Annotated in this window: 35 protein-coding genes (1 of these 35 running past the window's edge); 25 read left to right on the top strand and 10 right to left on the bottom strand. The window is 69.5% G+C overall.

What is annotated here, in order from left to right; translation table 11 throughout:
* Positions 1–38: 38 nt before the first annotated feature.
* From ACLJRM_RS43305 to ACLJRM_RS43315, 3 genes are all read left to right on the top strand, one after another.
* On the top strand, positions 39–1,025 hold the full coding sequence (locus ACLJRM_RS43305; RefSeq protein WP_410666367.1) for a hypothetical protein: 987 nt from the start codon (positions 39–41) through the stop codon (positions 1,023–1,025).
* A gap of 10 nt (positions 1,026–1,035) precedes the next feature.
* Complete coding sequence (locus ACLJRM_RS43310; protein WP_101606112.1) at positions 1,036–1,590, top strand: hypothetical protein; 555 nt, start codon at positions 1,036–1,038, stop codon at positions 1,588–1,590.
* A 238-nt stretch (positions 1,591–1,828) separates the two neighbouring features.
* On the top strand, positions 1,829–4,939 hold the full coding sequence (locus ACLJRM_RS43315) for a P-loop NTPase fold protein (RefSeq protein ID WP_101606113.1): 3,111 nt from the start codon (positions 1,829–1,831) through the stop codon (positions 4,937–4,939).
* Positions 4,940–5,133: 194 nt separating this feature from the next.
* On the opposite strand, the gene ACLJRM_RS43320 is transcribed toward ACLJRM_RS43315, so the two are convergent.
* Entirely contained in the window at positions 5,134–6,135 is a 1,002-nt protein-coding gene (locus ACLJRM_RS43320; protein WP_410604271.1) for a GlxA family transcriptional regulator, read from the bottom strand.
* A gap of 83 nt (positions 6,136–6,218) precedes the next feature.
* Between ACLJRM_RS43320 and ACLJRM_RS43325 the strand changes: the two genes are divergently transcribed.
* The 3 genes from ACLJRM_RS43325 (at position 6,219) to ACLJRM_RS43335 (ending at position 8,136) form a co-directional block, all read left to right on the top strand.
* The gene (locus ACLJRM_RS43325; RefSeq protein WP_410666348.1) at positions 6,219–7,094 is read left to right on the top strand and encodes an NAD(P)-dependent oxidoreductase; all 876 of its coding nucleotides are present in this window, start codon (positions 6,219–6,221) and stop codon (positions 7,092–7,094) included.
* Positions 7,091–7,567, top strand: coding sequence for a pyridoxamine 5'-phosphate oxidase family protein (locus ACLJRM_RS43330; RefSeq protein ID WP_410666349.1), 477 nt, complete (start codon positions 7,091–7,093; stop codon positions 7,565–7,567). The genes ACLJRM_RS43325 and ACLJRM_RS43330 overlap by 4 nt, the downstream gene beginning before the upstream one ends.
* Positions 7,568–7,716: 149 nt before the next feature.
* The gene (locus ACLJRM_RS43335; protein ID WP_101606117.1) at positions 7,717–8,136 is read left to right on the top strand and encodes a histone-like nucleoid-structuring protein Lsr2; all 420 of its coding nucleotides are present in this window, start codon (positions 7,717–7,719) and stop codon (positions 8,134–8,136) included.
* Between the two features lie 506 nt (positions 8,137–8,642).
* On the opposite strand, the gene ACLJRM_RS43340 is transcribed toward ACLJRM_RS43335, so the two are convergent.
* Positions 8,643–9,626 (bottom strand): helix-turn-helix transcriptional regulator, encoded by a 984-nt coding sequence (locus ACLJRM_RS43340; RefSeq protein WP_410666350.1) that lies wholly within the window; start codon positions 9,624–9,626, stop codon positions 8,643–8,645.
* Positions 9,627–9,702: 76 nt separating this feature from the next.
* Here ACLJRM_RS43340 and ACLJRM_RS43345 point away from each other — a divergent pair, with 76 nt between their 5' ends.
* A complete protein-coding gene (locus tag ACLJRM_RS43345; protein WP_101606119.1) occupies positions 9,703–10,041 on the top strand; it encodes a YybH family protein in 339 nt (112 codons plus the stop codon).
* A gap of 25 nt (positions 10,042–10,066) precedes the next feature.
* Entirely contained in the window at positions 10,067–10,552 is a 486-nt protein-coding gene (locus ACLJRM_RS43350; RefSeq protein ID WP_101606120.1) for a DUF488 domain-containing protein, read from the top strand.
* A 32-nt stretch (positions 10,553–10,584) separates the two neighbouring features.
* On the opposite strand, the gene ACLJRM_RS43355 is transcribed toward ACLJRM_RS43350, so the two are convergent.
* Together ACLJRM_RS43355 and ACLJRM_RS43360 are read right to left on the bottom strand one after the other, a co-directional pair.
* Positions 10,585–11,502, bottom strand: a complete 918-nt coding sequence (locus ACLJRM_RS43355) for a hypothetical protein (RefSeq protein ID WP_233224132.1) — start codon at positions 11,500–11,502, stop codon at positions 10,585–10,587.
* A 160-nt stretch (positions 11,503–11,662) separates the two neighbouring features.
* Positions 11,663–13,060: an amino acid permease gene (locus ACLJRM_RS43360; RefSeq protein ID WP_410666351.1), complete on the bottom strand. Its 1,398-nt coding sequence runs from the start codon at positions 13,058–13,060 to the stop codon at positions 11,663–11,665.
* A 375-nt stretch (positions 13,061–13,435) separates the two neighbouring features.
* On the opposite strand from ACLJRM_RS43360, the gene ACLJRM_RS43365 reads away from it, so the two are divergent.
* Entirely contained in the window at positions 13,436–14,011 is a 576-nt protein-coding gene (locus tag ACLJRM_RS43365) for a sigma-70 family RNA polymerase sigma factor (RefSeq protein WP_233224133.1), read from the top strand.
* Position 14,012: 1 nt separating this feature from the next.
* Here the strand turns inward: ACLJRM_RS43365 and ACLJRM_RS43370 are convergent, their stop codons facing one another.
* Positions 14,013–16,415: an ATP-binding protein gene (locus ACLJRM_RS43370; RefSeq protein WP_410666352.1), complete on the bottom strand. Its 2,403-nt coding sequence runs from the start codon at positions 16,413–16,415 to the stop codon at positions 14,013–14,015.
* A gap of 74 nt (positions 16,416–16,489) precedes the next feature.
* Positions 16,490–19,786, bottom strand: a complete 3,297-nt coding sequence (locus ACLJRM_RS43375; protein WP_410666353.1) for a right-handed parallel beta-helix repeat-containing protein — start codon at positions 19,784–19,786, stop codon at positions 16,490–16,492.
* Positions 19,787–19,917: 131 nt separating this feature from the next.
* Between ACLJRM_RS43375 and ACLJRM_RS43380 the strand changes: the two genes are divergently transcribed.
* Positions 19,918–21,024: a S8 family serine peptidase gene (locus tag ACLJRM_RS43380; protein ID WP_410666354.1), complete on the top strand. Its 1,107-nt coding sequence runs from the start codon at positions 19,918–19,920 to the stop codon at positions 21,022–21,024.
* A 553-nt stretch (positions 21,025–21,577) separates the two neighbouring features.
* Here ACLJRM_RS43380 and eccCa read toward each other — a convergent pair.
* Positions 21,578–25,549 (bottom strand): type VII secretion protein EccCa, encoded by a 3,972-nt coding sequence (gene eccCa, locus ACLJRM_RS43385; RefSeq protein WP_410666355.1) that lies wholly within the window; start codon positions 25,547–25,549, stop codon positions 21,578–21,580.
* 122 nt (positions 25,550–25,671) lie between these two features.
* Here eccCa and eccD point away from each other — a divergent pair, with 122 nt between their 5' ends.
* From eccD to ACLJRM_RS43450, 13 genes are all read left to right on the top strand, one after another.
* The gene (eccD, locus tag ACLJRM_RS43390; RefSeq protein ID WP_410666356.1) at positions 25,672–27,045 is read left to right on the top strand and encodes a type VII secretion integral membrane protein EccD; all 1,374 of its coding nucleotides are present in this window, start codon (positions 25,672–25,674) and stop codon (positions 27,043–27,045) included.
* 2 nt (positions 27,046–27,047) lie between these two features.
* Positions 27,048–28,442 (top strand): type VII secretion protein EccB, encoded by a 1,395-nt coding sequence (eccB, locus tag ACLJRM_RS43395; protein ID WP_101606128.1) that lies wholly within the window; start codon positions 27,048–27,050, stop codon positions 28,440–28,442.
* A 112-nt stretch (positions 28,443–28,554) separates the two neighbouring features.
* Positions 28,555–28,893, top strand: a complete 339-nt coding sequence (locus tag ACLJRM_RS43400) for a WXG100 family type VII secretion target (RefSeq protein WP_101606129.1) — start codon at positions 28,555–28,557, stop codon at positions 28,891–28,893.
* 34 nt (positions 28,894–28,927) lie between these two features.
* Positions 28,928–29,230: a WXG100 family type VII secretion target gene (locus tag ACLJRM_RS43405; RefSeq protein WP_101606130.1), complete on the top strand. Its 303-nt coding sequence runs from the start codon at positions 28,928–28,930 to the stop codon at positions 29,228–29,230.
* Between the two features lie 32 nt (positions 29,231–29,262).
* The gene (locus tag ACLJRM_RS43410; RefSeq protein WP_101606131.1) at positions 29,263–29,688 is read left to right on the top strand and encodes a hypothetical protein; all 426 of its coding nucleotides are present in this window, start codon (positions 29,263–29,265) and stop codon (positions 29,686–29,688) included.
* Positions 29,689–29,694: 6 nt separating this feature from the next.
* Positions 29,695–31,803 (top strand): hypothetical protein, encoded by a 2,109-nt coding sequence (locus ACLJRM_RS43415; protein WP_410666357.1) that lies wholly within the window; start codon positions 29,695–29,697, stop codon positions 31,801–31,803.
* Complete coding sequence (locus tag ACLJRM_RS43420; RefSeq protein ID WP_410666358.1) at positions 31,778–32,152, top strand: YbaB/EbfC family nucleoid-associated protein; 375 nt, start codon at positions 31,778–31,780, stop codon at positions 32,150–32,152. Before ACLJRM_RS43415 ends, ACLJRM_RS43420 begins: the two co-directional genes overlap by 26 nt.
* A gap of 4 nt (positions 32,153–32,156) precedes the next feature.
* Positions 32,157–34,103 carry a hypothetical protein gene (locus tag ACLJRM_RS43425; RefSeq protein ID WP_410666359.1) on the top strand — a complete coding sequence of 649 codons (1,947 nt, stop codon included), beginning with the start codon at positions 32,157–32,159 and terminating at the stop codon, positions 34,101–34,103.
* A gap of 12 nt (positions 34,104–34,115) precedes the next feature.
* Positions 34,116–34,433 (top strand): hypothetical protein, encoded by a 318-nt coding sequence (locus ACLJRM_RS43430; RefSeq protein ID WP_101606133.1) that lies wholly within the window; start codon positions 34,116–34,118, stop codon positions 34,431–34,433.
* A gap of 26 nt (positions 34,434–34,459) precedes the next feature.
* Positions 34,460–35,560: a hypothetical protein gene (locus tag ACLJRM_RS43435; protein WP_410666360.1), complete on the top strand. Its 1,101-nt coding sequence runs from the start codon at positions 34,460–34,462 to the stop codon at positions 35,558–35,560.
* A gap of 386 nt (positions 35,561–35,946) precedes the next feature.
* Positions 35,947–50,505, top strand: a complete 14,559-nt coding sequence (locus tag ACLJRM_RS43440; RefSeq protein WP_410666361.1) for a hypothetical protein — start codon at positions 35,947–35,949, stop codon at positions 50,503–50,505.
* A 110-nt stretch (positions 50,506–50,615) separates the two neighbouring features.
* Positions 50,616–51,041 carry a hypothetical protein gene (locus ACLJRM_RS43445; RefSeq protein ID WP_101606136.1) on the top strand — a complete coding sequence of 142 codons (426 nt, stop codon included), beginning with the start codon at positions 50,616–50,618 and terminating at the stop codon, positions 51,039–51,041.
* 66 nt (positions 51,042–51,107) lie between these two features.
* Positions 51,108–51,356: a hypothetical protein gene (locus tag ACLJRM_RS43450; RefSeq protein WP_233224136.1), complete on the top strand. Its 249-nt coding sequence runs from the start codon at positions 51,108–51,110 to the stop codon at positions 51,354–51,356.
* 10 nt (positions 51,357–51,366) lie between these two features.
* On the opposite strand, the gene ACLJRM_RS43455 is transcribed toward ACLJRM_RS43450, so the two are convergent.
* Both ACLJRM_RS43455 and ACLJRM_RS43460 read right to left on the bottom strand, forming a co-directional pair.
* A complete protein-coding gene (locus ACLJRM_RS43455) occupies positions 51,367–53,808 on the bottom strand; it encodes an ATP-binding protein (protein ID WP_410666362.1) in 2,442 nt (813 codons plus the stop codon).
* Between the two features lie 140 nt (positions 53,809–53,948).
* Entirely contained in the window at positions 53,949–55,067 is a 1,119-nt protein-coding gene (locus tag ACLJRM_RS43460) for a BTAD domain-containing putative transcriptional regulator (protein ID WP_410666363.1), read from the bottom strand.
* Between the two features lie 70 nt (positions 55,068–55,137).
* On the opposite strand from ACLJRM_RS43460, the gene ACLJRM_RS43465 reads away from it, so the two are divergent.
* Entirely contained in the window at positions 55,138–56,163 is a 1,026-nt protein-coding gene (locus ACLJRM_RS43465) for a hypothetical protein (RefSeq protein ID WP_410666364.1), read from the top strand.
* Positions 56,163–57,389 carry a hypothetical protein gene (locus ACLJRM_RS43470; protein ID WP_410666365.1) on the top strand — a complete coding sequence of 409 codons (1,227 nt, stop codon included), beginning with the start codon at positions 56,163–56,165 and terminating at the stop codon, positions 57,387–57,389. Before ACLJRM_RS43465 ends, ACLJRM_RS43470 begins: the two co-directional genes overlap by 1 nt.
* 1 nt (position 57,390) lies before the next feature.
* Here ACLJRM_RS43470 and ACLJRM_RS43475 read toward each other — a convergent pair whose 3' ends face one another.
* On the bottom strand, positions 57,391–57,671 hold the 3' end of the coding sequence (locus tag ACLJRM_RS43475) for a serine/threonine-protein kinase (protein ID WP_410666366.1). It continues 1,105 nt past the right edge of the window; the window shows 281 of its 1,386 coding nt (coding positions 1,106–1,386); its start codon lies beyond the right edge, outside the window; it ends in the stop codon at positions 57,391–57,393.

Consider the following 57,671-nt stretch of genomic DNA (forward strand, 5'->3'; position numbering starts at 1 on the left):
GGGAGAGCCTGGGTGGTTTGCTGACGAGTGGGCCGGCGGTGGCGGCGTGGTCGGCGGGTCGGTTGGATGTTTTCGTCCGTGGTACGGATAACGCGTTGTGGCATAAGTGGTATCAAAATGGCTGGTCCGGTTGGGAGAGCCTCGGCGGAGTCCTCACCAGTGACCCAGCAGCGGTGTCATGGTCGTCCGGGCGGCTCGATGTATTCGCGCGTGGTACGGATAACGCGTTGTGGCACAAGTGGTATCAGAACGGCTGGTCGGGCTGGGAGAGCCTCGGCGGCGTGCTCACCAGCTCTCCCGACGTCTCGTCCTGGGCATCGGGGCGGCTGGATGTCTTCGTCCGCGGCAACGACAACGCGATGTGGCACAAGTGGTACCAGAACGGCTGGTCCGGTTGGGAGAGTCTCGGCGGGGTCCTCACCAGTGGGCCCGCCGCGACGTCTTGGGGGCCGGACCGCATCGACACGTTCGTCTGCGGCACGGACAACGCTCTCTGGCACAAGTGGTGGGCGCGGGTACCGACGGTCCGGGTGCACACCAAGGTCCTCACCACTCCGAACGTCGCGGTGGGCACGGTGCTGCAGCGGATGCGCGAGGTGTACGGCACGGTCGGCGTCCACGTGCAGCACGCGTCCACCGAGAACCTGAACCTGCCCGCTCTCAACGACCTCGATGTCGGCGAGTGCGTACGCGGGCGAACCACGGCCGAACAGAACCAGCTCTATGCCAACCGGAACAACGCGGGCCCGAACGACGTCGTGGTCTACTTCGTCCGGACGACGGACCCGCCGTTCAACGGGTGCGCCGCTCATCCGGACGGGCGGCCGGGCGCAGTGGTCGCGCAGGGTGCGACGCAATGGACCTTCGGCCACGAGGTCGGCCACGTCCTCGGTCTCAACCACGTCAACGACAACAACCGGCTCATGACCGGCAACGGCACCGCGAACATCACCAACCCGCCGCCGGACCTGATCGCGGCCGAACGCGACACAATGGTGGCCAGTCCGTTCACTCAGGATCTGTGAGGAGTGCCTGATGGCAATCACTTTCGAGCAGGTGCGGTCAGCGTTGACCCCGGACGAGCCGGACTACCCGTCGGCCAAGGCACTGGGCGTGGAAGCCTTGCCGCACTTGAAGAGCATGGTCGAAGGCGGCGAGCCGATGCTCGCGGCCAAGGCCGTTTATCTGGCCAGCCTCATCGACGACGACGGAGTCGTGGACATCCTCATGGCCGCGGCGGCGAACTCGGAACCGTCCGTACGAGTGGCTGCGGCGGCGGGTTCCCGCAACCTCGCGCCGAGCCGGGCCGAGGTCGTCCAGGCCGCGCTGACCGATGACGACGACCCTGGCGTGCGGGCCAAGAACGCCAAGGCGGCCGGGCTCGACGACAACGAGATCTGGGAGGCCGCCGAGACCCCGGTCGCCGCCGCCGAACTGGAGCCGGAACCCCCGTCGACCGAGGGACGGATGCCCGGCGAGGCGGCCGCCGTTCCCGACGAGGCCGAAGGGTTGATGCCGGGCGAGGCGGAAGCGGTCCGCGGGCAGGTGGCCACCGAAGGCCTGATGCCGGGTGAGCGTCCGGCTGTCTGAGCGGCGCGCGCGTGAGCGGCTGTCGCCCCCACCCGGTCACCCAGCCCGGGTGGAGGGCGACTTCGGAACTCTTGGTGAGAAAGAACTTTCTGGCCCTGTTGGACGCAGGCAGTTGGCCGGAGCCGGTGGCCGGTGGTTGATCTCGGGCGATCGTGGCCGGGAACGAACCAGGTTCTGTCGCGCGTATGACGGCCGCCGAGGGGTGAAACGAAGTCTCGTCGGGGAGCGACCAACCGCTATGACCGACAGCCGCCTGCCACTCGACCGCCCGGTGACCGTGGGGACGCTCATCGCGGACTCCGGACGGACGGCGAGTCCTCGTCTGACCGAATTTGTCGCGCTGGCGTCGGCGGCTCAAGAGCAGCGGCGAGACGCGGGCGCCAGTGGTACGAGCCGGATCACTCGATCTTCCGCGCTCTGGGTCCTCATGACGCTGGACGGCGGGATCAGGCACGCTTTGGAGCAACGCGGACCGGTTCTCGACGAACTCGGCGGCATTCTGTCCCTCACCGCATCACCTCGGTTCGCTCTCGAAAGAAGCGGAGAGGTGCATGAAGACTTCGCCTTGGCTTTGAGCGCGTACCTGGGGTCGCTTCCCCGTGAACAGCAGGTGGTCGACATCGTCGACATCGCCATCGCGATCATGAGGTCGGCCCACGAGCCGGGTGGCCTGCTGCCCCAGCGGCTCGCCATGCTGAAGGTCTCGGCCGACGAGGCCCTGAGGCGGCTCTCCCGGCTTATGGACACAGGCTCGACGAAGCCTCGATCGAGCACCTGGCACTGGGAGCTGTCCCGCAGTATGCGGGCCGTGGCGGAAGATTTTCCCGATTCCGCGGAGACGACCGCGTTCGACATCGTCTTCGCGATCGCGCGGCGGCATCCGGAATACGCCGATGGCCGACTCGCGACGGAGAATCTCGTCGTGTCACATTCGGCAAAGCGTCGTACCTGGAACGGATGGGCCGAATCCGTCGCTTCCTGGTATGACGCCGAAATCGTCGCGCGGACCCGGCACAAGCTACTCGACGGGCATTTGTTCCTGCTCGCTCTGGCTCACGAAGACGCCGCACTCCGGTCCGCGCTTCAGCTCAACGGGACCTGGAGTCCCCTGATCCTGGAGATCGACGATGCCGTGGCGCCTCCCGGGTCTCGCTTGTGGCCGGTGCTGAACGATGTCCAGTTCGCGTACGGCTATCGGAACGACGGGGCGAGCGGGGACGACCAACTCGGTATCCAAGGTGACGTGAACGCCCTTGCCGAGATGATCATCGACCCGAAGGTGAAACCACCGCTCTCGATCGGCTTGTTCGGGAAATGGGGTACCGGCAAGAGCTTCTTCATGGAGAAGATGCGTCAGCGTATCGGCGAACGGACAGCCGGGCGCGGCGACGACGAGTCCGCCGTGGTGCAGATCCGGTTCAATGCCTGGCACTACACCGACACCAGTTTGTGGGCGAGCCTGGCGATCGAAATCTTCGAGCGCCTCGCCGATCCTGAACCAGCGGACGCCGCCAAACGAGATGACTGGCTCCGCGACCATGGGGACCAGTACCGCGATGAGCGCAAGGCATTACTGACTCAGCTCGAGACCTACCGCGACGCGAAGTCGGTGCTGGACGCCGACTGTTCGCAGTTGGAAGCCGAGCGCGCACAACTCGTCAAGCGGCGTGAAAAAGCCGACCAGAGATACCGGAAGGCGATCGCGGGAGCCAAGCTCACCGACGTCGCCGTCGAGCTCGCGAAGAACGCCGAGGTACGAGAGGAGCTCGGCAAGATCAAGGTGGAGCTCGGGCTTGAACCGGCGATCGAGGACCTCACCGAGCTGGGCAAGGAACTCCGCACGACGGCCGGCTACCTGCCAGCGATCTGGCGCCTCGTCGGCCACAAAACCCTGTCTGTCGCCTTCGCCGCGGCGTTCGGCGTGCTGACCGTCGTGACGATCGCGCTCGCGGCGAGGGGCGGCCCGGCCTGGCTGGGGTCACTGGCGGGCTCCGTCGGGTCGATCGTCGTGGCCGTCCAACTGGTTCGCCCGGCGGCGCAGCGGGTGAACACCGCTCTCGGGTATATCGAGAAGGCGATCCGGATCGCTTCGACGGTCAGGGCCGCGTCGCGGACGGCCCGAAGTCGCGAGGAGCGTGTCCTCGACCTGAAACTGGCCGAGGTCGATCGCGAGATCGCCGAGACGACGCAGTCGGTCACGTCGCTCAACGAAAAGATCGCGACGGTCAAGGCCACCGCCGATGCGCTCACCGTCGGCCGGAAGCTCTACGAATTCTTGAACGACCGCGCTTCGGGTTACCAGAAACATCAGGGTGTGGTCGGCATGCTGCACCGTGACTTCCGGTTCCTGAATTCCTTGCTGCGCGACCACGAGAGAAGCGCGCGGGGCGGCGTCAGGCCAATCGGGCGGGTCGTGCTCTACATCGACGACCTCGACCGGTGCCCGCCGGCGAAGGTCCTCGAAGTGCTGGAGGCTGTCCACCTCCTCCTCGCGCTGGAGCTTTTCGTGGTCGTGGTCGGCGTGGACCCGCGCTGGCTGCAGAACAGCCTTCGGCATCAATACCGGGACCTCGCGGGCGGCGGCGATCCCCGCACCGATTCCTACCTGGGCAGCATGCCGATCGAGTATCTGGAGAAGATCTTCCAGATCCCGCTCACCTTGCCGGTCATGGAGCCGGATGCTTACGCTCAGTTGATCGGGAACATCGCCGGCCTCGCACCGAAGCAGCGGTCCCGAGAGGACACCTCCGCCCCGGCTCACGGGGAAGTGCCACGCGAGTCGTCCGATGGGCAGCGGGCGCCCACCCGCGCACCGCTGGAGGTGCAGCCCGGCTCCGCGGCGGCCGGCCATACGGGAGAACGCCTCGATCTCACCCGGCCCGAGGTCGAGTTCGCGCAGGGACTCGGCATGCTGGTGAACAGTCCGCGGTCGGCGAAGCGCCTGATGAACACTTATCGGCTGATCCGGGCGACTCGGCACGCCGGGCCGCGGTCGCGCTTTCTCGGCGGTGACGGGCGTCCCGGCGAATACCAGGCCGTCCTGACTTTGCTCGCGGTCGTCGCCGGCCACCCGACGCTGGCGGATCGCCTGCTGCGCGCCCTGGAGGACGCGGGCAAGGCCGGCGTCGAGGGCTGGGACGAGTTCCTCCGGGAACTGGCCCCGGGAACGTCCGACGACGAGGCCGGCCGCTTGCTTCCCCCGGGAATCACGGGACAGCGTCACGAGCTCGCGGAATGGACCAGCCTGCACCACGGCCTCACGACGAGCCGGCGGCCGGAGATGTCCGACGACCTCGAGGGTTATCAGCGGTGGGGCAGAGTGGTCGCGCGGTTCAGTTTCAACCTTTGAGCCGGGTCTTGGGCACTGCCTCGGACGATGAACGGGCTCGACTCACGAGTCGTTTCCTCGACAGCCGCTGCCGAGCCGGCCTGAGCACTGAGGAACGGTCGCACCTGCTGACCGGTGACCTAATCGATTTGCTCGACCCCGAACCCAGCCCGCCTGTGGATCACCCTGAAATGGGTAGGGCGAAGCGGCGGTGATCACCCGGCGGCGGTCAATCGGGGCTGTCGCGGGAAAGCGTTCCGGTAGGCGCCCGGCGAGACCCCGACCTGCTTGAGGAAATGGTGGCGCAGGTTGTTCGCCGTGCCGAGACCGCTGAGTTCCGCGATCTTCTCCACCGGGAAGTCCGTCGATTCCAAGAGGCTCTGTGCCTGGGAAAGCCGTTGGGAGAGCAGCCATTGGAGCGGTGTCGTACCGGTGGCCTGCTGGAGGCGCCGGTAGAAGGTCCGGCGGCTCATCATGGCGCGCCGTGCGAGATCCTCGATCGTGAACGGACGGTCGAGGTTCGCCCGCGCCCAGTCGAGGACCGGCGCCAGTCCTTGATCGTCGGTGGCGGGGACGGACAGATCGATGAACTGGGCCTGCCCGCCCGGCCGGTGCGCGGGCACGACCATCCGGCGGGCCAGCTGGTTCGCCACATGCGCCCCGAGATCGCGGCGGACCAGATGCAGGCACAGGTCCAGACCGGCGGTCATCCCGGCGCTGGTGAGCACGTCGCCGTCGTCCACGTAGAGCACGGAGTCGTCGACTTCGACTTCGGGGAAGCGTTCGGCCAGCTGGGCGGTGTGCATCCAGTGCGAGGTGGCGCGGCGGCCGTCGAGCAGTCCGGCCTCGGCGAGCGCGAAGGCGCCGGAGCACAGAGAAACCATCCGGGCGCCCGCGTCGTGGGCGCGGCGTAGCGCGGAGATCAGCTCGGGCGAGACCGGCGCGCCGTCGCTGAGGACGTCGTCCGGTACCGACGACACGATGACCGTTTCGGCACCCACGATGTCGTCCAGCCGGTACGGGGTGCGCAACGCGAAGCCCGGGGCGGCTTCCACCGCCCGGTCCCCGGTTCCGCACAACCGCAGGTCGTACCAGGGGTCGGCCAGATCGGGCTGGGGCATCCCGAAAACGGTGGCGGGGATGCTCACCTCGTACAGGTCCCAGAAGGCGATCCCGATCTCCTCGGGGACGACCAGGGCGACCGAACCAGCGCTCATGGCCTCATCCTATGGCACGAATTTGGTGCTTCCGGTCATCTGTGTCACTGGTAGCGGGAAGCCGGCGTCGCGAGGCTGGGCACATGAGCACAACACCTGAACGCGTCACCGTCATCGGCCTCGGCAATCTGGGCCGTGCGCTGGCCGAGACCTTCCTTCGCCACGGCCATCCCACGACCGTCTGGAACCGCAGCGCGGACAAGGCGGACGCGCTCGTCGCGGCCGGGGCGAAGGCGGCTGACACGGCCGCGGAGGCGATCGCGGACGGCGATCTCGTGATCGTCGCGCTGCTGGATTCCACCGTCGCCCGGCAGGTCCTCGCCGATGCGGCCGACGCTGTCGCCGGACGAGCGCTGGTCAACGTCACCTCCGGCGGGCCCGAGGACGCGCGCGAGCTGGCGGCGTGGGCGGCCGGACACGGGGCCGAGTATCTCCACGGAGCCGTTTACGCGGTGCCGCAAACGATCGGCACCACCGAATCTTCGATCAGCTACAGCGGTTCGGAGGCCGTCCACCGGCGTTGGCAGACCCGGCTGGAGCTGGCGGGGAAGGGTACTTTCCTCGGCGCAGACGCCGGTCTCGCCTCGGGGTACGACGTCGCCATTCTCGCCGGGATGTACGGCATGATCGGCGGTTTCCTGCACGCCACGGCAATGGCCTCGGCCGCCGGGGTCCGTGCCACCGAACTGACGCCGATGTTGTTGTCCTGGCTGGCGGATTCGTTCCCGGCACTGTCCACTTTCGCCGAAGAGATCGACGGCGGCGGATACACCGGCGGCGAGTCCAGTTTGGCCATGAACCAGGCGGGGCTGGCCACGATCGTCCGCGCCAGCCAGGACCTGGGCGTCCCGGCGGGCACGCTGCTCCCGGTCAAGGAGCTGATCGACCGGCAGATCGCCGACGGGCACGGCGCGGCCAGTCTTTCGCGCGCCGTCGAGTCCTTCCGGAGCGCCGCGTGAGCACGACGACCCGAGACTTCGGCGAACTGGAAGCCGAGTTCGACACCTATGTCGGAGCGATCAACTACGCCACGATGGTGACCGTCGACGCGGAGAACCGCCCGCGGACCCGGGTCCTCATCCCGGTGTGGGAGAAGGTCGACGGCCGGCCGCTCGGCTGGCTGGCCACCTACCGGACCCCGGTCAAGGCTGCCCACCTCGAAGGCAACCCGCACACCAATTTCTCTTACTGGGCACCGGGGAACAACTCGGTGGCGGTGGACGCGACCGCCGTCTGGGACAACGAGCTCCCGGTCAAGGAACACGTGTGGGATCTGTACCGCAGGACCAGCCCTCGCGGCGCGGGTTATCCGCTCGGCAACTTCTGGACGGCCCCGTCGGATCCGAAGCTGCACGTGCTGCGCCTGACCCCGTGGCGGATCCAGGTGATCCGCGGCGCCGATCTGCGCAGCCGGATCTGGCGGGCGGCCTGATCCGCCCGTGAGTTCTCCGTTTTCTTGCGTGGTGTGTCACGTCTCGTGACACCGGCGGGTGTCAGCCCGCCGATCCCGTGAAGGCCGGTTACGCTCGCCAGCATCGCTCATGCGGATGATCTACCGCTTGACCTGGTGAAAGGCTCTTCATGGCTCAGAAAGTCGTCGTCCAGATCGTGGACGACCTGGATGGTGGGACCGCGACACAGACCGTTCCCTTCGCGCTCGATGGTGTCTCGTACGAGATCGACCTGTCGGACTCGAACGCCGAGGCGCTGCGCGGGGAACTCGCGCAGTACGTCGAGGCGGGCAAACGCGTCGGCGGGCGCCGGGTCAAGGTCGCGGCCGGGCAGACCACGGTGGCGGGTATCGCCGACGGTGCGAAGAAGCCGGTCGACCGCGAGCGCAACCAGGCCGTGCGGGCCTGGGCGGGCGAAAACGGGTACTCGATCGCCGAGCGCGGCCGGATCCCGAACGAGATCTACGAGGCTTTCGACGCCGCGGAGCCGGAGCTCGTCGAGGACGAGCCGGCCAAGCCCGCGCGCAAGCGTTCGCCCCGCAAGAAGTAATGAGGGGTAAGTCAAATGTGGCGTGACCAGCCTCTGTGGTGAAGGACCCCTTCGCTGGCTTCAGGGTCGAGAGGTGGACTTCGCAGCAGGGTTCTGGACTGGCCGTGTCACGAAAGCCACTTTCGGGACATCTGATGTCCCGAAAGTGGCTTTCGTGACGCCCTGGGAAGGCTGGTGCGACCCTCACGGTGGGGGAATCGGTGGCCTCGTGGTGGTGAGTGGCGTTTCGGGTCTTGAGGGGTGAGGCAAAGGTGTCGTTGTGGTGAACCCAAGGTGAGCGAAAGGGCGTGCCTCGTGTGATCAGGAACGGATCTCGCGTGCTCGGACGCCGAACTCGGTGATCGTCTCCCCTTCACGCGAGATCCGTCTCTGATCACGGGTGATCGCCGCCTGATCACACGTGAACGCCGATCCTGCCCGAACGCATCACGTTCGCTCTTCTCCTCGATAAGCCGCCGGTTCGTTTGTGGTGGTCGCGCGAGTGACCACCACAAACGGACAGGTGGTCACTCCGCCTCGGGAGGTCCTCCGTAGCCGGTGATGATCGCGGCGGCGCGATCGCGCAGGGACGTGCGCAACGACTGCGGGGCCAGGGCTTCCGCGTTCGTGGCGAGCTGCCACAGCGCCCACTCGGCATGTCGTGAATCCTGGAAGGTCACTTCCATGCGCAGCCAGCCGTCCGCGTCCGTTTGTTCGGAATGGACGGCCAGCGCGGTGCCCACCAGTTCCTCCCGCCGTCTCGGATGCACCCGCAGCCGGACGGCGAGCTGATCGCCGCCGGTCCGGAAACGCGTGCTGCGTTCCTGCCAGGCGCGGTCCAGGTTGACCAGTTCCGGACGTTGCGCGGGTTCGGGGAGTTCCTCGGCCGCCGCCAGCCGGGACAGCCGGTACGTGCGGTCCTCACCGGATCTCGTGGCCAGCAGGTACCCCTGCTCGCGAACGGTGACCAGGCCGATCGGGTCCACCGTGCGCCATTCGGGCGGCTTGCCCGCCGCCGCGTAGCGGATCCGCAGCTTGTGCCCGGCGAACACCGCGCGCCGGACCTCGGCCACGATCGTGTCGGGAACCTCTTCGCCCGCCACCCGGCGCGAGAGCAGATCGGTCTCCGGGTCGATGAGCAACCGCTGGGCCGCGCCCGCCGCGGTGTGCCGCTGGCCTTCGGGCAGCGCGTCGACCACCTTGAGCATGGCGGAGGCGAGCGCCGATCCGAGGCCGAACACCTGCGCGCCGCGTCGTGATCCGGCGACCAGCAGCGCGAGCGCCTCGTCGTGATTCAGCCCGGTGAGTTCCGTCTGGAAACCGGGCAACAGCGCGAAACCGCCGTGCCTGCCGCGTTCGGCGTAGACCGGGACACCGGCCGCGGAGAGCGCCTCGATGTCGCGCAGCACGGTGCGAGTGGACACTTCCAGCTCGCGGGCGAGCGTGGCCGCGGACAACCGGCCGCGATGGCGCAGCAGCAACACCAGCGAGACCAACCGGTCGGCGCGCATGCGAAAAGTCTAGCGGAATACACGACACAGGATGTCGTGATTCGCTGCGAGGCTCATCCTCATGACAAGCAAGACTGTGGCCACTGAGCCGAACGATCTGGGCAGGTTCTTCATCGAACGCGGCAACGCGGGCGATGTCGACGGGCTGGTGGCGTTGTACGAGCCGGAGGCGGTGCTCGCGTTTCCGCCGGGCAGCGTGGCGACCGGGCACGCGGAGATCCGCAAGGTGTACGAGCAGTTCGTCGCCGCCGCGCCGGAGCTCTTGCCGGGGCGGCAGCATCCGGCGCTGGTGAGCGGCGACCTGGCACTCACGGTGTCGACGCTGACCACCGGGGAGCTCGCCGTCGAGGTCGCCCGTCGTCAGCCGGACGGGTCGTGGCTGTGGGCCGTCGACCAGCCGTTCCTCCTGCCGTAGCGGGATGACAGGCGGAGGTCGGACAGTGAGAAGGATCGTGACGATCGGCGTCTACGGCTTCACGGCCGGCGCCTTCGTCGAGAAACTCACCGGCGAGGGAGTGGTGTCACTGCTCGACCTCCGCCAGCGCCGCGGCGTCCGGGGTCCAGACTATTCCTGGGCGAACTCGGTGCGGCTCCAGCGTGCGCTCGCCGCGGCGGACATCGGCTACCGGCACGTGAAGGAGCTGGCGCCGACGACCGAACTGCGGCGGCTCCAGTACCGCGAGGACGACCGCCTGGGCGTGGGCAAGCGGAACCGTGTCGCGCTCGCGCCCGAGTACACCGAGCGCTACACCCGCGAAATCCTCGACCCGTTCGAGCTCGGTCCGCTCGTGGCCGGGTTGCCGGGCCACTCGGTGACCGCGCTTCTTTGCGTCGAGCGCGATCCCGAAGCGTGTCACCGTTCGCTCGTGGCCGCGCGTTTGCACGCCGAGAACGACTTGCCGGTCACGGACTTACGCCCTGGGTGAGGGTGCCCGTCACCGGCAAGCCGTCGGCGAGGTCAGGTGGAGCAGTTCTTCGGCGAACTCGTGTTCACCTTGGCTCCGGTGAACTCCTCGAGTATCGCGATGTTTTCCGGGGCGTAGTTCTTGGCGACGATCTTGTCCACGTCCGCGCTGCCGAGTTTACTCGCGTAAGGCGCGGATTGATCGAGCCAATACGCCGTGCGGAGGAACTCGACGAGTACCAGTTCGCGCAGTTCGGGCTGGGCCTTCGCCTTGGCCCAGTAATCGGGGTATTTGGCTTTGGCGACGCGCAGATAGAGCAGGAGATACCGGATGTTGGTGGCGGCGATGTCCCTGGAGTTGCTGGCACCCACGCCCTGGATGTACTCGGCGACCACCGTCGCCGCGGGCAGTCCCATGAGCCCGGCGTTGAGTTCCGCCATGACTCCCTGCATGCGATACGACCCTTGCTGCTGGTCGCGCAGGTAGATGCCGTCCATCGAGTCGGTGAGCTTGTCCGTGATCAGCGGCAGTATTTCGCGCCGGGGGAAGCCGCCGTGGAGCGGGACCTTCATCGCCTTGCGGGAATTGTTGATCCACGCGGACATGTACACGTCCCAAGAGGTTCTCGAGGGATCGAGATCCCACATGTGGGTCTCTTCGTGGATCGCCACCATCAGGGATTCGGCGAGCCCGTTGAAGCTGGTTTTGGTGACGAACTGGCTGAAATACTTGTCCTTCGCTTGAGCGATCGCCAGGCCTTCGCCGCTGGGCCATCGTCGTTTGTACACGGCCTGGATCGTTTGCAGCCATTTCGAAGACTGGAAACCGGCTTTGATGTCACTGACGTCGGCCTTCGGCTGTACGGGTTCTTCGTAGCAGAAGGGGGCGCGGACGCCCGCCGTACCGGCTTCGTGGGCCGCGGCGGTCGCCGGAATCGAGGTGAGGGACAGTGCGAGGCATACGGTCAGCACGGGGATGGGATATTTTCGACGCATAAGGACCTCGGTTCACGGTAGGGATTTTCCGTGGATCGGAAGGGAGTGTCCCCTACGTGTCACCGTCACTTCAATGATCCAGCTCAGACTGCGGCTGTACAGCCCAGGAATTATGGCGGCGAATGGCGGAAGGGTTTTATGTTCGCGCCAATCGAGACCTGCGCATGCTGTAGCCGAAGTAGATGAGCAGGCCCAGTGCCATCCAGCCGCCGAAGACGATCCAGGTCGCGCCGTCGAGGCTGAGCATCATGTAGCCGCAGCACAGCACCCCGAGGATGGGCGTGACCGGGGCGAACGGCACGCGGAACGAGCGCGGCGCCTCCGGTTGCCGCCGCCGCAGCAGGACGACGGCGACGTTCACCAGCCCGAAGGCGAAAAGGGTGCCGATGCTGGTGGCGTCGGCCAGCTTCCCGAGCGGGATGAACGCGGCCAGCGTCGCGACGAAGCCGGAGACCACCAGCGTGTTGATCCGCGGCGTGCCGGACTTGGGATCCACTTTGGACAGCGCCGCCGGGACCAGTCCGTCGCGGGACATGGAGAACAGGATGCGCGTCTGTCCGTAGAGGACGGTCAGCACGACACTGGAGATCGCCACGATCGCGCCGACCGCGAGCAGCGCGGCCCACAGCGGGTTGCCGGACACGGCGCCGAGTACGTGCGAAAGCGCGGCTTCCTGGCCGTCGAACCGCTGCCACGGCAGTGCGCCGACCGCGGCCACGGCGACGAGGCAGTACAGCACGGTGACGATCGCGAGCGAGAGCAAAATCGCCCGCGGCAGGTCCCGCTGCGGGTTCTTCGCCTCTTCGCCCGCCGTCGACGCCGCGTCGAAGCCGATGTAGGAGAAGAACAGTTTGGCGGCCCCGGCGCTCAGCCCGGCCAGGCCGAGCGGCAGGAACGGCGTGAAGTTCGCCGCCCGCACGGCGGAGAACGCGATCGCGCAGAACAGCACCAGCGTGCCGATCTTGATCACGACCATGATCGCGTTGGCCCGCGCGCTCTCCTTCGCGCCGGACAGCAACAGGAACATCGCGAGCAGCACGACGACGATGGCCGGGACGTTGACGATCCCGCCCGAGCCCGGGGGCTGGCTGAACGCGTCCGGGATGGCGAACCCGAAGGCCAGCCGCAGCAGTTCGTTGAGGTACTGCCCCCATCCCACGGCGACCGAGGCCACCGAGACGCCGTATTCGAGCACCAGGCACCAGCCGCAGACCCAGGCGACCAGTTCGCCGAGGGTGGCGTAGGCGTAGGAATAGGACGAACCAGACAGGGGGATCATGCCGGCGAGTTCGGCGTAGGAGAGCGCCGAGAACAGCGCGGTGATCCCGGCGAGCACGAACGACAGCACGACCGCGGGACCCGCCACCGGCACCGCCTCGCCGAGCACGACGAAGATCCCGCTGCCCAGCGTCGCGCCGATGCTGAGCATGGTCAGCTGCCCGAGGCCGAGGGAGCGCTTCAGCGTGCCGTGATCACTTTCGGCGATCAGGTCGGCGACAGGTTTCCGCCGCACCACCGCGGCTCGCAGATTCATGCCGACGACCGTATCTCCCGGCTCGGGGGACCGGCACAGGAGATCAACTGAGGGGCCGGGAAGGGGCGGGTGAGGTGGGCGGAGGCTCGCAGGTCCGTGAAGGACTCCTTCCCTACCCTGAGGGTAGTGAAGGAGTCCTTCACGGACCTGCCGCATTGGGGACACAGCAGCGTTCGGCGGAGGCCAGCAGGGCGGTCAAGCGAAACCCTTTGGTACCAAGGCATTCCCTGGGCAAGCCGCGCGACGGACCAGCGAGCGGACACGGACCGGAAGAACCCCCGGTGCGTCACTTCTGCCGGTCCTTCCTCATGGTCGCCGCGCGGACCGGAAGGTGGAATTGAGCCGAGCAAAGCCGTCGATAACAGGGAGGTCAGCGTGGCGAGCAACCGTGTCACCCGGGTGACCGCGCTGGCGGACCGGGCACCGTCGCCTGCCGACGGCGACGTCTTCCTCGCGTCCTTGCACACCGAGCACCGGGAGCATCTGCTGCGGTTCACCCGCCGCCTGCTGCCCACCGACCCGCACCGGGCCGAGGACATCGTGCAGGAATGCCTGTTCCGGGCCTGGCGCAACAGCGAGACCCTCGCCGGGAAGGGCGGTTCGGTCCGGGCCTGGCTGTTCACCGTCGCCCGCAACCTCATCGTGGACTGGTCCCGCCGCGACAACGCCCGCCCGGTGGTGTTCGGCGACGACGACTTCGATCTGCTGCCGGGCGGTACCGACTTCGCCGACGAGGTCGTCGAACGCTGCGTCGTCGAAGAAGTGCTGGCCCAGCTGACGCCGATGCAGCGTGAAGCCCTCGAACAGGTCTACCGGCACGACCGCACGCGGCAGCGCGCGGCCGTGAGCATCGGGGTGCCGGTCGGCACGGTCAAATCGCGGGTGCACCACGCGAGGATCGCGATGACGGAGGTGCTGGCCTGCAGCGGTGTCACGGCCGCCGGATGGTGACTCAGACGGCGACGCCGAGTGTGGTGGCCAGTTTCCGGGCCAGGCTCCTGGCGTGGGGAGTCTCGTACCTGGCGCATTCGGCGAGGGCGCGCACCCGGTGACGGCGGGCTTCCTCGGGTTTGGCGCCGGAGTCGGCGAGGTCGGCCAGTTCGACCATGATCTCGATCTTCGTTTCGGACCGGCGTTCCTCGGCGAGGGCGGCCACCAGCTGTTCTTCGGCTTCCTCCAGCCGCCCGGCCCTGGACAGGACCCGTCCGCGAAGGTGCTGTGTCCGTGCCACCCCGAACATCGCGTCGTGTTTGCGGAACAACGACTCGGCTTCTTCGAGCAGTTCCAGCGCGCTCGCCACGTCCCCGCTCGCCGCCAGGCTGTCGGCGAGCCTGGTCAGCACCATGGACAGCAGCTCGTCGTTGCCCGGCGCGGTGGCCGAACCCCGGTAGTAGGCCTCGCTCCGCCGTTGCACGGCCACGGCCTCGTCGAACTCGCCGAGGGTGTGCAGCATGCTGCCGAGCAGGGACAGCGCCAGATTGTGCCCGTTCGGATAACCCGCCTGCTCGAACAGTTCCACGGCCCGCCTGCCGACCCGCGCGGCCTCGCGGGGCGAGCCGAGCCGCCGGGTGATGGCCGAGCCGTAGTACAGCGACCACGCCTCCGTCACGATGTCGCCTGCCTCGTTCGCCGCCACCACCGCGAGCTTGTGCGCGGCCAGCGCCTCCCGTGATTCCCCGCAAAGCGCGTAGAGCGCCCAGGACACGTAGTTCAGCTGCTCGGCCGCCGACTTGACGTCACCCAGCGCCCGCGCCGCCGCCGCGCCGCCCCGGAAGACCTCGAGCCACAGATCGCCGGTTCCGCGCAGATCCGAGTACCAGTGCATCGCTTCGGCCAGATCGAGGACCCGGCGGTGCTCACCCCGTCCGACGGCCGCGCGCAGCGCGCCACGCCAGTGGGTCTGCTCCCGCGCCAGCCATCGCGCCGCGGAATCCCGGTCCCGCACGGGATCGGGACCGTCGACGGTGACCGTCACCTCCGGCCGGTCGTGGTCGAAGAACTGCGCCGCTTTCGTCGCCACCGTGAGCAGCCACTTCCGGACGCGTTCCCCGGCGGCGTGCACGTCCTCGGCCCGCTCGGCGGTTTCGAGCCGTTCCATGGCGTAGACGCGCAGCAGGTCATGGCTGGTGTACCGGCCGGGCGTGCCGCTGAAGCCGAGAAGGCTGGCTTCGGCCAGCTTCTCCAGCGCCGCCTCGACCTCGTCCACCGGCTGTCCGGAGGCCACCGCGGCGAGCTCGACGGAGGTGTCCGAACCGGGCACCAGCGCGAGCAGCCGGAACACCTTGGCGACTTCGGGGGTCAAGTGGCGGTAGGAGAGTTCGAAGGCGGCGCGGACCTGGAGGTCGCCCGCGGTGAGCACGGACAGCCGCCGCCGTTCGTTCTCCAGCTGGTCGGCGAGATGCGCGATCGTCCACTGGAACCGGCTGGCCAGCCGGTTCCCGGCGATGAGCAACGCGAGCGGCACACCGCCGCAGAGCTTCGCCACCCGCCGCGCCGCGTCCGGTTCGCCCGCCAGCCGTCGCGGACCCGCGATCACGCCGAGCAGTTCCACCGACTCGTCTTCGGACAGCGAGCCGAGGGAGATCCGGTGCCGCGCGTCGAGCCCCGCCATCGTGTTCCGGCTCGTCACCAGCACCATCGAGCCGGGACTGGTGGCCAGCAACGGCCGCACCTGGGCCTCGTTGGCGGCGTTGTCGAGGATGAGCAGCACGTCGCGGTCGTGCAGCAGGGAACGGTAGAGGGCGAGCCGGTCTTCGGGATCGTTCGGCAGCTGGCGTTCGTCCACGCCGAATCCGCGCAGCAGCCGGTGCACGGCCCGTTCCGGGGCGAGCGGTTCGAGATCCATGCCGCGCAGGTCGAGGAACAGGCAGCCGTCGCCGAAGTGCCGGGCGAGCCGGTGCCCGGCGTCCACGGCGAGCGCGGTCTTGCCCGCGCCCGGCAGGCCGTGGAGCACCGCGACCTGCAGCCGGGACGAGGATTCGGCGGCCTGCGCGATGTCGTCGAGGATCCGCTGTTCGGCTTCCCGCCCGGTCAGCTCGGTGAGATCGGGTGGGAGGACGGCGACGAAAGCCCTGGGGGTTTCGGGTTCGCTCTCCGGCGCCGCGGTCTCCGGCGGGGACGGCGACCGGCGCCCGGAACGGGCCAGATCGCCGAAGTCGGCGGCTTCCTTGCCCGCCAGGCCGAGTCCTTCGACCAGCAGTTCCGCGGTGCGCCGCTGGGGGCTGCGGACGCGCCCGCGTTCCATGTCGCTGATGCTGCGCACGCTGATCCCGGTCCGCTCGGCGAGCTCTTCCTGGGTCAGGGGGACGCGCAGCCGGTAGAAGCGCAGGAAGTCACCGAACGCGGTCGTACCCACGCAGTCGAACCCCTCTCAGCGACGCCGTGCCGATGGCGGTCATCCTGCCATGGCGCGGCGTCTCCGAAAGGGGGTCAGGGGAGATCTGCGGGGGACAGCAACCGCAGGTCGGCGACGGTGGGAGCGCCTGAAGTGCTGAGCCGTCCGGCCTGGCGGGTCATCATGATCTCCATCACCTGGCGGGCATAACGGGCGTTGCCGAACGCTTCGCCGCGGTCCACGTCCGCGAAATGCCGCCGCAGCGCGATGACCGTCTCCGGCGCGCACTCGTAGCCGTTCGTCAGCGCCATCCGGTGCACGATGGTCACCAGATCGTCGGTGCTGTAGTTCTCGAACTCGATGTGCCGGGAGAACCGGGAGGCGAGACCGGTGTTCGAGGCGAGGAACTTCCGCATCTCCGCGGAGTAGCCCGCGACGATCACCACCGTGTCGTCCCGGTGGTCTTCCATCAGCTTGACCAGGGTGTCGACGGCTTCCTGCCCGAAGTCGCCGCCCGTGGCGCCCTCCGGGGTGAGGGCGTACGCCTCGTCGATGAACAGCACGCCGCCGCGCGCGCTTTCGAACGCCTCCCTGGTCAGATGCGCGGTGTGCCCGACGTAGCGCCCGACCAGATCGGCCCGCGCGACCTCGACCAGATGTCCCTTGCGCAACACGCCCAGCGCGGCGAGCAGTTCGCCGTAGAGCCTCGCCACGGTGGTCTTGCCGGTACCGGGCGCGCCGGCGAACACCAGGTGGTTGCTGATCGCGGGGACCGGCAGACCGGCTTGACGCCGTTGCCGGGCGGTGGCGATCAGGTTCACCAGATCGGTGATCGCGTCCTTCACCCCGGCCAGGCCGATCATCGAGTCCAGCCGCGTTCGCAACGCCGTCAGCGCGTCGTCGTCACCGTGGCCCGCGTTCTCCGCCACGCCACCGGGGACGTCGGCGGGGAGCAGGAGCGAAAGGCTCTGGTCGTCCGCCTCCGGTTCGCTCGCGAGGCGGAACGCCTGCTGGTCCACCATCTCCTCGAACACCTTGCGCGCGGTGCGCCCGTTGCCGAAGTCGTCGCCGCGTTCCATCCGTCCGAAGTGGACGGACAGGGCGTTCCTGGTGTCCTCGGGCACCTGGTACTGGTGGGCGGTGCACATCCGCTCGACGATCGTCACCAGTTCGTCGGTGGCGTAGTTCTCGAACTCGATGGTCCGTGTGAACCGGGACGCCAGGCCGGGGTTGGACTGCAGGAACGCGGTCATCTCCGGCGAGTAGCCCGCGGCGACCACCACGAGCTCGTCGCGGTGGTCTTCCATCAGCTTGACCAGGGTGTCGACGGCTTCCTTGCCGAAGTCCGGTCCGCTGCCCTTGCCCTGCGCCGTCAGCGTGTACGCCTCGTCGATGAACAGCACGCCGCCCAGCGCCTTGGTGAAGGTCTCGGTGGTCTTGATCGCCGTCCCGCCGACGATCTGGGCGACCAGATCGGCCCTGGCGACCTCGACCAGGTGGCCGTCGCGCAGCACACCGAGCTCGGCGAGGATGCTGCCGTAGAGCCGGGCGACGGTCGTCTTGCCGGTGCCGGGCGGCCCGGCGAAGATGAGATGCCTGCTGGTCGGCGGCGCGACCATGCCCGCCTGTTCGCGCCTGCGGGCCATCTTGTTGAGATTCACCAGGGTCTTGACCTGATGTTTGACGCCGCTGAGGCCGACCAGCGCCTCCAGTTTCGCGAGCGGCGCGCCCTCGTCTTCGGCGTTCTGCGGCGCCGCGTCCGTCGCTTCGGCCCCGGCGACCTCGACCGTGCTCGCCGTGCTCCCGTCGGTGTCCGGGGCGCCGTTGCCGTTGCTGGTCAGGTTTTCCACCGACAGCCGGGCGCTGGGCACGGTGACGCGCAGGCCGCCCCCGGTGTTGTCGGACGCGGTGCAGTCCACCACGCTCACCGCGTCGGACGACTCGATCCGGACGCCGTCGCGGCGGTTGCCGCTGAGGTCGTCGGCCGTCAGCTTCGCCCGCGCACCGGCGTCCACCTGCACGCCGTGGCCCCGGGAACGCCGGACCGTGGACCGGGACAACGTCAGTTCGCCGCCGTCGCGCACCGCCACTCCGTCTTCGCCCGCGTCGATGATCTCGCAGTCCCGGAGCGAGCCGACGCCGCCTGGTCCGATCAGGACACCGGACTGTCCCGCCTGGAACACGCGGAGCGTGCTGACGTAAGGACTTCCGCCTTCGGAGACGCTCAGACCGGCCTTCTTGGCGTCGCGGATCTCGCAGTCTTCGAGCCTGCCTCGGCCGTTGCCGGTGACCTCGACGCCGTTGCCGCGGCAGCCGTTCAGCGTCGCCCGGCGGAGAAGCGGATTGGCCGCAGCCTCGACCCGGACGCCGTCGCCCGCGACGTCATGGACCTCCAGCCGGTCGAACTCGGCCGTCGCGCCGTCGGTGAGCAGCAGGCCCGCCGACGAGCCGCCGCGGACGGCCATGCGGTGGAACGACGGGCCGCTCGCCTCGTCGACGTGGATGCCCGCGCCGGTCGCGTCGGCCACCTCGCAGTCCTCGAAGGTGCCGCGAGACCGGCCGGTGACCCGCACCCCGGCCCCGCCGGTCTTGGCCGTGCGGCAGCGGCGCAGCAGGGGATCGGCGCCGTCGGCGACGGTGATCCCGTCGCCGGTGGTGTTGGTGATGCGGCATTCCTCGAGCACGGGGGAGGAATGGGTGCTGACGTAGACGCCGCTCGTGCTGTCGCGGACGGTGGTGTCGAGCACCTTCGTCGCGCTGTCCTCTTCGAGCGCGATCCCCGGCCTGTCGGTGGCGGAGATGTCGCAGTGCTGGATGGTGCCCTGAGCCTGCCCGTTGGCGCAGACGCCGTTGCCCTTGGCGTGCCTCAGGGTGCAGTCGCGGACCGTGGGGTTGCCGCGTTCGGCGATCACCACGGCGGAGGTCTGCACGTGTTCGACGACGCAGTCCTCGATCGTGCTGGGCGCGGGCGAGGTGACCACGATCCCCGCGCCGCCGGGATTGGTGACGCGGCAGCCGCGCATCGCCAGCGAGCCCGAATTGCGGGCCAGCACCGCGGTCCAGGCGGCACCGATGATCTCGCAGTCCTCCACCGCGGCCTGGCCGCGCGCGACGTCGACCGTGGGCAGTTCCTCGTGCTGACCGCGCAGCACCAGTCCGGTGAGTTTCACCGCTTCGGCGTTGAGTTGCACCGCGCTGCCGTTGCGCGCCACGATCTCCACGCTGCCGCGCACGTCGCTCGCGGCGATGGTGACCACCTTCGTGACCACCAGCGATTCGTCGTAGCGGCCGGGAAGCACGGAGATCACCGTGCCGTTGCGCGCGTCCTGCAGCGCTGCCGAAATGGTGCGATACCCCTGATCGCGGTCCACTGTGAGCACGTGCCGTGACACGAGCGCTCCCCTCGTCGTTCTGCGGGCTCCACCGGTGACAACGCGGTGGAGGTCTCCTGCGGTTCACTCGGCGGGGAAACTGCCGGTGCTTCTTCGTGTTCGGCCGCGGCCGCGCGTGCTGGACTGGGACGATGAGGCGACACCTGACCGTGGCGTGCGCGACGCTCGTCCTGCTGGCGAACGGTGGCCTCGCGGCCGCGCAGGACACGGAGCTCCCGCAGATCCCGCAGACGTTGCGGGCCGGGCAGCCGTGCACCGCCCCGTCGGGCAAGAAGATCCCGTCGGCGCCGTGGCAGCTCCCGTATCTCGGCGCGGACCGCCTGTGGTCGCTCTCCACCGGCGCGGGCGTGACCGTGGCCGTGGTGGACACCGGCGTCGACACGTCGGTGCTGCCCGCCGACGCGGCCGGTGAGGCCGGGACGGACTGCGTCGGGCACGGCACCGTCGTCGCGAGCCTGATCGCCGCGCCCTCGTCGTCCGGGATCTCCGGGCTCGCACCCGGCGCGCGGGTGCTGGCGCTGCGGGGTACCGACAAGTTCGGTGCCGCGACGGCGTCGAGCATCGCCACCGCTCTCGACGCGGCCGTCTCCGCGGGGGTGCGGATCATCTGCGTCGCGGCGGCCGTCACGGAGGCGGATCCGGTGCTGCGCCAAGCCGTCGACCGGGCGATCGCCGCGGGCGCGCTGGTCGTCGCGGCGGCCGGACGGGACCTCACCACCGCCCGCGACGTCCCGCCCGGCCCGTACTATCCGGCGGCGTTCCCCGGGGTGCTCGCGGTGACCGCCCTCGGCCCGGACGGGAAGGGCACGCCGGTACCGGGAGCCCTTGCCGCACCGGGAAACCTGGTGGTGGGCAAGGGACCCGGCGGCGGCCAGGTCGTCGGCGCGGGCCCCGCGTTCGCCGCCGCGCACGTGGCCGCCGCGGCGGCGCTGATCCAGTCTTACCGGGGAGAAGTGACGGCGTCCGACCTCGCCCGGCGGCTGCGCGACACCGCTTCGCCGCAGGCCGGTGGCCCCGTGCTCGACCCGCTCGCCGCCCTGACGTCGGCCGCGACGACCGACGGGGCCGCGCCTGTGCATCGTGAGCCGGTCGCCGTGCTGCCGCTGCCCGACGTCGCGCCGGTGCGGCAGAGCGCTTTCGCTGTGGTGGGCGGGGTTTTGGTGGCGGTGTGTCTGTTGGGGGCGGCGGCCGTCGTGGTGCCGCGGGGGCGGCGGCGCGGGTGGCGAGCCGGCCGCTAACGGTGACTGCTGCGGTGTAGTACGTGAAGGACTCCTTCCTTGCGTCTAGCGCAAGGAAGGGGTCCTTCACGTACTTCAGGGCCGGGTACCGAGGCGGTCCAGGTGGTCCTGCGCCGAACGGTGCCGTGTCCCCAATGTGGCATTGGAGACGCTCAGCGCCTCCAATGCCGCATTGGGGGCATCGACCTCGAAGCAGTCGCGCGAGAACCGGGCGACCGCGACGTTTCCCCGTGTCCTGAAGGCCCCCTTTGAGACGTTGACCGTCTCAAAGGGGGCCTTCAGGACAATGATGCGGAGGTGGCGGGCGGTTGGGCGAGTCGCAAGGACCGCGCCACCAGGGATCACACCGGCAGTCCGTGAAGGACTCCTTCACTACCTTCAGGGTAGGAAAGGGGTCCTTCACGTACTTCAGGGCCAGTTGCGCGCCCGCGTCGGGAAAGGGGCGGAGCCCCGGGGGCAGGACCGGTCCCGGGGCTCCGCGTCGGCGGCTGGGGCAGCCGCCGGGGTGACCCTCCACCGCTGCCGGGGGTCGCGGCGGGGGAGGGCGAGCCGGTCATTTCGTGACGAGCTCCGATTCGTGCGCGGAAAGCGCGGTCTGCACCACGGTGGTCCCGCGCCGCGTGACGTACTGCGCCCGCCCGGGAGTGAGCACGCGCGGCCGGACTTCGCCGAACACCATGCCTTCCGACAGCGGGCACGACAGCAGCATCACCGGGGTGTTGACCTCGGTGAGCCGCCGCAGCAGCGGATCGTTGGCGCCGCGGCCGATGCCGTTGGCGCCCCGGGCCACGATCAGGTGCAGGCCGAGCGCGTTCCCTTGCGCCAGCGGATCGAACAGTTGCTGGAACAGCGCGTTCGACGACGACGCGACCATGTCGTAGTCGTCGATCACCACGAACACCTGCGGTCCGGTCCACCAGTCGCGCAGGCGCAGGCGGGCCGGGGTGATGTCCGGGCCCGGGATCCGGGTCTGCACCGCGCGGGCGACGCCGTCGATCATCTCCGCCACCGAGTCACCGGACACCGCGTAACCCAGCCGGTATTCCTGCGGGACGGCGTCGTACAGGCCGCGGCGGTAGTCCACGGTGATGATCCGCGCCTCCTGCGGGCCGTATCGCTGGGTGATGCCGTCGATCACCAACCGCAGGAGGTTCGTCTTCCCGGATTCCACGTCCCCGACGACCATCAGGTGCGGGTTGTCCTCGAAGTCGTGCCACAGCGGTTCGAGACGCTGGTCGTCGAGGCCGAGGGCGAGCCGCACGTCCGCGTCCGGCTCGGGCAGTTCGGCCCGGTCCAGGACCACCGGCAGCATCCGGACCGGGGGAGCGGACGGGCCCGTCCACGCCGCCGCGATCCGGCTCACCAGGGTCTCGACGTGCTCGGAGACGTCGCCCGCCACCCCGTCGATCGACGGCAGGGCGGTGAGGAAGTGCAGTTCCTTGTCGGTGAGGCCGCGGCCGGGGATCTTCGGGACGGTCGCCGCGGCGCGCATGTTGATCACCGAGTCGACCGGGTCGCCGAGCCGCAGTTCGAGCTGGGTGCCGACCAGGTCCCGGACGGCGCTGATGATCTCGCTCCACCGGCTCGACGCCAGCATCAGGTGGATGCCGTAGTTGAGCCCGCGCGAGGCCAGTTCGACGAACGTGGGCAGCAGGTCCATGAAGTCCTGCCGGATGGTGGACCAGCCGTCCACCACCAGGAACACGTCGCCGTGCTGCTGATCCGCGAACTCGCCCGCCGCCCGTTTGCGCCGGTAGGTGGTCATCGAGTCGATGTCGTGGTCGGTGAAGAACCGCTCCCGGCGCGTCAGCAGCGCGGTGACCTCACCGATGGTGCGGTGGATGCGCTCGACGTCCAGCCGTCCGGTCACCCCGCCGACATGCGGCAGTTTCCGCAGGCTCGACAGCGTTCCGCCGCCGAAGTCGAGGCAGTAGAACTGGACCTCGGCCGGGGTGTGCGTCAGCGCGAGCGAGGTGATCAGGGTCCGCAGTGCCGTGCTCTTGCCGCTCTGCGGCCCGCCGACGATGGCGACGTGACCGTCGCTGCCGGCCAGATCGACCAGCAGCGGATCCCTCGTCTGCTCGAACGGCCGGTCCACCAGGCCGATCGGCACGGTCAGCGCGCCGCGGCCGGACCAGGCTTCCGCGCTGAGGCCGCGTTCGGCGGTTTCCACCAGCGACGGCAGCAGTTCGTCCAGCGAGCCGGGCGCGTCCAGCGGCGGCAGCCAGACCTGGTGTGCCGGGGGACCGCTGTCGCGGAGCCTGTCGACGGCCAGTTCCAGCAGGCTTTGCACCGCGCCTTCCGGTTCGGCTTCGGGCACCGGGACCGGTTCGGGCTCGGGCTCGCGGCGGGCGGTGAACGTCGACGTGAACGGCACGATCTGTTGTGCGACAACGGCCTGTTCCACGTTCCGGCGCACCACCCGGTGCGGACCGGAGACGTAGGCCGCCTTGAACCGGTCCAGCGCCGCGGTGCCGCTCTTGAGGAAACCGTTGCCCGGATCGGACGGGAGCTGGTACGCGTCCGGCACGCCCAGCACGCCCCGGCTCTCCATCGCGGAGAACGTCCGCAGGCCGATCCGGTAGGACAGATGCGATTCCAGCTGGTGGATCCGGCTTTCGTCGAGCCGCTGGGAGGCGAGCAGCAGATGCACGCCCAGCGACCGGCCGAGCCTGCCGATCATGATGAACAGGTCCATGAAGTCGCGGTGCGCCGAGAGCAGCTCGCTGAATTCGTCCACCACCAGGAAAAGCGTGGGCAGCGGATCGAGCGGGGTCCCGTTGGCCCGCGCGCGTTCGTAGTCCAGCGCGGAGCTGTAGTTGCCCGCCTTGCGCAGAAGTTCCTGCCGTCGCACCAGTTCGCCGTTGAGCGCCTCGCGCATCCGGCCGACCAGTGCGGCCTCGTCGGCGAGGTTGGTGATCACCGCGGAGGTGTGCGGCAGGCCGTCCAGGCCGAGGAACGTCGCGCCACCCTTGAAGTCCACCAGGACGAAGTTCAGGATCTCCGAGGAATGCGTCAGGGCGAGCGCCAGCACCAGGGTCCGCAGCAGTTCCGACTTCCCGGATCCGGTCGCGCCGATCAGCATGCCGTGCGGGCCCATGCCCGACTGGGCGGATTCCTTGATGTCGAGATCGACCGGGGCGCCGGTCGGGCCGACGCCCAGCGGTACGCGGAGCCTGCCGCCGGGCCGTTTCGCGGCCCACCCCGCGGCGACGTCGTAGGTCTGGATGTCGGCGATGCCCAGCATGGCGGTCAGGTCGAAGTTGGCGGTCATCGGTTCGGCCGACCGCTGCCGCGCGCCGACCCGGTACGGCGCCAGCCGCATCGCCAGCGCCGTCGCGGTGTTGAGGCCGATCCCGTCAGGCCGTCCGAGATCGCCCGCGACCTCCTTGTTGTGCTGGTCGACCGTGATCAGCTTGAGCATCCCGCCTTCGAGCCGGAGCCGCAGTGTCTGCTGATCGTCCTTTTCGGACAGTGCGGACGAGAGGTCGACGAGCGTCGTGTTGCGGTAGCCGTCACCGGCCAGCCTCGACGTGGGCGGCACGGTGGCGCCGTCCACGAACAGCATCACGCACGGTTCGTGGCTGTCCGGCAGCGCGTCGGGATCGAACCCCGGCCTGGTCGCGAACTCGTCGCTGAGCGCGTTTTCCAGCTCGGCGGTCGATTCCAGGACGAGCCGGGCCTCGCCCGCGCCGTCGGTCTCGCTGGGGTGGAGGTTGTGCGGCAGCCATTTCACCCACTCCCACGCCGCCCGCCGTTCCGGCGAGGTGAGCACGACGATCCGCAGTTCCGCGGGGGAGTGGAAGACGGCGAGGTGGGCGATCATCGCCCGCGCCAGCGCCCGGACCGGTTCGCGGTCCTCGCCTTCCGCCCGCACGAGGATCCGGGCGAACGACGGCAAGAACACGGCGACCGGCTGGCCGTCCACGGTGCCGTAGGCGTGGATGAACCGGCGCAGCGCGTGCGCCGAAAGCGGCTCCAGATCGTCGACGGGCTTGGTGGACAACGGGTTCAGCCGCCAGGCGAGGCGCTGCGGGCCCCTCGCGATCCGGATCTCCCCGAAGTCCTCGTCCTGCGCGTCGCGTTCCCACATCCGCGACGTGCCGGGCAGCGACCACAGCGACGTCGGATCGGGGTGGCGCCAGGCGAGGGCTTCCCGCTGGCTGGCGACCACTTCACGGACCTTGCGCCGGGACTGCGCCAGGTAGCGGAGGTAGTCGCGGCGGGCGTCGTTGAGTTTCTGTTTGCGTTCGCCCGCGCTGCGGCCGAGCTGTCCGACCAGCATGGCCATCGACGACACCGTCATCAGCCCGGCGGCCAGATAGCTGAACGCGCCGTTCTCGCCCGGCCGGACGAACAGCAGCACGGTCGCCGTCGACGACAGCGCCATCGGCAGGTACATCATGACCGCGCCGGCGCTGCGCTGGACTTCGGGCAGCGTCGGCGGTTCCTGGATGCTCAGCTCGCCCTCGGGCATTTCCGGTCCTGGCCGTCGCGGCCCCTTGCGGAATGTGATTACACTCAAGCCCGGATTCCTTCCCTCTCGGACGCGCTGTGGTGGCGGCTCCACAAGAGGTGACGAAATCCGACCACGCGACGGTTCACTCGTGATCCCGCGCGTCGGTCGCCGAAACGAAGGCGTATGTCATGGCGACCACTTCAGGGCTGTGCAAACTCCGGGTCCGTGCCCCGTCCGCCTGCTTCGAGCTGGCGGTTCCGGTGGACATCCCCCTGATCGACCTGATGCCGACGATCCTCGGCCACGCGGGCAGCGAGCTGGCGGAGGAGGGGGTGGACCACGACGGCTGGACGCTGCAGCGGCTCGGGGATCCACCGCTGGACCAGGAATCCACCGTCGACTCGCTCAACCTGCGCGACGGCGAGACCGTGCATCTGCGGCCCCGCCGCGAGCAGCTCCCGACCGTCCACTTCGACGACATCATCGACGGACTGTCCACCGAGGCCCGCGGCCGTGCCGATTCGTGGAGCCCGCAGGCGACGCGCTGGACGATGCTCGGCTGCGTCCTGGCGTTCGTCGCGTTCGCGTTCGGACTGCTGGTGTCGGCCCCGACGTCGTGGCCGACGCTGGTGGCGGCCGGTGCCGCGGCGGTCTTCCTGCTGGTCTGCTCGGCCACCGCGGCCCGTGCGCTAGGCGACTCGACGGCGGCGCTCGCGCTGGCACTGGCCGCGGTCCCGTTCGTCGGGCTCGCGGGCTCGATCGTCCCCAGTGGACCGGAGGGCACGGTGCTCACCGGCGCGCGGCTGCTCGCGGCCTGCGTGGCGGGAGCGGGAGCGGCCGCGCTCGGGCTCGCCGCGGTGGCGGGCGCCGCACCGGTGTTCATCTCCGTCGCCACACTCGGGTTGCTGTGCGCCTCCGGTGGCCTGGTGCTGATGCTCGGCGGCGCGAGTGCCGCCGCGTCGGCGACGATCATCGCGGTGGTCGCCGTGCTCCTTGGCGCGTTCGTGCCGCGGATCGCCTTCCGGCTGGCCGGGCTGCGGCTGCCGGGACTGCCCACCAGCGCCCGCGAACTGCAGGAGGAACTCGAACCGCACGCCGGTGACGAGGTCGTCGGCAAGGGCCGGATCGCGGACTCCTTCGTGACCGCCCTGTTCACCGCGATCGGTGTCTCCTGCGTCGTCGCGATCGAATTCGTGGTGCGGGACGGCTCGTGGCAGGCCACCACGTTCACCGCCGTGCTCGGCACCCTGCTGCTGGTGCACGGCCGTGCGCTGGGCAGCGTGTGGCAGCGTCTCTCGGTGATCGTGCCCGGGGTCTACGGCGTGCTGCGGCTGCTGCTCGCCTCGCAGCTGGACGCGGCGACCCCGCTGCCGATGGTGGCGGGGGCGTTCCTGCTTGCGGCCGTGCTGATCGTGGCCAGGTGGACGCTTCCCGGCCGGAGGCTGCTGCCGCAGTGGGGCAGGCTCGCGGACCTCGCGGAAACCCTCGCGGCGGTCTCGTTGCTGCCGCTGGCCTTGTGGCTGCTCGGCGTCTTCGCCTTCATGCGCGGTCTCGGGGGCTGATCGTGAACTCGAAGACCGATCAGGTCCAGGCGCACAAGTTCATGCAGGGCAGGCTCTCGTCGGCGCTGCTGCGGGTCGACCCGGACGCGCCGGAGAGCCCGCTCCAGCGGACGTACCGGGGCAGTGTCATCGGCGTGCTGATCGCCGTCCTCGCCTGCCTCGGCATGCTGGTGTTCGGCCTCGTCTCACCGGGCGGGAACAAGTCGTGGCGGGTGGAAGGCGCACTGGTCGTCGCGGACTCGTCCGGGGCGCGCTTCCTGTACGCGGGCGGCAAACTGCTGCCGGTCCTCAACTACGCCTCGGCCAAACTGGTCGCGGGCAAGCAGCTCGTCGTGAAGCACGTCGCCGAAGCGTCGCTGAAGGACGTGCCCCGCGGTGATCCGCTGGGCATCATCGGCGCGCCCGACTCGCTGCCGTCACTCGCGGCCGACCCGTGGGAGGTGTGCGCCGCGGCGGGCCGCGACCAGTCCGGGCCTGCCACCTTGCGGGTGGGCGGGGTCACCGCGAACCCCCTCGGCGACGACGCCGCGGTCGTGGTCGTCACCGAAGACGGGGCGAACTTCCTGTTGTGGCGGGGCAAACGTCATCGCGTGACGACAGCGCGGGGAGCGCTCGACGCGCTGGACGGGGTCCTGCAGCCGGTGAAGGCGTCATCGGCGCTGCTCGACGCTCTGCCCGCCGGGCCGGACTTCGGGCCGCCCGCGATCGACGGCCTCGGCGCCGAGGTGCCCGGCCTCGGCGCGGTCGGCAGGCTGTACACGGTGGCGGGCGAGCCGGCTCAGCCCTACGTGCTCACACGGTCTGGGCTCCGGCCGATCTCGGAGCTCGACGCGCGGCTGCTGACCGTCGACCCGGAGGTCCGCCGTCTCGCCTACGGCGGCGGGGAGGTCGCGGTGGCGTCGCTGCCCGGCCGGGTGGTCAGCGAGCATCTGTCCCCGTCCGAACCGCCGCCACCGCTGAAACCGCCGAAGGCGACCACCCTCCACAGTGGACAAGCTCTGTGCGCGCTCGTCACCCCGGACGGCGACTCGCCACGCACGCAGGTCGCGGTCGCCGACCGGCTTTCCGGTGCCGGGCAGCCGCCGTTCAGCCAGCCGGGTGTCGCCGCGCCTTGTGTGCGGGTCGACCGGATCGCCGTGCGGCCGGGCTCCGGAGCCCTCGTCAAGGCGACGGCCGCGTCGGGGAGGCCCGGCGACGCGCTGTTCCTCGTGACCGACACCGGCGTGAAGTATCCCGTTCCTCCCGAAGGAGCCAAGGCGCTAGCCCTCGAACCTTCCGGTGCCAAGGGCTTGCCGACGACCCTGCTGAACCTGCTGCCGACCGGGGCCGCGCTGGACCCGTCCGTGCTGCGTGACGGGGGTGCGGTCCTGCCCGCGGCCACCGCCTGCGGTTCTTGACCGGAGGAACCCGCGACCCGACTTCTGCCGGTGGTTCCGCATGGTCTCCCGCGCCCGGTGTTGGTGAGCTTGCCCTGGAGCGTCAGCGACACCACGGGAAGGACGACAACCGATGAGCATGCCGCATTTCCAAAAGACCGACTCGGGCATGAAGGGTGGCCTCTCGGCCATCGAGAACTGCGAAAGCGAGTGCAAGAGGATCCACGGGGGCGTGACGTCGGTCCGGGCCGACTTGAAGAACGACTGGCAGGGCGCGGCGTCCCAGACCTTCCTCAACCAGCTCGAGGCGTGGGAGACCGATTACGTCCAGGTTCTCGCGCTGCTCACGGAGATCAAGGAAATGGTCGGCGCGAGCGACCAGCAGATGAACACCGCCGAGGACGAGATCAACCTGTACGCGTTGTCGTCGTTCGGCGGCGAAAGCGACCGCGTCCTCAAAGAACTGTCCTGACCGGCGTAATCCCCCGTACCGAGAGGAAACGATCATGACCACCCCTTACGACGGTTTCGCGGTCAGCGGCAACCTTCCGCACCTTGCCGAGCGGATGGTCGGGCTGAGCAAGGCGATCGACAACGCGCTGGTCGAGCTGGAGAAGTCCATCAAGCCGATGACCGACACCTGGCTCGGTCAGGGCGCGACGTCCTACACGGACCTGCAGCGCAAGTGGCACGCCACGACCAGCGCCATGGAAAACCGTTTCAAGAAGGGCCACCAGACGCTGGCGATGTCCTTCGAGAACTACACGCGCACGGACCAGAACATCGGGGCGAAGTTCCAGGGAATCTAGGTCCCGGCCGGTCGCGGGGAAAGGAGTAGGGCGTGGCGGACAAGCCGGACAGCGGCGACATCAAGATCACCCCCGGTTTTCTGAAGGACTTCCAGGACAAGGTCCTGCAGAAGATGGTCGACGATCTGGTGAAGGATCCGAACGTCGCGGAGCTGGCCCAGACCTTGACCAGCGCCGCCGGGAAACGGCGGCTGCTGGCGGGTTCCGAGGCGTGGGAGCCCGCCAGGTTGCTGATCGAGAAGTACGAGGCTTCCCCCGCCGGGACGGCGCCGTCGTTGTACAACCAGGTCGAGGCGATCCGGAAGCAGCTGATCACGTTGAACGAGAACATCTCGTACGTGGTGGACATCGCGGAGAAGGGCGAGGACGAGAACCTCAAACTGTCCACCGAGCTGAACATGAGCCAGCTCGGCGAGATCTTCACGACCACTCCCGCCCCGCCGCCCGCGGGGAGCTGAGCCGCGATGACTTCCGGACTTCCAGGAGGAACGAAGACGCCGTGGGAGGACGTCCTCAACAACTTCACCGGCACCAGCCCGTCGGGTGAGCTCAAGAAGATGCCCCTTCGCGAGACCGTCATGGACGTGCAGTGGCTCAAGTGGGATGTCTGGTCGTCCACCCGGCACTACCACGGTTACCGCCCGAGCGGCTGGGACTACACCGTCAACAGTTACTCGAGCACGAGAGAGTTCTGGGCGGTGGCCAGCGCGAACTACGAGGCGTTCGGGCCGGTGATGACCGCCTACTACGGCGGTATGAACGACATCCTCGACTCCATGAACGGCTACTACAACACCAATCCGGTGGCGCAGCCGTCGACGTTCACCAAGGCGTTCAACGCCTTGAACGGCACGAAGACCTTGCTCAGCGGGATGTCCACCGGTCTGGGCGGCTGGCGGGACAAGGTCGGGAAGAAGGGCGACGACTTCCAGGGCACCGGCGCCGGAGCGTTCCGTGAGGTCCTGGACGGCGTGATCTTCCGGTGCGACAACCTGGTGAGCCAGCTGGGAACGCGTCCTGACCAGCTGAAGACGAAAAGCCCGGAGGACAACCCCGAGACCACGGGCGCGAACGAAGCCTCCGCCGGCCTTCGATGGGCTTTCGACAAGCTCCACGAGGGCTATGCCAAGTGGATGTCGGACGCTCCGGTTTCCTGCACTACCGCCAAGTTCGGGACGTTCGACGTGAAGGGCAGCCAGCTGGCATGGCCGGGTGGCTGCCTGACGGCGATCTGGAACTGTGACGCCTTCACCGCCGATCTGAAGCGGAACAGGACCACCGACAGCTATTGGGGTTTCGAAGACCGCTACCCGAAGAGCGACATCATCGGCGCGGACGCCAGGAGCCCCGAATTCTGGAACGCGCTCATCGATGCGGCGAAGGCGCTGTGGACCGACCACATGACGACGACGCTGGACGTCGCCGCCCAGGCGGTGCTGAAGGACCTTCCCCCGAACTACAGCGAACTGGCGCTTCTCCTGCCCCAGATCAGGGAACCGAGGCGGCTCAACCTCCACAAGCCGCCGCCGACCGCCCCACCGCCTCCGCCGGGATCGCAGACTCCGCCCCCGCCGCCGCCCGGTTCGAAGGACGGGCCGCCGAAGCCGCCGCCCGGGTCCAAGGACGGGCCGCCGAAGGTGCCGGATCCCACCAAGGACGACAAGGGGAACAAGGACACCAAGGGACCCAAGGCGCCGGCCCCGCCGCCACCGACCGACAAGAACAACCCGCCGTTCCCGAACAATCCGAACAAGCCGCCACCCGTCGGCCCGAAACCGGACGACAACCTGAAAGCGCCGACGGGCTCGACGATCGGGCCGGACGGTGTCGTCCTCGGCCCGGACAAGAAGCCGCTGCTCGATCCGTTCGGACGGCAGATCGTCGTGCCGCCGGGTTCCCGGATCGGCCCGAACGGCGACATCCTGGGCCCGAAGGGCGACAAGCTCACCGAGAAGGACCGGCTGGCGAGGCCGGAGCCGGTCAAGAAGGACGGCCCCGCCCAGAACGAGCTCGACCAGTACTTGAAGTCGTTACGCGGCAGCAATGCCCCGTCGATGCCGACGTTGCTGTCCGGGGCGCCTTCGTCGGTCTCGATGTCGTCCGGCGGTCCGCTGGGTGTCCACAGTGGATCATCGGGCTCGGCGCCGCACGTGGGGTCGATCGGCTCGAACGGCGACGGCAAGTCCGCGCCCACCGTGTCGCCGCCCGGGAAACCGGTGACGACCGAGGGCGGTCCGTCGCTGATCAAGAACCAGCAAGGCACCGGCGCGCCACAGACCGGGATGGGCGGCGTGCCGTTCTACCCGCCCACCGCCGGCGGGGGCGGCGCCGGTGCGGGCGCGGACCAGAACAAGGGCGAACGCGACCGGACGACGTGGCTCGCCGAGGACGAGGAGACCTGGGGCACCGACCCGAAGCTCCCGCCGTCGGTGCTCGGTGCCCGCAGACGCGGCAGGCGGCTCGCGGGACGCGGGACCGGCGGCCCGACCAACTACGGACAGGGAGGAAACGATGGCCGACTGGCTGGAGGATCAACTTCACCAGGCTATGGCCACGCTGAAGGATCAGCGTGACCGGATCGAGTCGGCGAAGGCCGAACTCGCGTCGCGGACGACTTCCGCGACCTCCGCGGATCACCTGGTCACCGTGACCGTGGACGCGCAGAACACCGTGGTGGGCATGAAGTTCCACACCACCAGGTACCGCTCCATGGCGCCCGAGCAACTGGCCAGGACCCTGGTCGACGTCCTCGGCCGCGCCCGGCGGGAGATGGCGGACACGGTGGTGGAGGTCTTCGGCCCGCTCATGGACCAGCGTGACGACCTCCGTGCGGCGATGACGGGCAACACCAAGGTCGACAAGGCGTTCGCGGGGCTCTGGAACGAGGCGCCGTCGGACGTCTTCGGCAGGCGAAGGGACTGATCCCGTGATCCTGGGCGGTCCGGACTCGCGGACGTGGGTGTGGGAGCAGGCGCTCAACATCTTCTCCTCGGAACCCAACTTTCCCGTCGTGCCCTCGCGTGAGGACATCATCAAGAAGACCTGGCTGTCCTGGGGCACCCACACGCATATCCGCGGCCCGAGCAACAAGGTGCCGACGAACCTGCTCCACGCCGAGATCATGACGGCGTACACGTCGTACTACGCCACCGCCGACGCGACCCCGGAAATGACCGAGCTGGCGGCGACGTATTCGGCGAACATCGACAAGATCGTGAACTCCTTGCGCGACGATTCGAACGACATCGGCAAGAGGGCCACTTTCGAACGGGCGGCGGCCACGCTGGGCGGGGCGGCGAATCTGCTGTTCGAGCAGCTGTATCCGTTGCAGACCTGGCGGGACAAGACCGGGCACCGCGGTGACGACTTCCAGGGCACCGGGGCCGAAGCGTTCTGGACGGTGCTGGACAAACTCACCCACCGCTGCGTCAACCTGATCGAGCAACTGAGCAGGGAACGCGCGTCCTGGGTCGCGCTGCGGGACGCGAAGCAACTGATGGAACACTTCGCCGGATACCTCAACGACGGGCGCGAAATGTGGGAGGGGGACAACTCCTTCACCTACGACACCGGTCTGGGTTTCCCGGTCACGGCGACCGGACGGGACCTGTCCACCCCCGTCGGGGTGATCCGCGCGATCTGGCAGGCACCCGCGCTGGTCAAGGACATCAACAGCCACGAGGCGTACAGCTACTACGCGGACGCGGTGGGGGACAACACCCCGGCGAGCAAGATCCTCGGTGGCAAGTTCAGCGAGACCGGACCGCGGGAGAAGCTGGAACTGGCGGCGAAGAGGGTCTGGGGCGAGCATCTCGTCTTGGTGGACAGCTGGGGTGCCAGCGCGGTCGGCCTGCTGGAGGCGGCCTACTGGACGGCCAGGCAATACCTGCCGGAGATCCGGACACCGGTCTACCTGAACCTTTCCGGCGGGTCCGGTGGTGACGGTGGCACCGGCGACGGTGGCCCGGGTGACAGCGGGCCCGGCCCCGGCGGGGGAGACGGCCCGGCCAAGGACGAAGGGCCGGTCGTCACCGAGAAGTCCACGGCACCGCCGCCGCCTCCTCCGCCGTTCATCAAGACCGGTCCTCCTCCGCCGCCTCCCGTTCCCGGCGGGCCGAACCCGTTCCTGAAGGTGCCGACCGGTTCGTACGTCGGTCCGGACGGCGTCGTCATCGGCCCCGACGGCAAACCCGTGCTGGGCCCCGACGGCAGGCCGATCATCGTCCCGCCGGGTTCGCGGGTGAGCGGCAACGGCGAGATCATCGGTCCGAGGGGATCCGGGAATCTCGAGCAGAAAGACCGGCTGCGCAAGCCTTATCCGCCGCCGGAGGGCGTCCGGAAGACCTACAACGGCGAGTCGGCGCTGGAACGGCATCTCAAGTCGCTGCGGCGCACGCCTCCTCCGCAGTTGCCGCCGCTGCGCGTGCCGGACTCCCTGCCGATCACGATGTCGAGGTACGACCCGCAGTCGAACTTCCACAGTGGACCCGGGTCGCTCGGCGGTGGCCGGATCGGTGTTTCGCCGGAAGTGCCGTCGCCAGGCGGGAAAACGGTGGCTCCGCCCGCCGCGGGGCAGGGGCCGCTCGGCGGTCCCAAGGGCACCTCGGGCAACGGCGTGCCGTTCTACCCGCCGACGGCCGGTGGTCCCGGCGGTGCGGGTCAAGGGAAGGGCGAACGCGACCGGACGACCTGGCTCGCCGAGGACGAGGAGACCTGGGGCACCGATCCGACAGTCGCACCCGGCGTCTTGGGCAGACGCCGACGCCGGTCGCGGGCGGGCGTCCAGCAGAGCACGAACCCGGAACGCGACTACACGTTCGGGCTCGGCCAGAAACCCGCTGCCGGGCACGGCACGGGCACCACCACCGGATGAGGACGGGAGACCATGGCGAACTTCAGCGCGGACCCGAGGGCCATGGAGGTCATCGCCGAGGGATACAGCTCGATCGCGGCCAAGATGTACCAGATCTGCGAACTCGGCCAGGACCGCGTCGATCTGCTGCTCGAAGCCTGCGGCGACGACGAGATGGGTGAGGAGATCAAAGGCAATCTCCACGCCCCGGCGGCGAAGATCGAGGGCGCCTTCACCTCGATCAGCACGGTGGTGGAGAACCAGACCAACGTGACCAAGGGCATGGCCGCCCAGCTCGCCGCGGCCGAGAGCGCGAACGTCGTGAACGTCCACAAAGGTCTCAAGCGTTAGTGACAGATCAAGGAAGCGGGAACACCATGCCCACGGAGGCAGAGCAGTCCACGGGTGTCGCGGTCGCCGCGGCGGAACCGGCACCCGCCGTCACGGAAGCGAAGGCAGACAACGAATCGACGTCGTCCGCCACCGAGACCGTCGCCGCGGGCGCGGTCCCCCCGGTCGTCGACGCGAGCACCGCGACCGAAGGGTCGGCGCCGGGCCGGATGCCCAAACCGGTGATCGTCGCGGCGGCTGTCGCCGGTGTCGTGCTGGTCGCCCTGCCGATGGCCTTCGGCGGGCTCCTTGGCGACGACAACCCCGGTGACGGAACGAAAGACGCCGGATACGCGCAGGATCTCCCGCCGGGCGGCGGATTCGTGCCGGGCGTCGCGGCCCCGCCCACGGACAATTCCGGTGGCCTGCCCGGGATCCAGCCGGGTGCCCAGCCCGGTCAAGCGCTCCCCGGTCAGACGGCCGACGGCGCCCCCGTCGGCCAAGCGGGCGCGCCCGCCCAAGCGGGAACCCCGGGCGGCCCGGCCGCTCCCGGCGCCCCGGCCGCGGGTGGCGGTCCGGGACCGGCGCAGCAGCAGCCCCAGCGCCAAGGTCCGCCTGCTCCGCCCGCGGCCGCCAAGACGGTGTCCTACGAGGGCACGGCGGGCAAGGGATGCGGTGGGGGCACCGGCTTCACCGGCGTCGGGGCGTACAGCGACGGCAAGGCGGGCTGGGTGAACCACGGGAACGGCGGCTGCGGCACGTCGTTCGCGTCCATCCCGATGTCCGGCGACGCGAACAAGGACGACCCCAGCGCGTACGGACTGTGGACGTTCAACACCGGCCCCGTGACCACCGGAACCTGCACGGTCTCGGTGTTCATCCCGAACGGCGACCTCGCCGCCGTCGGGGGCAGCCCGTCGGTTTACCGCGTCTACGACCGGTTCGCGGTGGAGAAGGGCACCCCGGTCGGGACGTTCCAGGTCGACCAGGTCGCGAACCGCGGCCGGTGGGTGAGCGTCGGCACTTTCCGGATCAACGGCGCGAAGCTGGCCGTCCAGCTGCTGAACCGGGGGCGGGACTGGTCGGGCTCGAACAAGACCTACGCGCACCACGCGGCGGCGACGGTGAAGGCCAAGTGCCAGGCTTGACGTCACTCGCGTGATCAGACCCGGGTAGGCGTGCGGCAGGTGGTGGGTCGGGTTGCCTGCCGCGTCCCGACTGTACACAGTGGACACCTTCAGGCGGGAAGGTGTCCGATTGATGCCCATCTGCACGCTTTGCAACAGGGGTCGTGAGTGGTAAGCGCGTTCTAACCCTCTTTATCACTCACGACCCCCCCTGGCAAACCGCACATCCAGCTATCAACCGGACATGCAGCCGCCAGAGAGTTTCCCTTGTGGACACTCGGGGAACGACTGGCGTCCGCCCCCTCGATAACCCGAATCGCCACTCACGACCCCCGCGCGCCGACGCGGGAGTGAACCGTCCGGCCGGCGGCGTGCGTTGTCTCCGGTGAAACCGTTCGGAGGTAAGCGTGCCCATCAAGGTCGACCGCAGCGACTTCGGCGATGTGCCGGAGTGGGCGCGCACCCTCCTCGAGGTACTCGGCGTCTCGTGGCCCGCCGCCAACCAGCACAAGTTCCGGCGGGTGGCCCAGGAGTACGACCTGGTGACCGAGCAGCTTTCCAAGCTGCCGGACGACATCGCCAAGGTCAAACGCGGCATCGACCAGAAACTGTCGATGCCCCAAGCGGGCGAGTCGTTCGACAAGAGCATGAAGCCGCTCACCGGCGGGACGCCGAACCTGCTGGGCGAGCTGGCCGAGGGCACGAAGGGGATCGCCGACGGCTGCCGCAAGGTCGCGCTGGACGTCGAGTACACGAAGTTCTCCGCGATCGGCCAGCTTTTCCTGCTCGCCTACGAGATCGCGATGGAGTACGCCCTCGCCTCCGTCACCGCCGGCGCGTCGCTCGCGAACCTCACCTGGCATTACGCCCTCACCCGCGGGTATCTGCTCGTGTTGTTCAAGATGCTCGTGCGGGCGATCGTGTTCGAGATGTTCATCGGGATCACGGGCGGGCTGATCATCGACGCCGCCGTCCAGCGCCTCCAGCGTGAGCGCACCGAATGGGACCACGAAACCACCAAGCAGACGGCGATCTCGGGCGCGATCGGCGGGTTGCTCGGCGGCGCCGTCGGTGAGCTCGGGGAGAAGCTGGGCCGCAAGATCGGCAGCCTGCTCGGCAAGGACTTCGGCAAGATCGCCACCGACGATCTCCTGAAGCTGGTCAAGGACATCAAGCTGCCGGGCGGCGACGAGCTCGCCGACAACTGGCTGCGTGACATCGGCCGCACCCTGACCGATCGGGCCGGTAAACAGCTCAGCGACCCGGCGAGCGCGTTCACGAAACGGGCGATCGAGGGCTTCAGCGACGAGGTGGCCGACAGGTTCGGCACCGCGTTCGGCAAGACCCTCGGCGACGACGCGGCCCGGCAGCTCGGCCGGGACTACGCGCGCACGTTCGTGGACAACTGGAGCAAACACGGTCTGGACGGCACCGGTGCATTCAACGACAGTTTGCGCCGGGTGCTCGACCCGCACGGCGACAAGCTCGGCAAGGACGCCGTCGGCCTGCTCACCGACCACGTGCCGGATGTGCTGTCCCGCAACGTGAGTGACCGTCTCGGCGGCAACCTCGCGGCCAGGGCCGCCGAATTCAGCACCGTTTTCCTGTTCGAAGGCGTCTCCGGTGTGATGAGCCAGGCGACGATGGCCGCCCTCAACGGTGAGTCCGTGTCGGCGGCGGAATACGGGATGGGCTTCGCGGGCGGTGTGGTCGGCGGCGCCGTGAGCCACAAGCTCGAAGGGATCGGCGAACGGGGGCTCGACGCGGCGATCACCTCGATGAAGGAGAAGTTCGGTTCGCTCGGAGACCTTTCGGCGAACACCACGCTCGACACCAAGGCCGGGACGGACCCGGTGACGGTGACCGCGCCCACCACGACCGCTCCGAGTGCGACCACCGCGAACACCGCGAACACGACGACCACACCGTCCACTTCGGACACGCGGACCGCGAGCGACACCAAAGCGGCGCCGGAGGCGAAGTCCACTTCGGACACCAAGACCGCCAAACCGGCGCCGGAGGTCAAGACGAGTTCGCCCGGCAAGACGACGCCCGACGTCAAGCAGCCGGAGCCGAAGGCCGTCCGGACCTCCTCCGAAGCCGCGGCACCGGCGGACGAAGAGCGTCCGCGCACCCGCCCCGCCCCCTTGCGCACCGCTTCCGCCGAAACCGCCGCCGCACCCGTTCAGACCGAAGCCACCACGACGACCACCACCGAACCCGCGACGACCGAGCCCCAAACCGTCGAGACCCAGACGACCCAGACCGTCGAGACCCAGACGACCGAGACGACCGAGACCCAGACGACCGAGACGACCGAGACCCAGACCGAAATCGAGCCCGAGCCGGAACCCGAGCCCGTGGTCACCGAAGCCCCGCAGGGCGAACAAGCCCTCGCGCTCGCCGACCTGCCGCCGTTCCTCGCCGACGGCCAGGCACTCGGTTCCGCCCCGGTGCTCGCCGTCGAAGGCGTCGAGGACCTGCGAGACGAACTCGGCAGTCTCCTCCCCGGAGTCACTCCGGCGCGACTCGACGCGATCGGCAACGCTGTTCGCGACGACTTCGAGTCCGCCTTGAGCGGCCTGCATTTCCCGCTTCGCACGGCGGAAGGCTGGCGCGAGGTCCGGATCCAGGCCGCCTTCCGCGGCGACGTGGTGAGCGAGCCGCGAGAGAAGACCAAGGCGGATCTCACCGTCCAGGCCGGTGTCACGAACTCGGAGAACTCGACCGTCTCGCATGCCGGTGACGTCGGGACGGCCGCCACGGTGCAGGCGCAGGCCGGTCCGTACGCCACGGTGGGCGGCAAGGCGGCGCTGGCGGCGCCCGCCTTGGCGCAGACCGTCACCGTGTCCACCGCGGACCAGCGCGCGATCCGTTCCGGCGAAGGTTCCCGTCGCGTGGTCAGGGGCGTGGAGTTCACGATCAGCGTCCACGACCAGGCCGGTGCCGAGGTCGGCACCCGTCCCGCGCCGGTCCCGGGCAATGTCACGCTGCGCGTGCCGGACGACCTGACGCGGATCACCGCGCCGTCCGGGCAGACCGCGGCGAACCTGGAGCCCGCTGTCGGGCGCGGGCTGCAGAACCCGGTGCCCGAGGCCGTCACCGGGCTCGACGGCCTGTTCACCGGCGCCACCGGTCTGCTGCACGGTTCCGTGACCGCGCTGGGTGCTTCCGGGCGGGACACGGTGCGCGCGTTCCTCGGCACCGCGAGCGTCAGGGAGAACTTCGGCGCGATGCTGGAAGGCTGGGTGAACTCACCCGCCCTCCTCAGCGCCGACGGCGGCAAGGTCGGCGCGGTGCGGATGAAGGCCGTGCTGACCAGCGCCGAGCTCGTCGGCCCGACGACCGGCACCCAGTTGCGGTTGCACGAGTCGGTGACCACCGGCTCGGCCGTTTCGGCCGCCACCAAACGCGGTTTCGACGTCTCGGGTGCGGCCGGCGGCGGGGGCGGCGTCGGCGGAGTGCGCGTCGCGGCCGGGATCGGCGGCGGATTCACCTCGCGAGCGGGGGACACCACCGCGTCCGGCCGGTCGTCGACGGCGAAGTCGGGTGTCCAGCTCAAGGGTGACATCGGGCTTTACCGGTTCCAGGCCGAAATCGTGGTGCAGACCCTGGACGGCCGGGAAGCGCCGCCCATCACGGCGACGGTCTACGCCAGGGTCGGGATGGCGGAGGCGGCCGCGCGGGGACTCCCGGTGCCGCCGGGCACCGGAACCGGGATCACCCCACCGGGCAAGAAGAAGTTCCAGCCCGCGCACCTCGCCGCGGGGCTCGCGGCGGGCAACGTGCGAGTAGGCCGGTTCGAGGGCGCCGACGGCGTGCTCGACGAGGTTCGCGCCAGGCTCGGGGAAGTCTCCCGGTACGCGGATCTCCTGCCGGGCTGGGCCGGGCACAAGGCGAACGCGGCGCGGACGCTGGAGATGCTCGCCAACGAACATCGGCTGCAGGCCGCGCTGTCGCCGTTGGCGTTGCGCAACCGGATGGACGCGCTGCTGGGAGCCGGTGTCTCGGTGACCCTCAAGCGGCAGGGCAATTTCCGGCAGGACCACGTCACGGTCACCGTCCGGCTGGAACAGAAGTCGGCCGAGCACCGCGGGCAGGTCACGGAACGCGTGGTCCGCAACGCCACGACGACCAGCCCGGCGCTCGGCGCGTCGTCCTCGTCCACCAAGGGCTGGTCGGTCGGCCCCGAGGCCAAGGTGACCGTCGGCGCCGGGGCAGGCGCGGCCACGCTGGGCATCGTGCCGACGGCGTCGGCGAAGTACGGCCGCTCCACCACCACCAAGACCGGCGGCGGACCGACGGCCGACGCGACCTCCCTGAACATCGGCAGCCCCGACTCGCAGGTCTTCGAGCACACGGGCCGGTTCGTCGTGACCATCACCGGGTATTCCCGTTCCCGCGCGGTGGTCCGGCAGACGCTCCCCGGGCTGCCGGGGACGCAGGTGCCGGAGGTCCGGCCGATCTACACGACCCCCGACGAGTCCGACGAAGGCCCGTACCGGCTTCCGGCGGCGTACACGCTGCTGACGGCGGACAGTGCCACGCTGACGGCCGATCCCGCGCGGTTCGCCCCCGGCGCGCCGCGGGTGCGCGCGTTCGACCCGCCGAAGTCGATCATCGGGCACCTCCAGGCCCTCGCGCCGCCGGACGTCGGCGAGTGGGTCGGCGTCGAAGCCATCGCGCACACCGGCCGTGTCAGCGAAGCGGCCATGGCGGCCTCGGTGGAGGCTTCGGACGGCGACCGCGCGCTCACCCTTCCCGGCAGCGACGCCTGGGCCGGTGTCCAGGCGATGCTGAGCGCCGAGAACATCAAGGCGGCCCTGCGTTCGTTCACCCGCGGGGTGTTGAGCACCGAACTCGTCTATCCCCGGCGCGTGGCCGACAGGGTGGGCAGGCTGGGTGTCGTCGCCCGGTTGAGCAACCCCGTTTTCGTCCGGGTGGCCGACGACGCGGGCGCGGAACGCTCCACCGCGGGCGGATTCCGGTTCGAGAGCGGCAAGAGCAAGAGCAGCGGGTGGACGGTCACCGCCGGGGCCGTGGTGACCGGCGCGGCGAACGACGATCCCGCGAGTTCCGGTACCGGTGGGGTGTCCGGGAAGCCGTGGGCGAAGACGACCACCAAGGCCGACGGTCTCGACATTTCCGCGAGCGTGGACCGCAACGTCACCACGGCGGCCGGGACGCCGAGGGTGCTGGCACGGTTCGACATCGCCTTCACGGTGCTCGCCGAGGCGCGGCAACAGACCACCGTGGTGCGTCCCGACGCCCGCGGTGCCGCCCGTTTCGTCGACCTTCCCGGCGCCGCCTACGTCTGGCTCACCGAGGAGCAGGCCCGCGAATACCGTCTCCTGCCCGAGGCGCCGGCGGCACGGCAGCGGAAAGAGCGGGTCCCCCGGCCCACGACGCTGCCGCTGCGGCGGCCTGCCGCGCTGGGGCTGGGCGCGATCGAGCGGTTGCCCGATCTGTCCGACCTGGCCCCGGCGCTGACCAAGCGGCTTTCCCGGCTCGGCGTGCCGTTGCTGCCCGGCTCGTTCCTGGACGACGCGATGAACAACTGGTCGCGGCTGACCGACCTCCTCTCCCCGGACGGCGTGCAAGCACTGGTGGACAGCGCCCTCGACGGCGGCGTCCCCCTCCAGGCGCATCTGCCGAAACTGTTCACCGACCGCGGTTACCAGGTCCTGCTGACCGCGAACGTCGTGGGCGAACCGAAGTTCCGCGAGGTCGTCAACGACGGCCGGACCATCGAGCACAGCACCGCGCGCGCGATCAAGGAAACCCGCACGGACGGCAAGGCCACCTCGTGGGCGGCCGCGTTGCGGCTGGGCGGGCAGGAGAAGTTCTCCGGCGGCGCGACGGTGACGTCGGTCGGCGGTGCCGTCACCGCGGGCGTCGGCGTCACCAAGACGACCAGCACGAACGAGGTCACCGGCAAGCAGGAAACCCACTTGCGGACGGGAACCGGGCCCGCCGCGCGGTTCGACGTCCCGATCGAGTTCACCCTCGAAGTCCGGCACGACGGCCGGTCCGTCGCCTTCGTGAGCACCGGGGAACGGAACCTCGGCATCCGGCTGCTGGCCGACAACCTGACGCCGGGCGCGAACACCGTCGAGAACTCAGGCCCCGCCAGGCTGTCGCGACGGGACGCGCTCCCCGGCGAGCTGAAGGCCTGGCGCCAGGGCGGGGTGGCGAAACTGCCGGAAGCGGCGTCGGTGGAATCCGTGCGCGCCGCCGCCCGGCTGCGCGAGGTCGTGCGGGACACGCTCACCCTCGCCGGGGCGGACAGCGGCATCACCGGTTACGGCACCGGCACCGTCAACGCGCTGTGGTCCACGCTGAGTCCTCAAGTGCTGCAAGCGTTCCTGCCTTCGATGACGAAGGAAAGCCTTCCCGTGCCCGCCCTCCGTGAAGCGGCCGTGCTGCGGGGCAAACGCGCGGACGTCGAGGTGCACGCGCGCCTCACCACGCCCCGTCTGGTCGCGCTGAGCGACGGCGTCAACCTGGAGAACCCGAAGAACGCGACGGTGACCAGGTCCGCGGAACGCAAGACGGCCGAGGTCAGCGAGATGACCATTGGCGGGCCTTCGGTCGCGCCGGCCAAAGACTCGGCCAACATCGGGGGCCTGGTCACCGGCGTCGAGGGGCGCTGGGCCGACGAGCCCGCCGCCGCCACGACCGACGGGACGGCCGTGTCCGCCGCCGCGAACCTCAAACCGGCCGGGCGGACCGCGCTGGTGCGGTTCGACGTGGACTACCGGATCGTGGTCAAGGTCGGCGGCCGTACCGAGGTCGTCGACCTCGCGCTGCCCGCCTCGGCGGACGTGCGGATGCCGGTCGGCGACCTGACGGAGTTCACCGGCCAGAAGCTTTCCCGCACGCTGAAAGCACGGCAGGGAAGGGTCGCCAGGACGGCGAAGTCGTGGCGGGAGGCCGAGACCGGAGCGGAGCGTCACCGTCTCCAGGCTCAAGCCCTGGTGCGGGAACTGGGTGTCGGCATCGACTGGCGGGCCACGGTCGCCGCGGCACGGGCGGAGCGTCCCGGCACCCTCGCGGAACGGCACCACAGGTACGCGCGCTCGACCGAACAAGCTTTGCGGGACGCCGAAAACGTCGCCGAGGCCGCGCGAACCCGGCTCGACCAGCTGACAACCGCCACCGACACGCTGGAAGCCGAACTGGAGGCCATGGCGGCCGGGGACGACGACCCCGAGCAGCAGACGGCGGTGGTCGAAGCGTGGGAAACCGTGGTGGAGGCCCGGGTCCAGCGCGACACCGCCGCCGAAGAGGTGGCCAGGACCCAAGCAGTGCTGCAGGCCGCGTGGCTGGACCTCACCGAGTCCAAACAGGACGCTTGGTGGCTGGCGAAGGACGCGCTGGACCACGAATTCACCCGGCTGGCGGCGCAGCCGAAATCGCCGGAAGACGAGGCGTGGCGGCACAGCCGGGCCACCGACGCGCCGTGGTTCACGGTGACGGATCCGCTCGACCCCCAGCAGTGGGAGCAGCAGCGGGCGAACACGCCGAGGCGGGCGGTGGCCACCGAGACCGCCGACGTGCTCACCACGCTGCTCACCGGGAAGGACAAGCGCTACGACGGCGTGATCCGGTACGGCGTCAGCAGGTTCGAGGTCGGCGACCGTCAGGTCACCGAATTCACCGTGCCGATCAACCTCGTGCCCGGCCCCGGCGTCACCGAGGAGCAGCTCACGCGATTGCGCGAACGGGCGCGAACGGGCATCGAAACCCTGATCAACAAACGGCACGGCCTGCCGAACGGTGACCAGTTGCACGTCCGCGTCGAGTTCACCGACGACAGTCTGCCCAGTGCGAACGGCGAACCCCGGTACCGCGCGTACGACGTGGTCGCCCGCGACGACGAGCGCACCACCCAGACCACCTGGCGGCCGGACGCCACGCCGGAAGAACTGGCCCACGAACTGCTCCACTACCTCGGCGCGCCCGACGAGGAACACGATCCGGACCGCGTGTTCCTGAGCAAGGAGGACGACGGCACGTCCGGCGTCGTCACCGGCGACGGCGGCATCATGGGCGCCGATGTGGTCAACCCGGGGCAGGCGCCGAAACTGCTGCCGCGGCACGCCTGGCAGATCCAGCACGTCCTGGAAAGCCAGCTCGGGGTGGAAAGCCGGATCGACGACCCCGGCCAGGACGATCTTCCGGGAGTGCCGCGGTCCCCGCTCACCGACCTCCAGCGGACGATCCTGACCCGCGACCGGCGCGAGGTCTTCACGGTCGGCGGCGACACGGTCCAGTCGAACCTGATCGAGGCGATCGCGAAGACGCTGGCGCCCGATTCGCCTTCGCGCCAGGCGGAACTGCGGGAACTGGGCGCCTCGCTGCGGCACGCGACCCCGAAGGAGGTCGCGCGGGCCCTCAACGTCCGGTTGCGGCTGCTGACCGAACGCGGAACGACCGTCTTCCTCGGCCCCGCCCACGGCGAGCCGGTGCGCGTGGTCCTTTCGTCCTCGGCCGACTTCCTGGCCACCCGCCTCATCCCGGGGGAGGCCGAGACGAGGACGCCGACGAGGCAGGCCCCGGTGAACCACACGTTCGGCGAGTCCGACGGCGGCGGCCAGGCCGAGACCACCGACCTCGGCGACGAGGACGCCGAGCCGGCGTTGCCCGGCACGGACGAGTACGCGGCCCGCTACGAGGCCGTCTTCGCCGGATTGCCGAACCTGGTGACCGCCGACACCGGACTCGGCGGGCTGTCGCGGATCGCCGAAGGCGGACGGTTCGAGAACCACATCGAGGCCGTCCTCGGCTCGGGCGAGATTTCCGCCCTGCTGGGCCGGATCGACGCGGCCCTGACCGATCCGGACGTCCGCGCCCGGATGCGGTCACTGGTCAACGACGCCGTGCTGGTGACGTCGCTGATGCCGTCGCGGGAGCGGGACGTCCGGGACAATTCCCGGCTCGGCCTGGGGACCGTGCGCGATCGCCGGGTCGTGCAGCCGTTGTCGATCGACAGGCTGCGTCAGGTGCTAGGCGACCTCGCGGTGAACCTGGAGGCAGGCCGCGACCCGTTCACCGTCGAAGGATCGACGCTGCGGGGGATCGAGTACCGGCCCGAAGAGGAACTGCCGTCCCGTCTGGCCCGGCTGGGACTCACCAACGTCGCACCGGAGTCACGGGCCACGCTGCAGCACAGCCCGCTCTTCGAGGCACTGCTGGCCAATCCCGCCGCGATGACCGAGGCGCTGTTCGCCACCACCGGTCACGACGAGCAGCACTTCATGAACACCTGCGAAGCGGCGGCCACGAACACCGACGTCCGGAGCACGGTCCCGACCATCGCGAGCCTGGTCCTGGTGGGCCGCGGCGTCGCCGACGCGGTCCGGGATCAGCTGCGCACGGTGCGGGAGGATCAACTGGAGAAGAAGGACCGGCCGTTCGGCCGGACCATCGGCGACCTGGCGGCGAAACGGATCGCCGATGCCGAGAACCGGTTCGACGCCCTCGAACGGCGAGCACTCCGGCTCGCGACGGAAGACGCCGCCGATCCCGCCGTCCGCAAGGAATGGGCCCGGCTCACCACCCAGTGGGGCCGGACCCTCCAGAAGCTCGCCGGAGTGGTCCGGCTCGACCGGCGCGACGGTTCTTCGGTTCCCATCCTGACGAAGAAGATCATTCCCGGCGCTTGGGCGCTGAGTGCCCCGCTTCTGCTGCCACTGGCCGTGGACCAGCCGATGCGGCGCGCGACCGGACTCGACGACAACCCGTTCCGCGCCGCCGTCTCCCGGCATCTCGCGCTCGCTCCCCGCGAGCGTTACGAAGGGCAGCTGCGAAACGAGCCGGAGGTGTCGTTTTCGTCGCGGCTCGACGATCCCGATTCGTTCTGGCAGTGGCTCCGGTCCGGCACCGGCGTCCGGGTCGGCACCGAGTCCCATCAGATGTTCCTCAAGGCGGCCGAGGTCGGCGGCGAGCGGATGTTCGTCCTCGGTGATCCGAAGAAGTCCCAGTACGACTACCTTTCGGTCGACGGTTTCGTCCGCTGGGCCAGGCGCAACGACCTCGTGGTCGGCCGGGACGTCTTGTCGGATCGCGCTGTCGTGGTGCCTTCACAGCCGGATTCGGTGCAGGCCCAGCCGCTCGCTCCCGAGACACCCGAGCCCGAACCCGAATCCGCCGACAGGCTCGCCGCGGACGTGCTGGCCGAAGCGGAACGCCAAGGCTCCGGCATCTGGCTCACCGACCCGTCGGCCACCTCGGCGGCGACCGAGGCGCAGCGGACCGCGTTCCGCGCCCTCCGCGAGGATCCCCGGTTCTTCACCCTGGTCGCGCACGTCGGCCCCGAGGGTGTCCCGGTTTTCGGCGGGCGGCCGATCACCCCGGAGGTGATGACCGCCCTGCTGACCCGGCTCGCCGAGGACGGTACCTGGACCGACGGCAGGACCCTGCGGTTCGTCGCCTGTGGACTCGGTTCGCCGGACATCCAGGGCTACGTGTCCACCGTGCTGCACGGACTCGCCGAAGAGGGCATCGAGACCGACGCCTTCGCGGGCGACACGGCCGTCTGGTCCACGCCCGATCAGGAAACCGGGACCGGGCCGGGCGAAGTGGTGGTGGCGAGCCGGATCGGCTTCCGCGCGGACGGCACTCCGGTGGTCACCGGCGACGGTCACTGGCTGGGCTTCCGGTTCACCGGGAACTCCGAAATCGAGGTGACGGAGCACGGCGCGTACCTGGTCGCTGGCGACGACGACCCGCCCGTCTTCCGGCAGGCACCGGGAGGTTTCGACGTCGTGGCTACCGCCGACGGCGATCTGATCGAGAGGTCCATCCCGGGCTCCATGCCGTTCGGGGACGAAGACGACGGGGCCGGGGTCGGGAAACCGGAGACCGTGCTGTCGAACCTGGCCGAGTTCGCGGAGGTGGTCGCCGCCCAGCCGGTCCCGCCGCCGGTGGAAGTGCGCGGGCGGGCGGACGATCCGCGGGTCTCGATGATCGCCCGGGAATTGCGGTCCACCCTGCCCGGAGACACCCCGCTGACGACGATCGCCTCCGACACGGACCAGGACGTCCTCGTCTCCACGGTCGTCCCGCACGAGGGAACCGGCCCGGTGAAGTTCGAGATCCATTTCGACCAGGGCGGAAAGGACTTTCCCGCGTCGGGACGCTCCACTTTGGACGAAGCGGCGGATCTCGTGGTGTCGGCGGTCCGCCACGGCCGTCCCACGGTAAGCGTCGTCGGATACGGCAACGGCGGTTTCCTGGACAAGGCCAGGGCGACGAAGACGGGGCAGGAACGCGCCGAAACGGTCGAGAAGGAACTGCGCGCCGCTGTCGGCGGCAAGCTGCCGGAAGACTCGCCGATTCCCGCGTCGGACATCGACATCGTCCCGACGTCACGGGGGCGTGATCTCGGCGACGGGCCGTTACCGGAGAACCTCACCCGGAAGCAGGCTCGCCGTCGTGCGGTGATCTCCGTCGACCTCCACCCCGCCGCGGCCGTGCCGCCGAGGCCGTCGCCCGGAAGCCGGAACGCGTCCGGGATGTCTTCGAGGTCGGCGGTCACCGTCAACTCCGTCGTGATCAACGACCCGTATCCGGGCATGATGTTGCCTCGCGACGTCGTGTCCGGAGAGCAGCTCCGGGTACTGGGCATCCACGGTATGGAAACGATCCTGATCGAGGAAGACGCTCCGCACGACGCCTTCCGCGGAGCGATCGCGGCCAGCCTGTCGGAAAGGGCGCCACTCGAGTACGAGCGCATCACCCGCAAGCTGAAGGACTTCGCCGAAGAGCACCCCGAAGACACCGATTTCGACAGGATCGCCGGCCACGCAGGGGTCCACGTGCACGTTCTCGCCCCGGACGGCACGTGGACGAGCCACGGTGCGAACGACGGAAGGATCGTGCACGTCCTGCGAGCGGACATCGACGGGGAGGAGGCTTACCTCGGCACCAGGGAGAACGTCCACATCGGACGGCCGTACGTGAGCTACCCCGGCTCCTCGGTGCTCGTGACCGGCGACGAGCGCAAGGTCGTGCATCGCGGCGAATTCGAGGTCGAGACCGTCAAGGGAGAGCATCACGTCCGCCTCTACACGGCGGTTCTGGCGCCCGCCAGGAAGGGAACGGAGTTCAAGGACGTCCACCAGGACGGGAAAGGCAAGGTCGAGCCTTTCAGCGGTCAGGGCCGTGAGGGCGACAAAGAGGTCTTCTGGGTCGGTGGCGGACGCCCCCTCCGGGCGGTGCAATGGATCTCCAAGTACGAGACGGACGCCCATCGCGTGCCCGGCGTGCCGTCGGCTCTGCGGTCGTTCCTGGTACCGCTCGGCACCTTCCTGGAAATCAGCCGCCAGGCCACCGTCGAGTCGAAGTCCGAGGGCAACAAACTGTCGATGAACGTCGACCAGAACGGTGACACCAACCAGTTCGGGTTGCGCGGTGTCGACTTCGCCCGGTTGAAGGAGCGCGCCCTCGACGGCTCGCTCATCACCTATACGCACGGCGCGTCCGAGAAAGCGATGCCGGAGGTCGCCGGCCGCCAGGAGGACATCGCCGACCTGTACTCCCGGCTCGGTCTCCGCCCGGACTTCCGGTCCGACCGGCTGGGCCGGAAGAACGACCCGTGGTTCACCTGGTCGGCGGACGGCCGCAAGTACTTCCGCAACGATCCGGTCGCCTTGAGGAGCCTGGCGAGGACGCTCGGCAATCACTATCACACGAGGAACAAGTCACCCGAGGCCTTCTTCGGCCCGGCGGCCGACGCCATCCCGGGGACCGAGGCCGACAAGACCGCGGACAACGCGACCCGCCGCGAGGAAGAGATGAACGTCTTCCTCAACACGCAAGGTCCCGGCAAAGCGGCCGTCGATCAGCTGAAGTCGAAGATCGGCGAAGCGATCGACGCCGCCGTCACACGGCACGCCCCCGACGGTGTGGCCGTGGGCCCGGCGGAGTTCAAGGAAACCGTCCTGAACCAGGTCAAGGCCACCTTGCAGGTGCCGCAGTACGTGCTGGTCGAGGCGATGCAAGCCGTGGTGGGGGACACCATGCGACCCGGAAACCTGGAGAAGATCCGTGACGCGCTGCTCGAGCATCCGGAAATTCCGGTGCGGGCGGCCGGAATCGTGACCAAGGCCGTGGAAGAAACCCTCGAGGTCCATCTCGGACAGGCGGCGATCGGCGAAGAGTTCACTCAAGTGGTCCTCGGCGCCGTTCAGGAATCCGCGCACACCCAGTTCGTGCGGTTGGCGTCCGGCTGGGGCGAGCAACTGGACGCGGTGGCACCGGCGAAGCGCGGGTATCTCAGCGGTGCCCGCGGTGAGGCGTTCACCAAGAGCGTCGTCGACAGACTCGGCGTCGCCCTCAGAGCGCAGTTCGCCGCCCCGGCGCTGCGGATTTCCCGGGAGGCATTCGCGGCACAGCTCAACGAGAACGTCGTGCCCAAGGCCATCCGCCCGGTCACCAAGAACAAGCTGGTCGGTCTCGAGCCCAAAGAACTGAAGAAGCTCTTCGAGGCCAGACTGGGGGAGGTCGCGACCGAACTGACCAAGGAGATGAAGGGCAAGAACGCCGGCAAACTCGCCGGTTCGGCGTCCAGGGCCGCCGTCTCGGCCTCGGTCACCCCGGTGGTGCGAACGCTGGAACTGGACGAGAAGACGTTCGACAAGGTGAGCGAAGAACAAGCCGACGAGTTCATGGACCTGCTTCCGGAATACGCGACGCAGGCGGAGATCGGCGCCCTCATCGCCACCGACGAACGCCGGATCAAGGTCGACTTCAACACCCGTCAAACCCGGCTCGAAGACGGCCGGATCGAAGGTGATCCGTTCTCGAACGACTACGGCCACTGGCTGGAGCGGCAGGACGACGGCTTCACCCAAAAGCACGATCGAGACTTGTTCGCCGCGCACCAGCGGATCGGCGGTGAGCTCGCCGTGGCGATCGACGCCGAACTGAGGAGGCCGGACGACCGTTCCGCCAAGAGGATACTCGACCTGCTCATCACGAAGGTGGACGCGGAAGTCACCGACCCGTTCGCCAAGCTGTCGCGCAAATTCGCCGAGACGGTCAAGGCGGGCGCCGGTCCCGCCCGCGCAGACGGCGAAGACACCCCGAACAGCTTCGGCGAACACGCCCAGATGGTGATCAACCAGTACCTCAAGATCACCGGTGGCCATCACGACGGCGCCCGCTTCGTGCCGAGGAGCGCGATCGTCAAGGCGATCCTGTTCCACGACATGGAAAAGGTGAACTCCAAGAACCTGTACGGCGACGCGCAGGTCCGGCACGACAAGGAGCCGGAGCACCGAGGCGCCATCGAACAGATGCGCCGCCACGAGGGCCTCTGGACCGACGAACGCGAATTCGCCCTGGCCTGCCGGTTCGTCGACTCCGACCCGTTCGGCTACTACTTCCGCGAAATCGGCGCCGAGAAGAAGGGCAAAGAGAAGAAGAGCAAGGAGAAGAAGGACGGGGGCAAGGCCGGCGAGGACAAGACGGCCATGGACAAGCACGCCGTGTACCGCTTCGTGCGGGATCTCGCGCACTGGGCGAAAAGGCCCGACGGCACAGCCCCGGACGCCCGAGACGTCCGGGAGTTGTTCCGCGAGTTCCACCAGTACTACCAGGCCGACTTCTCGTCCTACAGCGCTCAGGCGAAGTTCGTCCACGACCGTGAAAACAAGGTGTGGAACGGCTACGACAAGCTGATCGGCATGGAGGTCGTGGACGAAGCGCATGTGCTGGTGCCCGAGGAGCACCGGCTGGCGTACTCCAGCGCCGACCGTGGGAACGGCAAGCTCCCGTACGAAACGAAGTACCGGGAACTGGCGGACCTGTTCGACGAGGCCGTCGCCGTCGAGGACGCATCGCGCTCCCGGCCCCGGCCGGACACCACGCCGGACGAGGAGGAAGCTCCCCGCGAGTCCGGTATGGAGGAGGTCAGCTCCGACGACGTGTTCGGCGCGCTGGTCCCGTCGGGCCGCTGACCCGCGGCCCGGAACTGCCGGAAGGTTCTGCCGCTCCTCCTGCATGGTGCCCGGCGCCCCGATCCGGTGTGCTGATGAGGTCGAGTTCGCACCCACGGCAGGAGGAGCCGGTGACCACAACGGAGGAGTTCATCCTGGCCAGGGTGTTCGACCTGGTCGATCCCGAGTCCGGCCCCGCCTTCGCGCCCGGCCACCCACGTGTCGACGACGAAGACGAACGCCGCGCCCTGGTCGAATACCTGGCGGCCGGTACGCCCGTCCTGGCCACGCCGATGGTGATGGACGACGTCGTCGACCCGGCCCGGACGGCGGTCGTCCCGGCGAACTTCCTGACCGACGGCGAGTGGATCTGGACCGACACCGTCACCTACTACCTCGAGCACCACGGCCTGGCACCCGATCCGGGGTTGCTGAGCCGGATCCGGGCGCGGGGACGGGTGGCGGACCGGGTGCCGCCGGAGGTCGTCCAGCGTGCCGCCGGGTTCGTGCTCGAACCGCCGTCACCCGGGCGCCGTCCGGTGTGGAGCCAGGGCTGAGCCCCGATCTTCCTTCCGGTCCTTCTGCCGGTCGTTGTCCTGAACCGCTCAACCAGAGGAGTCGACGTGTCGCTACGAATCCACGGTCTCACCGGTCGCCCCGCCAGCGCGGACGAGGACATGGTGGCCGTTTACGTGTCCCGTGAAGAGATCCGCGGCATGGACGCGAGTGAGCTCGGCGTCCGGATCGCCGCGGCCGCCGGCCGACCGGAGCGGACCACCATCGCCGAATTCGAACCCGCGCCCCGCTACACCATCCAGGACGTGCTGCTCGGGAACATCACCTGGGAGGAACTGACCCGTTCGTCGGCCTGATCGGGCGCGGTCACGACGCGTTGGGATGCCCGGCGAGCCTTTCGCGCAGTTTGGCGGCTTCGGAGCGGCCCAGACCGTCGCAAAGGGACAGTGCGTGTGCCCGCGAGTCGCGAGCGGACGCCGGGTCGCCCACTTCCTCGGACAAGGCCGTCAGATCGCAGAGAGTGTCCACTTGGGACTGTGGTTGCCCGACGCGCTCGAACAGCGAAAGGGCTTCGGTCAGCCTGTCGCGCGCGGTCGCGTGATCTCCCTGCCGGTGCAGAAGCCTGCCGCTGGCCTGGAGCGCGCGTGCCTGGCCCATGATCGCGCCGTGGCTGCGGAACAGCTCGAGTGCTTCTTCGCATTGGCCGAGCGCCGTGCCGAAAGCGTTGAGCGCGGCCAGGTTCTTCGCCGAGCGCAACAAAAGGTACGAGTAGTTGGTGTCGTCGACGGGCGTGCGGGGGCTTTCTCGAGGCTGCCTGAAGTAGCGGACACAGAGGTCGAACTCGGTGGCCGCTTCGTCGAAGTCCCCGCTCGCGTGCCGGTACGTGGCCCGCATCGACCGCGCCACATGCAACCCGAGCGGGTAATCGGCCTCGGCGAACAACGTAATGGCTTCGTCGAACGGTCCCCGCGACTCCGGCGGGCTGCCGCCTTGAAGTCGCGCGTTCGCCAGATAGACCCGCGCCCAGCCCTGTTCACGCAGGTCGCCCGCGTCCACCGCGGCCTCCCAGGCGAGCTGGGCCATCCGGACGGCGTCGTTCGTGTGCCCCATGAGGGTGGACAGCACCCAGGCCAGATAGTTGCGCTGCACCGCTTCGTCGCGTTTGCTGCCGATCGCGAGCGCCGATTTCAGGGCGAGGCCGAACACCTCGTGCCAGGTGGCGGCGTTGCCGCCGATCTCCGAGTACCAGTGCATGGCCTCGGCCAGTTCGAGGACCTGCCGGTGTTCACCGCGGGCGGCGACGCTCCTCAGCGCGGCGGACCAGTTCTTCGTTTCGACCTCGAGCCAGCGGCCCGCGCCGGCGTGGCCGTCGAACGACGAGGTCGACACCGCGGGCGCGTTCATCTCGTCGGACGGCTGGAAGTAGCGGCCCGCGGCCGTCGCCGTCCGCACCAGCCAGCGGTTGAGCCGGTCCTCGGCCTCCTGCACCGCTTCGGGCGGCTCCTCCCGGGTGAGCCGTTCCGTCGCGAAGACCCTGAGGAGGTCGTGGAACTGGTACCGGCCGTCGTGGAACGACGTCTGCAGCAGACTGGCGTCGGCCAGTTCCTCGAGGAAGATCGCCGCCTCGTCCTCGTCCGGCGCGTCGACGAGTTCCTTCGCGGCGCCGACCGAGAAGTCGGCGGCCGGGACGAGGGAGACCCGCCGGAAGACCTTGGCGGCGGTCGGGGTGAGCTGGCGATAGGACAGTTCGAACACGCTGCGGACGTCGAGGTCGCCCGCGGTGAGCGTGGTCAGCCGCCTGCCCCGGTCCCGCAGTTGGTCGACGAGCCGGGAGAGCGGCCACACCGGACGGCTCGCGAGCCGGTTGCCCGCGATGCGGAGCGCGAGCGGCAGGCGTCCGCACAGTTCGACCAGTTCGATCGCCGCCGCGCCCTCCCGCGCCACCCGTGCCTGCCCGATGATGCTGGTCAGCAGCGCGACGGCGTCTTCCCGGTCCAGCACGGCGAGCGGGATCCGGCTGGTCCCTTCGAGGCCGACGAGCATCTGGCGGCTGGTGATCAGCGTGAGACAGCGCCGCCCGCCGACCAGCAGCGGACGGACCTGCGCTTCGTCGGCCGCGTCGTCGAGGACGATCAGGGTGGCGCGTTCCTTCAGCAACGCGCGGCACAGGCTGACCCGGTGGTCGAGCTCGGCCGGGATCTGGACCGCGTCGACGCCCAGTGACCGCAGCGCCAGATGCAGCACGTCCGCCGGTTCGCCCGGTTCGGACGACATCCCGCGCAGCTTCAGGAAGAGCAGGCCGTCGGGGAAATGCCCGGCGAGATCGTTGGCCGTGCGTACCGCGAGGCTCGTCTTCCCGGTGCCGGGAGGCCCGCTCAGCACCGCCACGTGCCCGGATCGCCGTTTGCCGCCGTCCAGCTCACCGGCGAGCGCGCGCAGGGCGCCGAGATCGTGCTCGCGTCCGGTCAGATCGTCGAGGTCGGGCGGCAGCACACCGGCCGAGGGAGGGCCGTAGAGCGGAGCGGGTGCGACGTCGGGCGCGGGCACCGCCGCCCGGGCCCGGCCCTGCTTCGCGACCTTCTGCAGATGGGTCAGCTCGTCGTCGGTCAGGGCCAGCGGGGCCGCGAGAGCTTCTATCGTGCGACGTTGGGGGCTTTTGGCGACGCCGCGCTCCATGTCGCTGATCGCCCGGACGCTGACGCCGGAGCCTTCCGCGAGCTCCTCCTGGGTGAGTCCGGCACGAACGCGGTAGTGGTGCAGAAGTGCCTTGAAGGTGGTGGAACCGTTGCCCAAGGCCGCGTTCGTCATGCCGGAATTATCCATGCGGACGGTGTCCGCTCAAGGACGGCCCGCAGTGATCCCGGACGCTCGAAAAGGTGCGTTAACCCCTTTGGACGATCAAGTTTCGCAGGGGTGAAGAGCGGTTGGCCGAAGCACTGGGCCGCCCTTCACGAGCGGGTGGTCCCGTCCACCGCGCTGACCGGTGCGCCACCGTTCGTCACCGCCAGGACCGTGTCACCGCAGCGCACGAGGTCGCCGGGGGAGAGCGGGACCGGTCCGGCGATCCGCTCGCCGTTGTGGAAGGTTCCGTTGCGGGAACCGAGATCCTTCAGGACGGGCCCGCCCGCGCCGACGGTGATCTCGGCGTGCTCGCGCGACACGGCCCCGTCGTGGCGCAGCGCCACGTCGGCACCCGCGTCCCGGCCGATGACCAGGCGCCCCGGCGCGGGCAGTTCACGCAGTCGTGCCCGCCCGGCGCCGTCGACCCAGGTCAAGGCCGGTTGCCCGGATCCGGCGGCGCCGGGAACGGCGACCCGCAGCAGGGTCGCCGTTCCGGCGTGGGCGAGGACCGCCCGTTCCAGTTCCCGCAACGCGGGCCCCGGATCGACGCCCGCCTCCTCGGCCAGCACCCGCCGCGCCTGCCGGAAGCGGTCCAGCGCCTCCGTTTGGCGTCCTTCCCGGTAGAGCGCGACCATGAGCTGGCCCCAGAACCGTTCCCGCAGCGGATGATTCTCGACGAGTTCCTCCAGCTCGCGCACCAGTCCCGGGACGTCGCCCGCGCGCAGGTCCGCGGCGATCCGCGCCTCCAGTGCCTCCCAGCGCATTTCCGCGTAGAGAGCGCGTGCGGGGTCGAGAGCGGTGTGGTCGGGCAGGTCGGCGCAGAACGGGCCCCGCCACAGTTCGAGTGCCCGCCGGTATCCGGCCGCGGCGCCCCCGGTGTCGCGTGCGCGTTCGGCGGCCCTCGCCCGGCCTATCCGGTCCTCCGCCTCGCGGATGTCGGCGCGGACGCCGAGAAACCGGTAGCCCGCCGTCCCGTGCTGCAGCGATTCGCCGTGCGGGCCGAGGATCTGCCGCAGGTTGTGCACATGGACCTGGACGGTGCCGCGGGACGCGGGCCTGCCGGTGTCGGAGTAGATCGCCTCCGCCAGTTTGGCCGCGTTCACCGGCGCCCCGCCGGAGGCGGCCAGTACGGCGAGCACCGCGCGAGGCCGCAGACCACCCGGGGTGACGGGCACGCCGTCGACGGCCAGCTCCACCGGCCCCAGCAAGCGCACCTCCACCGTCACGGGGCGATCATCCCAGGTTCCTCCGGTTGCTTGAAGCGAGCTTGAAGCGGGATGGGTTTAACTGATCGCCATGACCACATTGACCGCACTCGAGGACGTGGTGGACCGGCACGGGCGCGAAGCGCTGTCCGATCCGATCGTGCTCACCGGCGCTCTGCGCAGTCTTCCCGACCCGCCGCCCGACGCCGAAATCGGCGCGCTCGCCGCGGCGGCCGGAGCGGGCGCGGCCGAACGGATGCGCGCAGTCCTCGAAGGCGGCGGCAGCCCGGCCGAAGCCCTCCAGGCGGCGACGGCGGCCTGTGGCGCCGGTGCGGAATGGGCGTGCGGGCAACTCGGCGCGGCACTCGGCTATCTCCCCAGGGACACCGGGGCCGACGAGCCGACCACCGCGTTGACCACCGTGCTGCCCGGGGAAAAGCCGAAGCGCGGCAAGCGGATCGCCGTGATCGCGGGTGCCGTCGTCGTGGTGGCCGCCGTCGCCGCGACAGGAGTGACTTTCGCGCTCAGCGGTGGCGACGAGCCGCTCGCCGCGGACGGGCCACCGGCCACCCAGCCGTCCTCGTCCGCGCCCTCCGCGGGACCGCTGGGGTCGGCGCCGCAGGCGGAACCGTCCCCGGCGCCGGTTCCCGAGGAAGCGATCGCCGCCTTCCGGGATCCCGAGTTGCTCGCCGCGGCGAAGCCGTATCTCGATCGCCCCGATGTCCGGTGCGAACGAGCCGAATCCATCGTGAGTGTCCGGGAAACCGTGAACTGCGACCTGGGCTCCGGCATCATCGCCAGTTTCCGCGTGCTGTTCTTCCCGAAGCAGCTCACCTCGTTGCGCAAGGTGCTGCAGACCGACAACGACGGCGCCCGGCCCGGTTCGATCCGGACGCTGCGCTGGGAGCACGTGCCGGGGCGGCCGGGAATCCGCGCCGGAATCCCGGTCGGCACCCCGCGTACCGGCGACGGCACGCGGATCCGTTTCCTGGAGCCGGAAAACGGCTACGCCCGGCTTTACTTCGACGAGGACTCCACCGGGGTCGCCGTCTACATGCAGGCGGGCACCGACGATCAGCAGGTGCTCCGCAAGTTCTGGGCGGATCCGGACGCGTGATGGACGACCGTGATCCCCGGCTCGCCGAAGTCGCGCGCCGTTTCGGACGCCACGCGCTGACCGATCCGGTGGCGCTCCGCTCCGCGCTGGCGCAGTCCGGAAACTCCTTCAGCCCAGCCGAAATCGACGCTCTCGTAGCCGCGCTGGAGACTTCGGGGACACTGGAAGCGGCTCTGCCTCACGATCCCGAGCCGACGGGGCCGCCGCTGAACCCGACGCTCGCGGAGAACCGCCTCACCTGGGAAGGCCGTCAGAACGGCCCGACCCGGCAGATGCCGTCGCGCGCGCGAAGGTGGTGGCTCGTCGGCGGAGCGGTCCTGCTGGTGGCCGCGATCGCGGCCGGAGTGGTGCTCTTATCGCGGGGCAAGGAAGAGACCGCGGCACCGCCGCCGGACCGGTACGCGCTCGACCAGGTCGCCGGCCGGTACCGGGCACTCGGCGCCCGGTTGCTCGACGGCGCGGTCCGCTGCGCGCAGCAGCCCGCGAAGCCCGGCGAGACGGAGAGAGTCGGCTGCGACGCCGGGCTGTACGCGCTCACCCTGGTCACCTACGACGTGCCGGGCAGGCTCACCGAGTCACGGAAACTCGCGGACGCCGCCGGTGCGCTGCGCTCGGCGAGCAGTGCCGGCTCGGGCGCGGCGTTCGCGATGCGGGAGCTGGCCTCCGGTGAATCGACGATCTACTGGGACGTCGACAGTCCCCGTGCGGTCAGCGCGACGTTGACCGCGCGCAAGACGGGGCTCCCGGCCTTGGCGGAGTTCTACGACGCGCGGCAGTTCGGGGTGCTGAAACGTCCCGAGGTCCCCGGGGCCGCGTTCTCCTCCGGCAAGCTGTGGGAGCTCGCGCAGGCGCACGTCCTCAACGAGCGGTCGGCGGACTGCAAGGCGGTGCCCGCCACCACCGGCACGGCCGAGACGGTCAAATGCCCGCTGGCCGACGGCGCGATGCTGGTGTTCAGCACCGCGTCCGATCACCAGGCGCTGATCGATCTGCGCGCGGAGAACTCAGCCAACGGCGGGGTGGTGCCCGGCACCCTCGAGGTGAGTACCTGGAACCGGCTCGGCGGCCCGGTGATCGGTCAGTTCATCCGGTTCGTCACGGCGGACGACCGCAGCCCGTCCCTCTATTTCGACGACGACGCGAAACTGGTCTACGGCTACTACTTCGGCGCACCGGGTTCCTCTCCGGAAGCGCTGTTGGAGCGCTGGCAGCGCGGCTCGCGGTGACTCAGCCGAAGCGGAGCGCCGCGAAGAAATCCTCGACGGCGCGCAGATCGGCGGGGTAGGGCGTGCCGACCCGGCCGTCGAGCACCGAAACGGTCGCGTGCTCGTCGTCGGTCCAGGCGTACCGGGTGGTCGTGCCGAGCACCGTGCACACGAGCGTGCCCCGGTGCCCGTCACGCGACCAGGACTGCTTTGCGGGCAGATCGCCGGGACATTTTCCGGCGGTGAGCCCGGCCGGATCCGTTCCCGCGCCGGTGCGCAGGTAGGCGGTGGCCGCGCCGGCGT

Source organism: Amycolatopsis sp. lyj-84, assembly GCF_046549075.1.
Taxonomy (GTDB): domain Bacteria; phylum Actinomycetota; class Actinomycetes; order Mycobacteriales; family Pseudonocardiaceae; genus Amycolatopsis.

Bases quoted from the DNA above. Each gene is read 5' to 3' on its own strand.
- ACLJRM_RS43310 (WP_101606112.1), top strand. From the start codon at position 1,036: ATGGCAATCACTTTCGAGCAGGTGCGGTCAGCGTTGACCCCGGACGAG.
- ACLJRM_RS43315 (WP_101606113.1), top strand. From the start codon at position 1,829: ATGACCGACAGCCGCCTGCCACTCGACCGCCCGGTGACCGTGGGGACG.
- ACLJRM_RS43320 (WP_410604271.1), bottom strand. From the start codon at position 6,135: ATGAGCGCTGGTTCGGTCGCCCTGGTCGTCCCCGAGGAGATCGGGATC.
- ACLJRM_RS43325 (WP_410666348.1), top strand. From the start codon at position 6,219: ATGAGCACAACACCTGAACGCGTCACCGTCATCGGCCTCGGCAATCTG.
- ACLJRM_RS43335 (WP_101606117.1), top strand. From the start codon at position 7,717: ATGGCTCAGAAAGTCGTCGTCCAGATCGTGGACGACCTGGATGGTGGG.
- ACLJRM_RS43340 (WP_410666350.1), bottom strand. From the start codon at position 9,626: ATGCGCGCCGACCGGTTGGTCTCGCTGGTGTTGCTGCTGCGCCATCGC.
- ACLJRM_RS43360 (WP_410666351.1), bottom strand. From the start codon at position 13,060: ATGAATCTGCGAGCCGCGGTGGTGCGGCGGAAACCTGTCGCCGACCTG.
- ACLJRM_RS43380 (WP_410666354.1), top strand. From the start codon at position 19,918: ATGAGGCGACACCTGACCGTGGCGTGCGCGACGCTCGTCCTGCTGGCG.
- eccD (WP_410666356.1), top strand. From the start codon at position 25,672: ATGGCGACCACTTCAGGGCTGTGCAAACTCCGGGTCCGTGCCCCGTCC.
- ACLJRM_RS43400 (WP_101606129.1), top strand. From the start codon at position 28,555: ATGAGCATGCCGCATTTCCAAAAGACCGACTCGGGCATGAAGGGTGGC.
- ACLJRM_RS43405 (WP_101606130.1), top strand. From the start codon at position 28,928: ATGACCACCCCTTACGACGGTTTCGCGGTCAGCGGCAACCTTCCGCAC.
- ACLJRM_RS43415 (WP_410666357.1), top strand. From the start codon at position 29,695: ATGACTTCCGGACTTCCAGGAGGAACGAAGACGCCGTGGGAGGACGTC.
- ACLJRM_RS43420 (WP_410666358.1), top strand. From the start codon at position 31,778: ATGGCCACGCTGAAGGATCAGCGTGACCGGATCGAGTCGGCGAAGGCC.
- ACLJRM_RS43430 (WP_101606133.1), top strand. From the start codon at position 34,116: ATGGCGAACTTCAGCGCGGACCCGAGGGCCATGGAGGTCATCGCCGAG.
- ACLJRM_RS43435 (WP_410666360.1), top strand. From the start codon at position 34,460: ATGCCCACGGAGGCAGAGCAGTCCACGGGTGTCGCGGTCGCCGCGGCG.
- ACLJRM_RS43455 (WP_410666362.1), bottom strand. From the start codon at position 53,808: ATGACGAACGCGGCCTTGGGCAACGGTTCCACCACCTTCAAGGCACTT.
- ACLJRM_RS43465 (WP_410666364.1), top strand. From the start codon at position 55,138: ATGACCACATTGACCGCACTCGAGGACGTGGTGGACCGGCACGGGCGC.
- ACLJRM_RS43470 (WP_410666365.1), top strand. From the start codon at position 56,163: ATGGACGACCGTGATCCCCGGCTCGCCGAAGTCGCGCGCCGTTTCGGA.